43 protein-coding genes, 1 tRNA gene and 2 pseudogenes are annotated in these 43,328 nt (G+C 71.4%); 21 read left to right on the top strand and 25 right to left on the bottom strand.

Annotated features, from left to right (window positions below; translation table 11 throughout):
- Positions 1 to 786 precede the first annotated feature (786 nt).
- From ACIBI9_RS57295 to ACIBI9_RS57270, 6 genes and pseudogenes are all read right to left on the bottom strand, one after another.
- A tRNA-Thr gene (locus ACIBI9_RS57295) sits at positions 787 to 859 on the bottom strand.
- 39 nt (positions 860 to 898) lie between these two features.
- A complete protein-coding gene (locus tag ACIBI9_RS57290; RefSeq protein ID WP_397235846.1) occupies positions 899 to 1,129 on the bottom strand; it encodes a transposase in 231 nt (76 codons plus the stop codon).
- 73 nt (positions 1,130 to 1,202) lie between these two features.
- Positions 1,203 to 1,730 carry a C40 family peptidase gene (locus ACIBI9_RS57285; protein WP_397235845.1) on the bottom strand — a complete coding sequence of 176 codons (528 nt, stop codon included), beginning with the start codon at positions 1,728 to 1,730 and terminating at the stop codon, positions 1,203 to 1,205.
- Between the two features lie 76 nt (positions 1,731 to 1,806).
- Positions 1,807 to 2,769, bottom strand: a complete 963-nt coding sequence (locus ACIBI9_RS57280; protein WP_397235844.1) for a GH25 family lysozyme — start codon at positions 2,767 to 2,769, stop codon at positions 1,807 to 1,809.
- Between the two features lie 50 nt (positions 2,770 to 2,819).
- Positions 2,820 to 3,197: a hypothetical protein gene (locus ACIBI9_RS57275; RefSeq protein ID WP_397235852.1), complete on the bottom strand. Its 378-nt coding sequence runs from the start codon at positions 3,195 to 3,197 to the stop codon at positions 2,820 to 2,822.
- 26 nt (positions 3,198 to 3,223) lie between these two features.
- Positions 3,224 to 3,352: pseudogene (locus ACIBI9_RS57270) on the bottom strand (AAA family ATPase); the annotation flags it as partial.
- A 248-nt stretch (positions 3,353 to 3,600) separates the two neighbouring features.
- On the opposite strand from ACIBI9_RS57270, the gene ACIBI9_RS57265 reads away from it, so the two are divergent.
- From ACIBI9_RS57265 to ACIBI9_RS57255, 3 genes are read left to right on the top strand one after another with little or no spacing between them, the layout of a single operon-like run.
- Positions 3,601 to 4,542, top strand: coding sequence for an ATP-binding cassette domain-containing protein (locus ACIBI9_RS57265; RefSeq protein ID WP_397235843.1), 942 nt, complete (start codon positions 3,601 to 3,603; stop codon positions 4,540 to 4,542).
- On the top strand, positions 4,523 to 5,266 hold the full coding sequence (locus ACIBI9_RS57260) for an ABC transporter permease (protein WP_397235842.1): 744 nt from the start codon (positions 4,523 to 4,525) through the stop codon (positions 5,264 to 5,266). Before ACIBI9_RS57265 ends, ACIBI9_RS57260 begins: the two co-directional genes overlap by 20 nt.
- Before the next feature lie 12 nt (positions 5,267 to 5,278).
- Positions 5,279 to 5,782: an NUDIX hydrolase gene (locus ACIBI9_RS57255; RefSeq protein ID WP_397235841.1), complete on the top strand. Its 504-nt coding sequence runs from the start codon at positions 5,279 to 5,281 to the stop codon at positions 5,780 to 5,782.
- On the opposite strand, the gene ACIBI9_RS57250 is transcribed toward ACIBI9_RS57255, so the two are convergent.
- On the bottom strand, positions 5,783 to 6,130 hold the full coding sequence (locus ACIBI9_RS57250) for a hypothetical protein (protein WP_397235840.1): 348 nt from the start codon (positions 6,128 to 6,130) through the stop codon (positions 5,783 to 5,785).
- Between the two features lie 462 nt (positions 6,131 to 6,592).
- On the opposite strand from ACIBI9_RS57250, the gene ACIBI9_RS57245 reads away from it, so the two are divergent.
- The gene (locus ACIBI9_RS57245; RefSeq protein ID WP_387578709.1) at positions 6,593 to 6,865 is read left to right on the top strand and encodes a ribbon-helix-helix protein, CopG family; all 273 of its coding nucleotides are present in this window, start codon (positions 6,593 to 6,595) and stop codon (positions 6,863 to 6,865) included.
- A gap of 71 nt (positions 6,866 to 6,936) precedes the next feature.
- On the opposite strand, the gene ACIBI9_RS57240 is transcribed toward ACIBI9_RS57245, so the two are convergent.
- Positions 6,937 to 7,872 (bottom strand): GlxA family transcriptional regulator, encoded by a 936-nt coding sequence (locus ACIBI9_RS57240; RefSeq protein WP_397235839.1) that lies wholly within the window; start codon positions 7,870 to 7,872, stop codon positions 6,937 to 6,939.
- A 71-nt stretch (positions 7,873 to 7,943) separates the two neighbouring features.
- Between ACIBI9_RS57240 and ACIBI9_RS57235 the strand changes: the two genes are divergently transcribed.
- Positions 7,944 to 8,834 (top strand): NAD-dependent epimerase, encoded by an 891-nt coding sequence (locus ACIBI9_RS57235; protein WP_397235838.1) that lies wholly within the window; start codon positions 7,944 to 7,946, stop codon positions 8,832 to 8,834.
- Here ACIBI9_RS57235 and ACIBI9_RS57230 read toward each other — a convergent pair.
- Complete coding sequence (locus ACIBI9_RS57230; RefSeq protein WP_397235837.1) at positions 8,791 to 9,960, bottom strand: FAD-dependent oxidoreductase; 1,170 nt, start codon at positions 9,958 to 9,960, stop codon at positions 8,791 to 8,793. The two genes, ACIBI9_RS57235 and ACIBI9_RS57230, sit on opposite strands and share 44 nt — an antisense overlap.
- Positions 9,961 to 10,022: 62 nt before the next feature.
- Between ACIBI9_RS57230 and ACIBI9_RS57225 the strand changes: the two genes are divergently transcribed.
- Positions 10,023 to 10,463 carry a MarR family winged helix-turn-helix transcriptional regulator gene (locus tag ACIBI9_RS57225; RefSeq protein ID WP_397235836.1) on the top strand — a complete coding sequence of 147 codons (441 nt, stop codon included), beginning with the start codon at positions 10,023 to 10,025 and terminating at the stop codon, positions 10,461 to 10,463.
- A gap of 24 nt (positions 10,464 to 10,487) precedes the next feature.
- On the opposite strand, the gene ACIBI9_RS57220 is transcribed toward ACIBI9_RS57225, so the two are convergent.
- From ACIBI9_RS57220 to ACIBI9_RS57210, 3 genes are read right to left on the bottom strand one after another with little or no spacing between them, the layout of a single operon-like run.
- Positions 10,488 to 11,120, bottom strand: a complete 633-nt coding sequence (locus tag ACIBI9_RS57220) for a 2'-5' RNA ligase family protein (protein WP_397235835.1) — start codon at positions 11,118 to 11,120, stop codon at positions 10,488 to 10,490.
- Between the two features lie 48 nt (positions 11,121 to 11,168).
- Positions 11,169 to 12,110, bottom strand: a complete 942-nt coding sequence (locus ACIBI9_RS57215; RefSeq protein ID WP_397235834.1) for a hypothetical protein — start codon at positions 12,108 to 12,110, stop codon at positions 11,169 to 11,171.
- Positions 12,074 to 12,598: a MauE/DoxX family redox-associated membrane protein gene (locus ACIBI9_RS57210; RefSeq protein ID WP_397235833.1), complete on the bottom strand. Its 525-nt coding sequence runs from the start codon at positions 12,596 to 12,598 to the stop codon at positions 12,074 to 12,076. The genes ACIBI9_RS57215 and ACIBI9_RS57210 overlap by 37 nt, the downstream gene beginning before the upstream one ends.
- An 86-nt stretch (positions 12,599 to 12,684) precedes the next feature.
- Here ACIBI9_RS57210 and ACIBI9_RS57205 point away from each other — a divergent pair, with 86 nt between their 5' ends.
- The 5 genes from ACIBI9_RS57205 to ACIBI9_RS57185 all read left to right on the top strand — a co-directional run bounded on the left by ACIBI9_RS57205 (position 12,685) and on the right by ACIBI9_RS57185 (position 18,704).
- The gene (locus ACIBI9_RS57205) at positions 12,685 to 15,405 is read left to right on the top strand and encodes a BTAD domain-containing putative transcriptional regulator (protein ID WP_397235832.1); all 2,721 of its coding nucleotides are present in this window, start codon (positions 12,685 to 12,687) and stop codon (positions 15,403 to 15,405) included.
- Between the two features lie 178 nt (positions 15,406 to 15,583).
- Complete coding sequence (locus ACIBI9_RS57200; protein ID WP_394500176.1) at positions 15,584 to 15,769, top strand: hypothetical protein; 186 nt, start codon at positions 15,584 to 15,586, stop codon at positions 15,767 to 15,769.
- A gap of 63 nt (positions 15,770 to 15,832) precedes the next feature.
- Positions 15,833 to 16,381, top strand: a complete 549-nt coding sequence (locus ACIBI9_RS57195) for a TlpA family protein disulfide reductase (RefSeq protein ID WP_397235831.1) — start codon at positions 15,833 to 15,835, stop codon at positions 16,379 to 16,381.
- Entirely contained in the window at positions 16,378 to 18,219 is a 1,842-nt protein-coding gene (locus ACIBI9_RS57190; protein WP_397235830.1) for an ABC transporter ATP-binding protein, read from the top strand. The genes ACIBI9_RS57195 and ACIBI9_RS57190 overlap by 4 nt, the downstream gene beginning before the upstream one ends.
- A complete protein-coding gene (locus ACIBI9_RS57185; protein WP_397235829.1) occupies positions 18,216 to 18,704 on the top strand; it encodes a S26 family signal peptidase in 489 nt (162 codons plus the stop codon). The genes ACIBI9_RS57190 and ACIBI9_RS57185 overlap by 4 nt, the downstream gene beginning before the upstream one ends.
- On the opposite strand, the gene ACIBI9_RS57180 is transcribed toward ACIBI9_RS57185, so the two are convergent.
- From ACIBI9_RS57180 to ACIBI9_RS57145, 8 genes are all read right to left on the bottom strand, one after another.
- Positions 18,677 to 20,494, bottom strand: coding sequence for an ABC transporter ATP-binding protein (locus ACIBI9_RS57180; RefSeq protein WP_397235828.1), 1,818 nt, complete (start codon positions 20,492 to 20,494; stop codon positions 18,677 to 18,679). The two genes, ACIBI9_RS57185 and ACIBI9_RS57180, sit on opposite strands and share 28 nt — an antisense overlap.
- Positions 20,491 to 20,988, bottom strand: coding sequence for a hypothetical protein (locus tag ACIBI9_RS57175; RefSeq protein ID WP_397235827.1), 498 nt, complete (start codon positions 20,986 to 20,988; stop codon positions 20,491 to 20,493). Before ACIBI9_RS57175 ends, ACIBI9_RS57180 begins: the two co-directional genes overlap by 4 nt.
- A gap of 14 nt (positions 20,989 to 21,002) precedes the next feature.
- Complete coding sequence (locus tag ACIBI9_RS57170; protein WP_397235826.1) at positions 21,003 to 21,524, bottom strand: MauE/DoxX family redox-associated membrane protein; 522 nt, start codon at positions 21,522 to 21,524, stop codon at positions 21,003 to 21,005.
- A gap of 63 nt (positions 21,525 to 21,587) precedes the next feature.
- Positions 21,588 to 21,782 carry a hypothetical protein gene (locus ACIBI9_RS57165; protein WP_192789616.1) on the bottom strand — a complete coding sequence of 65 codons (195 nt, stop codon included), beginning with the start codon at positions 21,780 to 21,782 and terminating at the stop codon, positions 21,588 to 21,590.
- A 74-nt stretch (positions 21,783 to 21,856) separates the two neighbouring features.
- A complete protein-coding gene (locus tag ACIBI9_RS57160) occupies positions 21,857 to 24,760 on the bottom strand; it encodes a BTAD domain-containing putative transcriptional regulator (protein WP_397235825.1) in 2,904 nt (967 codons plus the stop codon).
- Positions 24,761 to 24,770: 10 nt separating this feature from the next.
- A complete protein-coding gene (gene lepB / locus ACIBI9_RS57155) occupies positions 24,771 to 25,205 on the bottom strand; it encodes a signal peptidase I (protein ID WP_397235824.1) in 435 nt (144 codons plus the stop codon).
- Positions 25,206 to 25,301: 96 nt separating this feature from the next.
- Entirely contained in the window at positions 25,302 to 25,682 is a 381-nt protein-coding gene (locus tag ACIBI9_RS57150; RefSeq protein ID WP_397235823.1) for a hypothetical protein, read from the bottom strand.
- Entirely contained in the window at positions 25,682 to 25,918 is a 237-nt protein-coding gene (locus tag ACIBI9_RS57145; protein WP_397235822.1) for a hypothetical protein, read from the bottom strand. The genes ACIBI9_RS57150 and ACIBI9_RS57145 overlap by 1 nt, the downstream gene beginning before the upstream one ends.
- Before the next feature lie 189 nt (positions 25,919 to 26,107).
- Between ACIBI9_RS57145 and ACIBI9_RS57140 the strand changes: the two genes are divergently transcribed.
- The 3 genes and pseudogenes from ACIBI9_RS57140 (at position 26,108) to ACIBI9_RS57130 (ending at position 28,246) form a co-directional block, all read left to right on the top strand.
- On the top strand, positions 26,108 to 27,280 hold the full coding sequence (locus ACIBI9_RS57140) for a sensor histidine kinase (RefSeq protein ID WP_397235821.1): 1,173 nt from the start codon (positions 26,108 to 26,110) through the stop codon (positions 27,278 to 27,280).
- Positions 27,277 to 27,801, top strand: a pseudogene (locus ACIBI9_RS57135) (DNA-binding response regulator); the annotation flags it as partial. The gene ACIBI9_RS57140 and the pseudogene ACIBI9_RS57135, both read left to right, overlap by 4 nt.
- Positions 27,802 to 27,958: 157 nt before the next feature.
- Positions 27,959 to 28,246, top strand: coding sequence for a DUF1905 domain-containing protein (locus ACIBI9_RS57130; protein ID WP_397235820.1), 288 nt, complete (start codon positions 27,959 to 27,961; stop codon positions 28,244 to 28,246).
- A gap of 8 nt (positions 28,247 to 28,254) precedes the next feature.
- Here the strand turns inward: ACIBI9_RS57130 and ACIBI9_RS57125 are convergent, their stop codons facing one another.
- Entirely contained in the window at positions 28,255 to 28,638 is a 384-nt protein-coding gene (locus ACIBI9_RS57125) for a nuclear transport factor 2 family protein (protein WP_397235819.1), read from the bottom strand.
- A 71-nt stretch (positions 28,639 to 28,709) separates the two neighbouring features.
- Between ACIBI9_RS57125 and ACIBI9_RS57120 the strand changes: the two genes are divergently transcribed.
- Positions 28,710 to 29,768 (top strand): threonine aldolase family protein, encoded by a 1,059-nt coding sequence (locus tag ACIBI9_RS57120; RefSeq protein WP_397235818.1) that lies wholly within the window; start codon positions 28,710 to 28,712, stop codon positions 29,766 to 29,768.
- Positions 29,769 to 29,948: 180 nt separating this feature from the next.
- On the top strand, positions 29,949 to 34,094 hold the full coding sequence (locus ACIBI9_RS57115; protein ID WP_397235817.1) for a molybdopterin-dependent oxidoreductase: 4,146 nt from the start codon (positions 29,949 to 29,951) through the stop codon (positions 34,092 to 34,094).
- A gap of 19 nt (positions 34,095 to 34,113) precedes the next feature.
- On the opposite strand, the gene ACIBI9_RS57110 is transcribed toward ACIBI9_RS57115, so the two are convergent.
- From ACIBI9_RS57110 to ACIBI9_RS57100, 3 genes are all read right to left on the bottom strand, one after another.
- The gene (locus tag ACIBI9_RS57110; protein WP_397235816.1) at positions 34,114 to 35,145 is read right to left on the bottom strand and encodes an ABC transporter ATP-binding protein; all 1,032 of its coding nucleotides are present in this window, start codon (positions 35,143 to 35,145) and stop codon (positions 34,114 to 34,116) included.
- Positions 35,142 to 35,903 (bottom strand): ABC transporter permease, encoded by a 762-nt coding sequence (locus ACIBI9_RS57105; RefSeq protein ID WP_397235850.1) that lies wholly within the window; start codon positions 35,901 to 35,903, stop codon positions 35,142 to 35,144. The genes ACIBI9_RS57110 and ACIBI9_RS57105 overlap by 4 nt, the downstream gene beginning before the upstream one ends.
- 65 nt (positions 35,904 to 35,968) lie before the next feature.
- A complete protein-coding gene (locus ACIBI9_RS57100) occupies positions 35,969 to 36,382 on the bottom strand; it encodes a molybdopterin-binding protein (RefSeq protein ID WP_397235815.1) in 414 nt (137 codons plus the stop codon).
- Between the two features lie 80 nt (positions 36,383 to 36,462).
- On the opposite strand from ACIBI9_RS57100, the gene ACIBI9_RS57095 reads away from it, so the two are divergent.
- On the top strand, positions 36,463 to 36,765 hold the full coding sequence (locus ACIBI9_RS57095) for a hypothetical protein (protein WP_397235814.1): 303 nt from the start codon (positions 36,463 to 36,465) through the stop codon (positions 36,763 to 36,765).
- A 58-nt stretch (positions 36,766 to 36,823) separates the two neighbouring features.
- Complete coding sequence (locus tag ACIBI9_RS57090) at positions 36,824 to 37,558, top strand: aminoglycoside 3'-phosphotransferase (protein ID WP_397235813.1); 735 nt, start codon at positions 36,824 to 36,826, stop codon at positions 37,556 to 37,558.
- Between the two features lie 13 nt (positions 37,559 to 37,571).
- Here the strand turns inward: ACIBI9_RS57090 and ACIBI9_RS57085 are convergent, their stop codons facing one another.
- Entirely contained in the window at positions 37,572 to 38,888 is a 1,317-nt protein-coding gene (locus ACIBI9_RS57085; protein WP_397235812.1) for an MFS transporter, read from the bottom strand.
- A gap of 316 nt (positions 38,889 to 39,204) precedes the next feature.
- Here ACIBI9_RS57085 and ACIBI9_RS57080 point away from each other — a divergent pair, with 316 nt between their 5' ends.
- The 3 genes from ACIBI9_RS57080 (at position 39,205) to ACIBI9_RS57070 (ending at position 43,261) form a co-directional block, all read left to right on the top strand.
- Entirely contained in the window at positions 39,205 to 40,440 is a 1,236-nt protein-coding gene (locus ACIBI9_RS57080; RefSeq protein ID WP_397235811.1) for a glycosyltransferase, read from the top strand.
- Between the two features lie 72 nt (positions 40,441 to 40,512).
- Positions 40,513 to 42,663 carry an RNA polymerase recycling motor ATPase HelR gene (gene helR / locus ACIBI9_RS57075; RefSeq protein ID WP_397235810.1) on the top strand — a complete coding sequence of 717 codons (2,151 nt, stop codon included), beginning with the start codon at positions 40,513 to 40,515 and terminating at the stop codon, positions 42,661 to 42,663.
- 163 nt (positions 42,664 to 42,826) lie between these two features.
- A complete protein-coding gene (locus ACIBI9_RS57070; RefSeq protein WP_397235809.1) occupies positions 42,827 to 43,261 on the top strand; it encodes a hypothetical protein in 435 nt (144 codons plus the stop codon).
- Positions 43,262 to 43,328: the final 67 nt, after the last annotated feature.

Here is a 43,328-nt window from a genome sequence, read left to right as displayed (position 1 = left end):
CATGATCCACATTCCCCCGAATGCTGTGTGGTTGATCTTTACCTTCGATCATCTACCCAGAGTGATCATTTCCACACTTAGAGTGATACCCCCGCTCGTCCTGCGGGGCGTGAGGCGCTCCAACGCGCCCAGGCAAGGCAAGCGAGGCGAAGCAAGATGAGCGCGCCTTGTGGAGGGCGTGGGCGGCGCCTGGAAGGCGAGCAGCGCGCAGGGTTGGGGCGCTCCCCAGCGCATCCGGCGCGCCTGCATAGGGCGAGTGTGGCGCCGCAGGGCGAGCGCGGTGCCGCGAAGCCGAGCACCCCGCAGGACGAGCGGCTCCCGCAGGGTGGGCGCGCGCGCCAGCCCATCCAGCTCGCCTCCGCAGGGTGAGCCCGCCCACGTAAGGCGAGCGCGGTGCCGCAGGACGAGCGCGGACCCGCGTGGCGAGCGCGGCGCCGCGAAGGCAAGCACTCCCTAGGACGGGCGGCTCCCGCAGGGTGGGCGCGGCCCAGCCCGTCCGGCTCGCCTTCGTAGAGCAGGCGCAGCGCCGTAGGGCGAGCACGGCACGCGAGGTGAGCGCCCCGTAGGGCGAGCGTGGTGCCGCAGGGTGAGCGGCTCTGCAACGTGAGCGGGGGTTAGGCGTGGATGGGAGGCGGTAAGGGGGCTGGGCGGTGGGAGGGGGTAGCGGTGGTTGAGGGTGGTGGCGGGGCGCGCTGGGGATGGCGGCGGGGGCGCTGGGGTGGGGGAAACGGGAAACGCCCGGCCCCGCGATTCTGCGGGTCGGGCGTTGTGGTTGTTCAGAGCGAGAGCCCCCAAACGGAATCGAACCGTTGACCTTCTCCTTACCATGGAGACGCTCTGCCGACTGAGCTATAGGGGCCTGTCCGGCGCTGCGGACAGGTGTAACCATACACGGCACTCACCGATGATGCGAACTCGTTCGGGCCTCCGCGCGCTCTTCTGCCCGCCGCTGCGCCGGCAGTTCGATCACCTCGCACAGATCGGCCAGGTCGACGTGTCTGGCCACCTCCGCCACAGAGGTGCAGTCGGCGACCACCCACCCATGCCGGCGCACCCGCAGCAGTTGTTGACCGCCGCGCACCACGCCTACGACCTCGTAGCCGTCGAGGCCGACCCATCGCCTGTCCATAGCGGCACAGAGTAGCCCTCGGGTCTCTCAATTTTTGCCATGCCACACGCGTTACAGGCCATACCGAATCGGTTCAGAGTCGGTAGAAGCCCAAGAAGTCCTTCCGCCGGGTGATGTCGTCCACGCGCACCACCGCCCCGGTCTCGGGCGCGTTCATCATCTTCCCGTTGCCGAGATAGATGCCCACATGGTGGGTTTTGATGGCTTTTTTCGTGATTTTTCCGAAGAAAACCAGGTCCCCCGGCATGGCCACCCCAACCCGCCGCATCCGCCGTACATGATCGTTGGTGTTTCCCGGCCCCAGCACGTCCGACCCGCTCGCCAGCGCGTACACCCATCGCGCGAACCCCGAGCAGTCGAGCCCGCGCGTCCGGGCGGCCGGGCAGGGCTGGATCTTCCCGTGGTATCCCCTGCAGGTCCCGTTCGAGGGGCCAGGATCCTCGGCGTGACCGCCGCCCCACGAGTAGACGATCCTGCGCTGCTCGATCTCGTACGCGATCCGCACGACGTTCTCCGGCACGTACAGCCGGAGCGGCACGGAGGCCGTGGCGGCCAGCAGGACCAGCGCCGCCGCCCCTGCCGCCAGCCGCCACCGCCTCATACCGTCCCGCCCCTGCCAAGCTCTACGGCCTTTAGGAGCCATACTGCCTTATGGCGATAAAGCGCTATAAGGCGCGCTAGCGGGCTTTGAGGGTCAGTTTCACTGAGCCCACCGTGACGTACAGCCCGACCGTGCCCTTCGATCTGGACGGCTTCGTGGTGATCGTGAACGTCGCCTTCTGCCCCCGCGCCAGCTCCCCGACCTGGCACAGCACCGCCGTGCCGCTGAACTTGCACCCGGGCGCCTTCACCACGCGCTGCCCGCCGAACGCCCGCCCCGACACCTTGACGTCCTTGACGGGGTGCGGGCCGGTGTTCGAGACGGTGACCGTGTACGTCTTCCGGCTCCTGGCCGCGCCCGAGACCGTCACCTCGGCCGGCGGGTTGGCCAGCTCCTTGAGCTGGGACTCGGAGCCGTTGAACGAGTTCTGCCCGCCGGCCAGCGTGCCCTTCTCCGCCGACTGCCAGAACGTGTGCCTCTTCCAGCCCTTCGGCAGCTCACCGGGATCGTCGCCCCAGCGGGCGAGCCAGAGCGGGTTCGACTTGAACTTGTCGGAGTTCCCCGTGCAGGTCTGCCACCAGCTTGTGGTGGTGTAGATGATCGCGCGGCGGCCGGTAGCCTCGTGGTACTTCTTGGTGAAGTCCTTGATCCAGTTGACCATGTCCTGGGTGGACAGGTCGTAGCAGTTGTTCTTGCCGTTCTTGTCCTTGTACGGGTTGTCCTCGATATCGAGCACTCCGGGCAGCGTTTGACTGTCGCTGATCCAGTTGCCGCCGTTCTGCAGGAAATAGTCGGCCTGGGCCGCCCCATCGGATTCGTGTGGTTGCGCAAAGTGATATGCGCCCCGGATCAGCCCGGCCCCGGCGGCGCCGCCGTACTGGGCGTCGAAACGCGGGTTGCGGTAGTTCGTCCCCTCGGTGGCCTGGACGAACGCGAACTTCCCGCCCCCCGATGCCACGCTTTCCCAGTCGACGTCGCCCGTCCAGTTACTGACGTCCACCCCGGGAACGCCGTCGGCCGCCTCCGCGACTCCGCCCATCCCTAAGGCAGCAATTACCGCAATTACCCACAGACTTTTCACGCGGGAGATCATTGCGGAGCCTGACACAACCCCGCAAGCCCCGAAATATCGACTGTTTTTGAGGTATCAACCCAATAGACCGTCCCCACTCCCAGGGGTCGTGCTCCCGCCGCCCATTGCGCCCATCGCTCGTCCCCGAGCCGGGCCTCGCCGTGGATCGCGTGCCGCACCCGCCGCTCGTACCGATGCCTGGCCAGCTCCTGCGGCACCGCGCACCAGATCTCGCGCACCTCGGTCCGGGCCTCAACCCCGGCCCGTTCGAGTCCGGCGAGCACCAGCGGCCGCGTCGGCGCCAGCCAGGGGCTCTCCAGCACCGCGCCCCGCCCCGCGCTCGCCAGCAGCGTCCACATGCTCTCCCCGCGGCCGCGCCCAGCCGCCTGCTCCACTCCCGCTCGCCCACGCCGGGCGGCCGTTCGAGCACGTCGGCCAGCGTCTCCTTGAGGTCGTCCTTGCTGAAGACCGGCAGGCCGAGCGCCCGCCCCAGCGCCCGCGCGACCGTGGTCTTCCCGGCCCCGGGCAACCCGTTCACCAGCACCACCATCCGGCACACGGTCAGCCATGCTGCCAGCCCCGGCCGGAAAAACTCCCGAACACCCGGAAAACCGCACCTCAGCGCCCCGAAATCCGCCGTCACAGGCCGTCGTCGGAAACGGTGTTTCCGCAGGTAGGAGCGCTTTATGAACGTGACATTCGCGTTTGCCAAACCGGATTCAACCTGCACAAACTTGATTCGATCCTCAATCGCGCCCCCGACCAGGGGTTATTTCGCCATGCCCGGAGAGGCCGACCATGATCCATGCCCGGGGACTGACCCGAGTGTTCAAAGTCAAGAAGGAGCGTGTGGAAGCCGTACGCGGCATCGACCTGGAGGTGGAGGCCGGCCAGCTCGTCGCCTTCCTGGGGCCCAACGGCGCCGGCAAATCCACCACCCTGCGAATGCTCACGACCCTCCTGCCGCCCACCTCGGGCACCGCCACGGTGGCGGGCCGCGACGTGGCCAAGGACCCGGCGGGCGTGCGTGCCCGCATCGGCTACGTGGGCCAGCGCAACAGCGCGGGCGAGAACTTCCTCGTCCGCGACGAGCTCGTCACCCAGGGCCGCTGCTACGGCCTCGACGCCAGGCAGGCGGCCGCCCGCGCCGAGGAGCTGCTCGACCTGCTCGACCTCAGAGCGCTGGCCAAGCGGCGCCCCGGCACGCTCTCGGGCGGCCAGCGCCGCCGCCTGGACATCGCGCTCGGCCTCATCCACCGCCCCGGCCTGCTCTTCCTCGACGAGCCCTCGACCGGCCTCGACCCGAAGAGCCGCGCCGACATCTGGCAGCACATCCTCCGGCTGCGGGAGACGTACGGGACGACGCTGTTCCTGACCACTCACTACCTGGAGGAAGCCGACAACATGGCCGAACGCGTGGTGATCATCGACAACGGAAAGATCATCGCGGACGGCACCGCCGAGCAGCTCAAGAACGACCTCGCCGGCGACCACATCACGATCACCACCAGCACGGAGGAGGAGGCGCGCAGGGCTGCGGAGCTCGGCGGTGGCTCCGCCGACGGCACCACCGTGCGCCTGCGCGTCCCCAACGCGGCCGCCGCGCTCCCCGACTACCTCAGAACCCTGGACGGCACCGGCATCAAGGTCACCACCGCCGAGACCATCCGTCCGACGCTCGACGACGTGTTCCTCGCTCTTACCGGGAGAAGCCTCACCGATGACGACATTCTTTCGTGACACCGCCACCGTTTTCTCGCGCGAGTTCAAGCCGGTCATGCGCGACTCGGTCGGGCTGCTGTTCGAGATGGGACAGCCGCTGCTGTTCCTGTTCCTGTTCGGGGCGCTGCTGGACGGGGCCGTCGGGTCGTCGTGGCAGTGGTTCGTGCCGGGGATCCTGGTCATGATGTGCCTGACGGGCCCGATGTCCTCCGGCTACACCCTGCTGGTCGAGCTGATCGGCGGCTCGCTGGAGCGCCTGATGGTCACCCCGCTGAACCGTACGGCGATGCTGGTGGGCCGGACGATGAAGACCATGATCGTGCTGTTGGCGCAGGCCGTCCTGATCATCGTGCTGGCCGTCCCCCTGGGCTTCGAGCTGTATCCGGCGGGTGTCCTGGCGGGCCTGGCGCAGCTGGTGGTCTTCGGCGTCGGGCTGGGCTCGCTGTCGTTCGTGCTGGCCATCAAGTCGGCGCCCAGCGGCACGCTCTTCTACGTCGTCAGCCAGTCGGTCATGTTCCCCCTGCTCCTCCTGTCGGGGGTGCTGCTCCCCATGGAGACGGCTCCGGCATGGCTGCGGACGGTCGGGTACGCGAATCCGGTCACGTACATCGTCGAAGGCCAGCGAGCCCTCTTCTCCGGAAACCTGACAAGCCCCTCGATCCTGTACGGGACCGCCGCCGCCTGTGCGATAGCCGCGATCGGCCTGTATCTGGGCAACCGGGCCATGCGCCGGGGTGTCTGAGACCCTTGAGGGATGACTCATCTGACGGTCCCCTGGATCCCCGTACGCCATCGCCTGGACGTGATCCTGTCCCCGGCCCTCCCGCCGCTGGACAAGACCACCTCGGCGTTCGCGTTCGTCTCGGACCTGACCGGCAGAACGCTCATGACGTGCGTGGACAAGGAGGGCCGGGGGTGGGACATCCCCGGCGGCCACCTCGAACCCGGCGAGACGGCCCTCGACGCCGCGACGAGGGAGCTGTATGAGGAGACCGGCCTGCGCCTGCCGTCCACCGTGCTGTCCGCCTTCGCCTGGCAGCGCATCGAGCTCCTGGACGCGGCCCCGGCCGGCTACCGCTACCCGCCGCTGACGTACATGGTGATGTTCAGGGCCCGTCTCCCGCATCCGGGCCGGCCGACCCAGCCGCCGGCCGGCTCGGAGAGCACCAGGGCGGACTGGCTCTCACCATCGGAGATCACCCGCGTCTGCCCTGATCGCACCTGGTTGTCGCTTCTGGACGGCCCCAGCCCGCAATAGCTATTTGGGCGCCTTCTCGGCGAAGAGATAGCCGCCCACGATCACGAACCCGATCTGGAAGAGCCAGAGCCGCACGTCCGCCACCTCGGGCTTCATCTGGCTCCACGCCTGCTCCGGCAGGAAGCCGGGGCCGAGGATGCTGGCCAGGATGACGGTGATGAGCACGCCTAAATAGACGCCGATGAACCAGCTGCGATGGCGGACCGCGCTCTTCTCCAGCAACTGCACCACCGGTGAGTCCGGGGGCGGCGGGGAGAGATCCACCAGTTCGCTCTTCGGTTCGACGTCCTCGGCCCCCTCGGCCCCGGATCGATCTCCGGCGCCAGACGGCTGACTGGCTCCACTCATGTTTCCTCCATCAGCCCATGTGTCAGAGCTGACTACGGGGAGGTGCGTTGGACCACCTCAGACTGCGATGGGACCCACCTCGGAGAGCGAGCCACGTGTTTATGTCAGATTTCTGCCGCTTCATGCGGGATTTCTGCCACGCCGCCCGATCGCGCGTCCCTGCGGGATAAGGCACATCCTAGGGGCCTGTGGGATTCGAGCGCGCCTTTAGCCCACATTTCATGATGACATGACGCGTACTATTTGCCAGAAATACCCGCATATGAGCAACAGGAGGAGATCTTTCCGCACCGGTATAACGTTCTTACTCCGAGGTGTGACAGGACAACACTCGGTATGGATTGGACCCGTTCCTCATGGCAAGCCAGCGTGTATAAAAAACATGCACCTACGATGAGCAGCGAGACGTCGGAGCATCCCCGCCTACTCCACGTGCCCCCTTACCCCCAAGGGCCAGGAGACATGACCATGACGCGTGAGTCCACCGGCAAGGACACCAGGCTCGAGCAGGAGAGGAGCAACAACAACAGCAATTTCGTGCGACTGTCCGTCAATCTGAGCCACGAAACCGCGCAGACGTTCAAGGCACTGGCCGAGCGCAAGGGCCTGTCGTTCACCGAGGCGATCCGCCGCGCCATCACCATCTGGAAATTCGTCGAGGACCAGCTCGCGCAGGGCCACGAGCTGGCCATCGTGGAGTCCGACGGAAATCCGCGAAAAATACTCTTCCTCTGACCAGCCATTTACCGGGGGCCCGCACGACCGCGCCGCGCCACCTACACCGCCCACGAGTGCTCCCCGGGACCCTATGACGGAAGCGACACTCGGGTGAAGCTCGCGCGGTAGGCCGTGGGAGTGAGGCCGACCCTGCTGACCAGGTGTTTGCGGAGGGAGTCGGCGCTGCCCAGGCCGCTCCGCCCGGCCACCTGGTCCATCGGCAGTCCGGTGGTCTCCAGCAGTTCCCTGGCCCGGTCGACGCGCCGGTGCAGCAGCCACTGGAGCGGGCTCAGCCCGGTCTCCGCGTGGAAGCGCCTGGTCAGGGTGCGCACGCTGATCTTGGCGTGGCGGGCCAGGTCGGTCAGGGTGAGCGGGCGGTCGAGGTGCTCGAGCGCCCAGGCCCGGGTGGGGGCGAGCGAGGTGCCGCGCTCGGGAGGCAGCGGGGTCTCGATGAACTGGGCCTGCCCGCCTGGCCGTACGGGGGAGACGACCGCGAGCCGGGCGGCCGTGTTGGCCACCGCCGCCCCGTAGTCGAGCCTGATCAGGTGCAGGCACAGGTCGATGGCGGCCGCGGCGCCCGCCGAGGTGAAGATGCCGTCGTCCTCGACGAACAGGACGTCGGGCCGCACGTCGACCGACGGGAAGCGGGCGGCGAGGTCGCCGGCCAGCCCCCAGTGGGTGGTGGCGCGGCGCCCGTCGAGCAGGCCCGCCTGGGCCAGCACGAACGCGCCCGTGCACAGCGAGGCGATCCGCGCCCCGCCGGCCACGGCCTTCCGCAGGGCGTCGAGGACCTCCGGGGGAGCCTGCTCGCCGCCGCTGCCGACCGCGATCACCGTGTCGGCGTCCGCCAGCGCCTCCAGGCCGTGCGCCACCACCACGTCGGGGCCCGCGACGGTCGGCACGGCGCCGGGCCGCGCCGTACAGACGCGTACGTCGTAGTGGGGGACGCTGTTGAACACCATGAGCGGGATCGAGACGTCGAAGCTCAGCACGGGAGGAACGATCACTGCGGCGAGGCGGTGCATGGCCAGATCCTCCGGATAGTTGGCATTCCGGCCACTATGCCACGAGGCCGCGGGTCGGCACGGTTGTAATCATGAAATTTCATGTGATCGTGGGTCGCGGGGCCACCGCGTCGAAGACCGCTCTGCTGCTGGCCGAGGACGGCGAGCGGGTACGGATGATCAGCCGCACGGGCGGCGGACCGGACCACCGGCTCATCGAGAGGGTCGCCGCGGACGCGACCGACACCGACCGGCTCACCGAGCTGGCCGAGGGGGCGGACACGCTGTTCACCACCGCCGCGCCGCCCTACCACACCTGGCCCGAGCAGTTCCCGATCCTGTCGGCGTCGCTGCTCACCGCGGTGCGGCGGACCGGGGCCGCGTACGTCATGCTCGGCAATCTCTACGCCTACGGGCCAGTGGACGGGCCGATCGCGCCCCACTTCCCGCTGATGGCGACCGGGCCCAAGGGGCGGGCCAGGGCGCGGGTGTGGGAGGAGGCCGCCGCCTCAGGGGTGAAGGTCACCGAGGTGCGGGCCGGCCAGTTCTACGGCGCCGGCGCCTTCTCGGTGTTCAGCCTCATGGTGCAGCGGCCGGTGCTGGAAGGCAGCCTGGCCCTGGTGCCGCAGGAACTCGACGTTCCGCACAGTTACTCGGCGATCGACGACGCCGCGCGCACGCTGGTCGCCGCGAGCCGCGAGGAGCAGGCGTACGGCAGGGCCTGGCACGTGCCCACCGCGACCCTGTCGGTGCGGGAACTGGCCGGCCGGCTCGCGGACCTCGCGGGGGCGCCGGCGCCGCGGCTGGAGGAGATGACGGAACGCGACCTGGTCCTGCTCGGGGTCACCGATCCGTTGTGGGGGGAGATGCACGAAGTGCTCATCAAGCCGGGCCACCCGTTCGTCGTCGACTTCTCCGAGACCGAGAAGATCCTCGGCGTCAGCGCCACCCCGGTCGATGATGTGCTCCGGCAACTGACCTAGCGTCGCTACCGGACTCGTTGAGGCGGTTGCTGAAGCGGGCGAGCATGGTGGTCTGGTATGTCTCCGGGACCAGCCGGGCGATCAGCGGCGGGACGCGCCAGTTCGCGGGATTGCGCTTGGCCAGCCGGGAGACCAGGGATATGTACGGGTAGCGGAGCTTCTCGTAGGCGCGCAACCGTACCGCCGGGTCGTCGCCGTCCTTGGCGAGCGCGCGCCCGAGCACCCACGCGTCCTCCAGGGTCTGGTTGGCGCCCTGCCCCAGGGTGGGCGGCATGATGTGGGCCGCGTCGCCGACCAGGGTGACCCGGCCCTTGCCCCACGCCGGGCGCACCTTGGTCCAGTGGTGGCCGAAGAACTCGAGGTCGTCCTCGGTCGCGCCGGCCAGCACCTCGGGGACGGGTGACGCCCAGTGCCCGAACCGGCGCCTGAGCTCGGCGAGCGGCGTGGCGGGCCGCGGATCGGCGGGCGACCAGCGCACGTCGAACCACCACTGCAGCAGGCCCTCCCCGGCGGGCATGAGCCCGCACGCACCCTCGCGCCCCGAGATCATGAGGTGCCGGTGCGTGCCGGCGAGATCGATGTCGATCGGGCTGAGTCCCTGCCAGGTGCCAAAGGTCGCCGGCCGTACGGCGCCGTCGCCCCACAGGTGGCGCCGTACGACCGAGTGGTGGCCGTCGGCTCCGATGAGCAGGTCTCCCGTGTCCGTCGAGCCGTCGCTGAAGGTCGCCGTGACCTGGCTGTCGTCCTGGGTCACGCTCCGGCAGGCCAGGCCGTGGCGGACGAGGTCGCCGGGCAGCCCCTCGGCCAGGCGTTCCAGCAGGTGGCGGCGGGGGATCGCCCTGGTCTCGAAGCCGAAGCGGCCGGCCGCGTGGGCGATGTCCATGCTCGTACGCAGCCGGCCGCCGGAGGTCAGCGCGTCGATCCGGTCGATGCGGGCGCCGACGCCGTCCAGGCTGATGCCGAGGTCGTTCAGCACGGCGTTGCCGTTGCTCCAGATGAGCACCGCCTTGCCGCCCGTCCGCCGGGCCGGAGCCTGCTCGTAGACCCGCACCCGGTGACCGGCGGCCAGCAGCTCGCGCGCGACGGCCAAGCCGCCCACCCCGGCGCCTATGACGAGAACATCCATGTCTCCTCCAAAGCGGAGTATCTTCGATTCGAAGATACTCCGTGATGGAGTAGGTTAGGAAGGTGGCCCACGAACCTCCAGAAGACGTCTTCCGCGAGTTCCTGGTCGCGGTCCTCCTGCACAACGAGGCGGTCGCCGACCGGCTCGGCCTGCAACCCGTCGACGTCGCCGCCGCGATCCTGCTGGAGACGCGCGGGCCGCTCGCCGTGGGGGCGATCTCCGAGGAGCTCGGGCTGCCGTCCGCCTCGACGACCCGGCTGATCGACAGGCTGGAGAAGGCGGGCTACGTACGGCGGGTGCGCGGCGAACACGATCGGCGCACGGTCACCGTGGAGCTGGTCGAGGGCGGTCTGGACGATTACAACGCCGCCTGCGAGGCGTCCAGGCGGCACTTGGAGACGGTCAGCGCGCACTACGAGCCGGAGCAGGCGATGGTGATGCTGGACATGTTCAGCCGCGTCACCGAGGCCTACCGATGCGCCACCAAGGAACTACGGGAGTGACCCCTGCGGAGCGGCGTCGGGCGCTCACGACGCGCCGAGCCGGACCTCCGCCACCGGTCGCCAGTCCCATGCCGTCTCCGGGCCGTCCTGGTTGACGACATGGATGCTGCGGATGGTCACCTCGCGCTCCGGGAGCCGCTCCCCGAGCGCGTCGATGATGGGTGCCGCCGGGCCGTCCGCATTGCTGTAGGCCACGGTGACGTGCGGCAGCCACGTGTCATGGGCGAGGACGCCGTCACGGCCCGTGGCCGCCCGCGTGGCGAACCGCGCCGCCTCAAGCAGGGGCCGCAGCCGCTCGGCCGGCCGCGCCTCCAGCACGACCGCCTCCGGGTGGTAGAGCACCCGGCCCAGCGTGACCGTGATCGGCTCGACCCGCGCGAGCTGGCCCGCCGCCTCCTCGGCCATGACGCTCACCTGACGCTCGGTGATCTCGTGCGAGTATCCGGCGACGAACGTGGTGAGGTGGATGAACCGGCGCGGCACCAGGTCGAGCCCGGCCAGGCCGGCCAGCCGGTCGTGCGCCTCCTGGACGATGGCCCGCGCCTGCGGGTCCTCCCCCAGCAGAACGTGCCAGTAGAGCCGGCCCTGGCCCGGCGGCAGCATGAGCGATCGGCGCCTCTCCCAGCGATTCGCCATGCGCGTCGGAAGCGGGCTCACGCGTCCTCCTCGGTGGGAGCGGGCAGCTGATCTGCTCACGCAGCGTGGTCACGATATCCGACTCGGTGAGCCGCGGTCACGAGGGGAACTGCGGGACAGCCGCAGATAGGCCCGGTCGTCGAAACTCCCGGCACCGGCCGCCACTGCCTTGGTGGCCGCGTGTTCCATGATGCGCAGCCGATCGGCCCGTAACGACGCCCGAAGCTCCGCTTCGGCCCCCGCGAGGGTCTGTCCCGGGCCGAGGTAGCCGTCCGACGCCAGCACCACCTCATCCACCTCGTCCGCCAGTACGAACGTCTCCACGAACCGCTCCGGGACCGGCCGCCCGTCCAGCAGGCCATATCCGAAAGGACCGGCTTCATCCCGGTTGGCCAGCACAGCCTGGCGCTCCAGCACCGGCCGGATCAGCGCCCGCCCCGGATCGGTGGCCGCCAGCTCCTCCGGGTGCTCTCCCTGCAGCAGCAAGCAGTGAAGGTAGGCGGCCCGCGCGCCGGCCAGCACCGTGTCGATCAGCTTCCCGCCGGGGTGACGACGCCACCCGCCGTCCCGGTGGCCCAGGGCGACGTGGACGTCGCCCACGCGCCACACCAGCCGCCGTCGCGGCCACACCACCGCCGCGACGGCGGCCGGCGCGAGAAGGTCGTCGTCGGCGACGGACCACTTGCGGCGCAGCTCCATGAGCTCCGCCGAGACGGCCGCGACCGCCTCCGCCACGGTGATGTCGTCCGGCAGGGTGGCGAGGGTCTGGGCGACGCGATCGGCGGCCAGGGCCCCGCCGCTCGCCCCGCCGTAGTCGCGGCCGGACTTGTCGGTGACGCCGTCGATCACCGCCGCGCAGCGAACGCCGCCGCCGTCCTCGAGGACGACCACCCGGTCCTCGCCGGGCCCCGCGCCCTTCGCACGCACCGCGCGCTCGGCCACCCGCCAGCCCGCCACGAGAGCCGCCGCCGCGCTCAGGTCGTCCGGAGCAGGGAGACGAGATCGTCCCACCGGGCCATGAGCAGGCCCAGTACGGCGCCGAAGACACCGACGATCGCGCCGATGGCCGGATCGAAGGAGCCGTTCACCAAGGAACCGGCCAGCCCGAGCAGCGCCACCGCGATGAGGATGCCGTTGCGGGCCACGTGCGCCATGCTCAAGGGCGTCTGGGAGGCGCCGAAGCAGCGGCAGGGGACGGCGGCGCCCCTCCGTACCACCATGACGACGGCGACGGTGAGGCAGCCGAGCAGCCCCGCCGCGAGGACGAACGACGCCGATCCGGCCCAGCGAAGGGGGATCACGGCCAGCACGATGACACCGGCCTCGGCCACCGCCGTCGCCGTCGCGGCCGCCGGCGCCCTGGCCTTGTCGATCACCGCCATCGCCCTGATCGACTGGACGAACTCGCTCCAGGCCCGGCGGCTGGAGACCTTGCTCGCCAACGCGAGAGCGAACACCGTGAGCAGCAGCAGTCTGCTCGCCACATCGACATACTGCATAGACCGCAACCTGCCATGGCCACGCAAATCCGGCAAGAGCACCACTGCGTTACTCTCGAAGATCCACGAGCAGGGGGTGGACCGTCGTGCTGATCCGGTTACTCGGCCCGGTGGAGGTGGAGCGCTCGGGGCAGACCCGGCCCGTGCGCCCTCCGCAGGTCGCGCTCGCCCTCGCCGCGCTCGCTTGGGAGGTCGGCCGGGTCGTGCCGGTCGACACGCTCCTCGCCCGGGTCTGGGGCGAGCAGGTCCCGCCCGGCGCGCGGCGCACCCTGTACACGATCATCACCCGCATCCGGCGCGACGTGCTCGGCGACGAGGGCGCGGTCGTCCGCCGGCTCGGGGGTTACCTGCTCGACGTGGACGAGTCCGCGGTGGACGTGCCGCGGTTCCGCGGCCTCGCCGACCAGGCGATGGCCGTGCCGGACCCGGTGCCGCCGCTGGGCGCGGCTCTGGCGCTGTGGCGTGGCGATCCGCTGACCGGGCTGCCCGGCGAATGGGCCGAACGGGCCCGCCACCGCCTGCGGGACGAGCGCAGGGAGATCCTGCTGCGCTGGGCACGGGTGGTGACCGGCCGGGACGCCGCGGCGGCGGTGGCGGCGCTGTCGCCGCTGGCCGAGGAGTACCCGCTGGACGAGCTGGTGGCGGCCGCGCTGATCGAGGCGCTGCACGCGTGGGGGCGGACCGCCGAGGCGCTGGCCCACTTCGCCCGGGTACGCCGGACGCTCGCCGAGGAGCTGGGCGTCGAACCGGGCACGGCGCTGCAACGCGTCCACCGCAGGCTGCTGCGGCCCGGCGACACGGCCGAGACCGCCCGCCCGGTCCCGGCGCAGCTGCCGGTCGGCCTGCGGCACTTCGTCGGCCGGTCGGCCGAGCTGGAACGGCTGGCCGCGATCGGCGAACAGCCGGCCGCCGCGGCGGTCTGCGCGATCTCCGGGCCGCCCGGGGTGGGCAAGTCGTCGCTCGCGTTGCGCTGGGCCCACCTGCACCGCGACCGCTTTCCCGACGGGCAGCTGTACGCCGATCTCAGCACGATCGACCCGGCCGACGGGGCCGTGGTCCTGCCCCGCTTCCTCGGCGCGCTCGGGGTGACGGAGGCCCAGGTGCCGTCGGGCGTGGAGGCACAGATCGGGCTCTACCGCAGCATGCTGGACTGCCGCCGGGTGCTGGTCGTGCTCGACGACGCCCGCAGCGCCACCCAGGTCCGCCCGCTGCTGGCCACCGCGCCGGGGTGCCTGACGCTGGTCACCGGCCGCTCCGAGCTGTCCGGGCTCGCGGTCACGGCCGGGGCGCACCTGGTCAGTCTGGACGTCCTGCCTGGCGACGACGCGTACGGCCTCCTGGTGGCGTGGCTGGGCGAGGCCCGGCCGGCGGCCGAGCCGGAGGCCACCGCGAACATCATCCGGCGGTGCGGCCGGCTGCCGCTGGCGCTGGCGATCGTCGCGGCGCAGCTGGCGCAGCGCACCGATCTGCCGCTGGCCGAGGTCGCCGCGGACCTCGAGCGGGCCGAGGCGGATCTGCAACCGTTCGCGCACAGCGACCCCGCGATCGACCTGCGGCGCGTGTTCGGGCGCTCGTACCGGGACCTGCCCGTGCCGGCGGCCCGGCTGTTCCGGCGGCTCGGGCAGCACCCGGGGCCGCACCTGCCGCTGCCGGCGGCGGCGAGCCTGGCGGCCCTTCCGGTGGAGCGCACGCGGGAGCTGGCCGGGCACCTCGACCGCGCCAACCTGGTCGAGGTCTGCGGGGCCGGCCGCCTGCACCTGCACGACCTGCTGCGCGTGTACGCGTCGGAGCAGGCGCGGGCCGCCGACACCCGGGCGGCACGGCGGTCGGCGACGCGGCGGCTGCTGGACTACTACCTGCACTCGGCCTGCGCCGCGAACGGGATGTGTTACCCGCACCGCGACAACCTGCTCCTGGACCCGCCGGCGCGGGGCGCAGTGGTGGAGCGGTTCGCCGAGCCGGCGGAGGCCCTGCGCTGGTACGCCGACGCGTCGGTGGCGCTGCCCGCGCTGCTGGCGGAGGCCACCGCGGCCGGGTTCGACGCGCACGCGTGGCGGCTGGCATGGGCGTTCGCGGAGTTCATGCAGCGGCGCGGCCTCTGGGAGGAGACCCTGAGCATCCAGGCGGTGGCGCTGGCCGCGGCCGGACGGCTCGGCGACCGGCTGGCCGAGGCCCGCTGCCACAACAGCATCGCACGCGCCCACGTCAGGCTCGGCCGCGACGACGAGGCGGTCGAGCACTTCGAGCGGGCGGTCGAGCTGCACCGCGACCTCGGCGAACCTGTCCTGCGGGCACACGTCCACCTCGGCCTGACCGTCGCGCTGAGCCGGACGCGACCCGCTGAGGCGCTGAGCCACACCCTGCACGCGCTGGAGCTGTTCCGGCAGGCCGGCGACGTCGTCGGAGAGGCGCGGGCGTTGAACAACGCCGGCTGGCTGCGGACCCGGCTCGGCGAGTACGACGAGGCGCTGGCCGACTGCCGCCGGGCCCAGCGGCTCCTCGCCGACCTCGGGTACGCCCAGGGCGAGGGGCACGCATGGGACAGCGTCGCCCACGTCCTGCACCTCAAAGGCGACTTCGCGGGGGCGGTGGCGTGCTTCGAGCGGGCGGCCGAGCTGCTGCGCGACTGCGACGACCCGCACGCGGCCGCCGAGACGCTGGTCCGGCTGGGAGAGACGCACGTCGCGGCGGGTGACGTCGCGGCCGCGCTCGACGCCTGGAAGCAGGCGGCGGAGTTCTTCGACGCCGTCGGCGACGCGCAGGCGGCGAAGGTCCGCGACCGCATCGTCTCCTTCCACCGTCCCTGATCCGCCGCACCCGCGATCGCCCGCCTGAGCTGCCGAAACAGGCCGTTAAGAATTCATTGAGAAATCGCTCAGACCTCTGGCGCAGGCTGCGTCGGGCGGCGGGACGGCGGCATGGTCCGGCGTACCGCTTCCGCACGGGCGGGCGCCGGCCCGCCGGAACAACCGAAAGGAACGTTCGATGCGTGTCGTCACCAGAATGGCCGACCGGCTCCTCGAGCTGATCGCGCCGCACACCGTGGCCAGGGCTGCCGACTGCGGTTACGAGTGCTGCAGTTTCCCGGCGTTCACCGCGAAGTACTGCTGCTACTACCCGAACGGCAGCCGCAGTTGCGGCGGCTGCAAGAGCTACATCTACTGCTCGTGACCGCACGTTGACCGGGTGCCCGGCTGGCGGGCCGGCCGGGCCCTTTACGCGGAAGGTTGTCCCATGCCCTATTTGATCGCCGTCGTGGCCCTCGTCGGCGCATTGTGCCTCGTGGATCTGGTGTTGACCCTCGGCGTGGTCCGGCGGCTTCGGGAGCACACCAAGCTGCTGGACGGGCTGTATGAAGCCGTCGACCTGATGGGCGGCCCTTCCGGGCCGGGCGGGGGGCCGACCGTCGGCGACGTCGCCGGTGATTTTGAGGCGACGACGGTGGACGGGAGCCCTCTCACCCGGGATCTCCTGCCGGACGGGACGGTCGTCGCGTTCTTGTCGCCCGATTGTCGCGGCTGCCATGAGAAGCTTCCCGGCTTCGCCTCGTGGGCCGCGGACCAGGACCGCTCGCGGGTGCTGGCGGTGGTCGACAACCGTTCGGGTGACCCCGCGGATATGGTCAGCGCTCTGAAGCCCGTGGCACAGGTGATCGTGGACAGCGCTGTGAGCAACGCGTTCGGCGTGCACTCGTTCCCGACGTTCCTCCAGGTCTCCGCGGGCGGCAAGCTGCTCGCGGTGGCGCCCGAGATCTCCCGGCTGCCGGCCGGGTCGCCTGCGTGAGCGAGCCGGCGCCGACGTCGCGGGGGCTGGCCAGGAGCGCGGCACGCGCCGCCGCGATGGTGTGGCGATCGGCGCCCGTCCACGTCCTTGCCTACCTGGCGGTCACGCTGGTGGGCTCGGCCACCCCGATCGCCGTGGCCTGGCTGACCAAGGCCGTGCTGGACGGGGTGGCGCTACGGCAGACCGGCACGCTGCTCGCCCTGGCGGCGGCCGTCGCCGCCGTCACCACGGCCGCCGCCGTGGCGGCGCACGCGGGACATTACCTGCGTGCCGAGGTGGATCGCAGGACGGCGCTGCATGCGAAGGACGAGCTGTTCGCGGCGGTCTCCGGCTTCACCGGTCTGGCCAGGTTCGAGAGCCCGGCATTCCTTGACCGGCTGCGGCTGGCCCAGCAGAGCGCGAGCAACCCCGGCAGGCTGGTGGACACCGCGCTCACCACCGCTCGCAGCGCGGTGACGGTCGCCGGCTTCGTCGCGTCCCTGGCACTCGTCAACTCCGCCTTCACCATCCTGGTCGTGTTGTCGGCCCTGCCGGCGCTGCTCATCGAGCTGCGGATGTCGCGGCAACGGAACACGATGTTGTGGCGGATCGGCCCGGCCGAGCGTCGCGAAATGTTCTACGCGCACCTGATGTCCACCGCGGACGCCGCCAAGGAGATCCGCCTGTTCGACCTCGGCGCCTTCTTGCGGCTTCGCATGCTGGCCGAGCTGCGCACCGCGAACGCCGAACGCCGCCGGATGGATCGGCGGGAGCTCCGCATCCACGCGAGTCTGTCAGGCGCCTCGGCGATCGTGGCCGGAGCGGGCCTCATCTGGGCGATCCTGGCGGCGGGGCAGGGGCGGCTCAGCGTCGGCGACGTGGCGATGTTCGTGGCGGCGGTCGCCGGCGTGCAGGCGGCGCTGGACAGCATGGTGTCGGCCGGCGTGATGGCGTACGAGCACCTGCTGACCCTTCATCACCACGTCGCGATCGTGACCGCCGAGTCCGATCTGCCGGCGCCGGGCGCTCACCCGTCGCTGCCGCCCCTGCGCCGGGGCATCGAGCTGCGCGACGTCTGGTTCCGCTACAGCCCGGACCATCCGTGGATCCTGCGCGGCGTCAACCTGTTCATCCCGAACGGGTACACGGTCGCGCTGGTCGGGCGCAACGGCGCCGGCAAGAGCACGTTGGTGAAGCTCCTGTGCCGCTTCTACGACCCGACGCGCGGGGCGATCCTGTGGGACGGCGTGGACATCCGCGACGTGCCGCCGGAGACGCTGCGTGCCCGGATCGGCGCCGTCTTCCAGGACTTCGTGTCGTACGAGCTGACGGCGACCGACAACATCGCGGTGGGCGACCTCGCCGCCGCCCAGGACCCGGCGCGGATCGAGCGGGCGGCGCGGGAGGCCGGGATCCACGACGTGGTCGCGGCCCTGCCGCACGGCTACCGCACGCTGCTGAGCCGTGGATTCCCCCAGGACCCGGACGACGAGCAGGACGACGCCGACTCCGGAGTGCTGCTCTCCGGCGGGCAGTGGCAGCGGCTGGCGCTGGCCAGGGCGTTCCTGCGCCGCGACCGGGACCTGATGATCCTCGACGAGCCCAGCGCCGGCCTGGACCCCGAGGCCGAGCACGAGGTGCACGGCCGGCTCGCCACACTGAGGTCGGGGCGGACCAGCGTGGTCATCACCCATCGGCTCGGCGCGATCCGCACGGCCGACCGGATCGTGGTGCTGACCGACGGCGTCGTCACGGAGCAGGGCACGCATGCCGCCCTGCTGGCCGAGGGCGGCACATACGCCGAGTTGTTCGCCCGGCAGGCGACCGGCTACCGGGACGACGTGGAGCTGTCGCGGTGACCGGCGCGATCGTCGTGCTGGCGGCCGTCGGCGTCGCTCTCGCCGTTCTCCGGGTGCGCCGGCGGTACCTGGTGGTGACCGTCCAGGGGGAGAGCATGCTGCCGGCGTACCGGCCGGGTGAGCGCGTCCTCGTACGGCGGACGCCGCCGGGATCGCTGCGCCCCGGGCAGGTCGTCGTGCTGAGCGGCTTCGGCCACGCCCGGCCGGGCGAGCGCCTGCGGGAACCGCACCAGCAGCTGGGCGCAGGCCCGGGCTGGATCATCAAGCGCGTCGCGGCCGTCCCGGGTGACCCGATCCCGCGCGACACCGTCCCCGCGCTGCGGACCGAGCCGGGCACGCGGGTGCCGGACGGACGCCTGGTCGTGCTGGGCGACAATCCGGACCACTCGCTCGACTCCCGGCAGTCCGGCTACCTGACGGCGGATCGCCTGTTCGGCGTGGTGCTGCGCAAGATCGATCAGCCGACGTCGGCGCCCTCGCGGTAGCCGCTGGCCTGGGTGGCGAACAGGTGGGCGTACCGGCCGCCCAGCGCGATGAGCTCGTCGTGGGTGCCCCGCTCGATGATCCGGCCGTCGCCGAGCACCACGATCAGGTCGGCGTCGCGGACCGCTCCGAGCCGGTGCGAGACCAGCAGGCTGGTGTTGCCCGCGCGGTGCTCGCGCAGCCGCCGGTGCACCTCGTATTCAGCCTGCGCGTCCAGGCCGGAGCTGGGCTCGTCGAGGATGAGCAGGTCACGGCGCTCGCGCACCAGCGCGCGGGCCAGGGCCAGGCGCTGCCACTGGCCCCCGGAGAGCGTCACGCCGGCCTGCGGGTCGTCGTCGTCCTCGGGGCCGAAGAAGACGCGGCTCAGCATGGTGTCGTAGCCCCGGGGCAGTGCCTGGACGGTTTCGTGCGCGCCGGCCAGCTCGGCGGCGGCCTGGAGCCTGGCGTGGTCGGACATCGCCTCGACCTCGCCCACCCCGATGTTCTCCGCCGCGGTCAGGTCGTAGCTCATGTAGTCCTGGAACAGCACGCCCATCCTGGCGCGCAGCTCGGCGGGCGGCACGTCGCGGATGTCGATGCCGTCCCAGAGGATCGCGCCGCGGGACGGGTCGTAGAAGCGGCACAGCAGCTTGATCAGCGTGCTCTTGCCGGCTCCGTTGAGTCCCACCAGCGCGACGGAGGCGCCGTGGGGGATCGTCAGGTCCACCCCGCGCAGCACCCAGGGGTGGCTCTCGTCGTAGCGGAACCACACGTCGTGCAGCTCGATGCCGCGGCGCAGCGCGGGCAGCGGCTCAAGTTCCCCGGGCGTGGGCAGGTCGCCGGGCAGCGACATCACCCGTTCGTGGTGGGCGAACAGGAGCAGCGCCTGGCGTGCGTTCGCGGCGTTGTCCACGGTGGCGGTCAGCGCGGCCTGCGTGCCCGCCACGGCGGCGGCGAACGCGGTCACGTCGCCGAGGGTGAGCCGGCCGTCGAGAGCGGAGTACACCGCCCAGAGCAGCCCGGCGCCGCTGACCGCGGCGGAGAGCGCCGCGAGCGCCGACTGCGTGAGCGCCTCCCGCCGGTCCAGCCGCCGCTCCCCCGCCTGCAGGACGGCCAGCTCGCCGAGCACCCGGCGCTTGAGGAAGTCGCCGAGCCCGAAGAGCCGGACCTCCTTGGCGGCCTCCACGTCGGTGATCAGGGAGGAGTAGAAGATCTGCCGCCGGGCCGCGGCGGACTGTCCGGCGATCATCTTGATCCGCCGCTTCTCCAGGGACATCCTCGCCGCGAGGACGGGCAGCGCCGCGAGCGCCACCAGGCCCGCCATGAGCGGGCTCAGCAGGGCGAGGGCGGTGAGGAGCCCGGCCAGGGCGATGACGTTGCGCCCGAGGTCGAACAGGCCCGAGGTGATCGGCCCCATCGCGTTGCCCGTCGCCTGCGCGGCCATGCGCAGCTCGTCGAGGAACACCGGGTTCTCGAACCGCGACAGCCCGTGGAACGTGTTCACCCGCGTGTACAGGCGATCCTGCAGCAACAGGTCCAGCCGGCGATCCGTCTCGCCCCGCAGGTAGCCGGTCAGCTGCGGCAGCACCCCGGCGAACAGCCCCAGCACGACGAGGCCGGCGACCGGCTCCAGCACGCGTTCCGGCCGGCCCGTCGCCAGCCCGTCGACGAGCAGTTTGGTCGCCCACACGGTGGCCGAGGGCAGCAGTCCGGCCAGTACGGTGGCGACCAGCTGGGACACCGCCAGCACCGGCCCGGCCCGCCAGCACAGCAGCGCCAGGGTGGCGGCGCGGCGCAGCGGGGACCGGGTCACGTCGCCGGCGCCATGGCGACGAGGTCGGTCAGGTCCGTGTCCGCGGCCACGACCCTGCCGTCCTGGTCGGCCCTCAGGAACGTGGGGAACGCGTGGATGTCGAGAGCCTGCACGATGCGCAGCGCGTCCTCGCCCATGACGACGCTCGCCACGCCGCCCACCACTTCGACCAGGTCCGCGGTCTCCTCGACGGCGCCGGAGATGACCGCCAGGGCGCTCTGCCCCTTGGCCTCCGCGGCGAACTGCGGCGCGCGCTCGTGGCAGGTGTCGCAGCCGACGTCGAAGAAGCCCACGAGCCGCGGTCCCGCCACGTCCTGCGGCAGCGTGCGCCCGACCAGCACGCGGGGATCGTACGGCATGAGCGTCGACGTCCCCGCGAGGCGTTCGAGCTCGGCGGTGTGCTCGCGGAGCCGGCGCAGCACGCCCAGAGTGAGCACCAGGTCCAGCAGGCACAGCAGGCCGACCAGCACGACGGCGGCGATCAGGAAAGGCATCGGACAACCCCTCTTCAGGCGGTGAACAGCTCCAACAGGTCGTCGAGGCGCACCACGAGCAGGGCGCCCACGGCGGCGGCGACGAGAGCGAGCGCGACACCGGCCGCATCCGCCGTCGCCGTCCCGGCCGCGGCCCATGCGGCGAGCCCGGTGCCCCCGGACGCCGCCAGGACGAGATTGCGGATCACGTGCGGCCGGCCGAGCGGCGTGACGGACGCGCCGAAGCACCGGCACGGCGCCTGCCGCCCCCGGCGCAGGGCGACGAGGATGCCGCCGGTCAGCGCGGCGAGCGTGCCCACCGCGACCACGAACCCCAGCGGTACGGTCCACGGCAGCGCCAGCAGGACGACCGAAGCGACCTCCGCCGCCACCAGGGCGTGCGCGGCCATGGTGGACACGGTTCTCGGAAGGATCTTGAGTACCACGATCGAGGACACGTACTCGCTGTACGCCGATCGGTCGCGGACCTTCCCCGCGATCGCGATCGCGAAGACGGCGGCCAGCAGCGCCCGGCACATGATCATGAGATAGAGCACGGTGTCACCCTCGGGTTCGGGGACCGGCGGCGGAGGTGGCCGCCGCCGGTCCGCGCGTTCTACCTAGCCGCCGCAGACCCTGAAGGCGTAGCAGGACCCGCAGCGGGTCGTGCCGCCGGCGGTCGTGCAGATCTTCCTGAAGTCGGAACGCTCCCTGCAGTAGCAGTGCACGTACCACTCGGCGGCCGCCTTGGCGGACGCCTTCGGGACGAGCCTGTCGAGAATCCTGTCGCCGAGCTTGCCCAAGACAGAAGTCATGTTCGCTCCTTGTATAGCGATGCGGTCAGGCCGAAACGCTATTTGGGGGAGATACAGCGACCGATACAGCCGCGCTACACCTGGGCCGTGAGCAGCCTTTCCAGCACCGGATTGAGGCGCATCGCCGGATCCGCGAACAGCTCCTCGGCCCTCCGGGCATCCCCCGCGGCGCGCGGGTCGCCCGACGCCGCGCGGACCCTGGCGAGCTGGCGGGTGCAGGCGGCGTAGCCGTACGCGTCGCCCATCTGGGCGGTCACCTCCAGGGCCCTGACCAGGTCGCGCTCGGCCGCGGCGAGGGCACCCTGCCGCAATCGGATCTCGGACCTGCTGAGCAGCACCTCCCACTCGTCCTCGCGGTTACCGGTCTCCTCGCAGCGGGCCAGCGCCTCGTCCATCGCGGCCAGCGCCTCGTCCCGCCGGTCGAGCAGGCAGTAGGCGCGGCCGAGCGCCGCCAGCGTGATGCTCTCGCCGTTCAGGTCGCGATCGGCCCGGCGGACGGTCAGGCACCGCTCGAAGCGATCCACCGCCTCGGCGTCCCTGCCCAGCTGGAGCAGCAGCTCGCCCAGGTTGTGGCCGACCAGCCCGACGCGTCTGGACCCGTGGGTCTTGAGCAGCCGCAGGCTCGCGCTGATGTGGCCGAGGGCCGCGTTGAGGTCGCCGGTCTGCATGTGCAGCCAGCCGAGGTTGTGCAGCGCCATCCCTTCCTCCTCGCGATTGCCCAGGTCGCGCCAGAGCTCGAGCGCGCGCCGCAGGTGGCCGTCGGCCGCCTCCCCCTGGCCGGCCCGCCATTCCAGCAGCCCCAGGGTCGCGAGCGTGGACGCCTCCGCTCCGCGGTCGCCGTCGCGCCGCGCCACCTCGATGGCGAGCCGCGCGATGGTCTCCAGCTCGCGCCAGTAGCCGCCCTTCATCACCGTGGCCTTGACCAGGGTCATCAGCTCGATGGCGAAGCGCGCCACGTCCGGCTTCCCGCGCGCGGCCTGGACGGCGGCCGCGACCAGGCAGCGCAGCTCCGTGTCGAGCCACCGCACCGCCGCGGCGGGGTCACGCAGCACCAGGCCGGGATCGCGCCCGCTCTCCCTGTTCCCGCCTGCGGCTCGCAGGTGCGGCTGCAGCAGGTCGCGCAGCTGGTGGCAGAGGTCGAGGTACCAGTCCAGGGCCCGCCGTACGGCCAGGTCCAGGTCTTCCGGCGAGTTGTGGGAGGCGGCCAGCTCCCCCGCGAAGAGCCGCAGCAGGTCGTGCGTGCGGAACCGGCTCTCGCCGACCGGCTCGATCAGGCGGGCCTCGACCAGCTCGTCGAGCACGGCCTCGGCGGTCTTCAGGTCGGCGTCGGTCAGCGCGGCGACGAGCTCGACGCCCACCTCCGGCACCTCCAGCACGCCGAACAGGCGGAAGACGGTCCGCGCGGCGCTCGTCAGGGTCGCGTAGCCGACCTCGAAGGAGGAGCGGACGCGCAGGTCGGCCGCCTGCAGCTCGTCCAGCCGCCGCCGCTGGTTGCTCAGGCGCTCGTTGAAGCTCGCGAGCGACCAGTCCGGCCGGCCCGCGAGGCGGGCGCCGGCGATGCGCAGCGCCAGCGGATGGTGGCAGCACCAGCGCGCGATCTCGGCCGCCGCCTCCGTCTCGGCGGCCACGCGCGCCTGACCGGCCAGCAGCGCCAGCATCCGTACCGACTGCTCCTCGTCGAGCAGGTTCACGGCGATCGGTACGGCGTCCAACGTGGTCAGGGCCGACCGGCTGGTGACCAGGGCCGCGCAGCCACCGCCCGCCGGCAGCAGAGGGGCCACCTGGGCGGCGCCGACGGCGTTGTCGAGGACGACCAGGACGCGCCGGTCGGCCAGCACCGACTGGTAGAGGGCGGCCGCCTCCGCCGGCGCCGCGGGCACCTCGCCAGGGGGCACCCCCAGCGCGCGCAGGAAGCGGCCGAGCACCTCGTCGGGGCGCAACGGCGACAGGCTCGGTGTCGATCCCTGCAGGTCGGCGTAGAGGTGGCCGTCGGGATAGCGCTCGGCCACGCCGTACGCCGCCTTCATGGCGAGCGTCGACTTGCCGATCCCGCCGGGGCCGTGCAGTGCCAGCACGGGCGGCCCCGCGTCGGCGCCGAGCACGGCGTTGATCCGGGCGAGCTCGGCCGAGCGGCCCACGAACACGCTCGGCGCGCGCGGCAACTGGCGCGGCCTGGGCCGCCCGTCGTCGGCGGCGGCTTCCCCCTCCTCCGACAACAGGGCGGGGTCCCTGCGCAGGATCAGCTGATGCAGCCTGCGCAGGTCAGGGCCGGGATCGATGCCCAGCTCGTCGGCGAGGACCTTTCGGGCGGCCCCGAACGCGTCCAGCGCGCCGACCACGTCGCCGCTCTGGTACAGGGCCACCATGAGCTGGCCGTGCAGCCGCTCGCGCAGCGGGTACTGCCCGATCACCTCGCGCAGCCGCTTGGCCGCCGTCGCGTGCCTGCCGAGGGCGAGCTGGATGTCCGCGTGCTCCTCCACCACGCTCAGGTAGTGGTCGGTGAGGCGGGCGACCACCTCGCGCAGCGTCGGCCCCAGCGGCACGTCCTCGGCCGCCATCCCCTGCCACAGCGCGAGGGCCCGGGTGTAGGAGTCCAGGGCGGTGCTGAGATCGCGCCTGCCCAGCGCCTGGCGGGCGTGCGCGGTCAGCGCCTCGAACTGGAAGAGGTCGAACTCCTCGGGCTCGACCCGCAACAGGTAACCGGCGTCCGAGGTCACCAGCCGCTCCACGGCCGGGTCTGCCGCGGGCGGCATCAGCTTGCGCAACTGCATGAGGTACGTACGCAGGTTCGCCACCGCGGAGCGGGGCGGCTGGTCGTCCCAGACCTCCGCCACCAGTGACCGGATCGGCACGACGTGACCCGCCCGGGCGAGCAGCATGGCGAGCACGGTCCGCTGCTTGGGCGCCGTGATCCTCGCTCCCCCCGCCGGCGAGTCGTCGCCCTCGATCCGCAGCGGTCCGAGCATCCGGAACTTCACGTCGCGCCGCCTACAGGGCAGACCCGCCCAAGCGGCGCAGCGCGACGCCGAGCAGGCGATCGGCCGGGAAGAAACCGCGCTGCCGGGAGTCGACGCTGTGGGGGTTGTCGCCGTAGACCACCAGCGCACCCGCGGGCACGCGCTCCTCGGCGCCGTCCACGTCCGGCGGCACCGGGTCACCCGGCAGGGCGACGGCGCGCTTGATGTTCCAGCGCGTGCCGTCCACGTCCACTCGTGGCTCGGCCGGAGGTTCGAGGACCACGACATCGCCCCTGGCCACCTCGCCGATCCGGCGTCGCCGGACCAGCACCCGATCGCCGTCGTGCAAGGTCGGAGCCATGCTCATCCCCTCCACGGTGACCACCACGTAGCGCCGGCGGGCCACCAAGGCGCCGGCCGCCGCCGCGAGCACACCGGCGAGCAATCCCATGCTGATCAGCTTCATCCGCTTTTCCACCGTCGGCCCCAGGGAAATATTGATCTTTATCCGGCTGAGGATCGCCGTTGGCTCGGCACGCTGTCAACCACTCTCGATCATGGGCTACTCGGTCGAACGGGGCACCACGACGATCTGATCGTCATCTTCGTAGATCACCTTGCCCGGGTCGGCCGCTTCGAGCCGCACGCACTCCACCCCATGAGCGGCGAGAATCGCAAGGTAACCCGGCACCCGCTCCATCAGGCGATGAGCTGACGGCTTGAACCAGGCCGCGGCTCCCGGGTGGAGCTCACGGTCATAGACCGTGGGGTCCACGCCGGCGGGGTCGGTGAAGTTCGCCTCGTACCAGTCGTTGTTGTCGCGCCTGAACGCCTCCTCTCCTGGGGACAGCAGCCCTTGGGCGGCCAGACTGTTCACGAGGCCGAACACGCCGGGATACGTCCCTCTCGCGTTCGGTGTGGGGCTCTGGAACCGTACGTACATCAGCGCTCCTTGGGAAAGGCGGCGCGCAGGCCGGAGCCGTTGACGACGAAAGCGACCCCGGCGATGGCAAGCGCACATACCGCCTGCATCATGGCGAACCACACCGGGCAGATGCCAGGGATCATGTCGACGGCGACGATCGCGACCGGCATGACGACCGAGATGATGCGTACGCGTAGATACGCCCACCGTGCTCCCCGCGCGGCGAGGATCTTGACCTTGCCGAAGGATTCCATGTCTCTTTCGTCCCTTGTGTTGTCTGGAGTGGTGATCACGCTAGGGAGCGCATGGATGGCGCGGTATGGGGCTGGACGTACGGTTGGGTGGGTCCAGACCCACTTCAGGGCCGATCCGGCGGGGAGCGGCTCCGGTGCGGTGCACAGTGAAGTCACCAAGCCGTGGTCGTGAAGTGAGAAGGAAGAACCATGCGACAGTGGGTGGCGAGCGCCTGCGTGGGATTCGTGCGCGCGTGCATGGTGGCGGCCGTCACCATGCTGGTCCCGGCCGTGTGGGCCGCTGCCGCGGCGCTGTGGATCTGGTGGTGGCACGGGGACGCGTGGTCGGGGACGGTGCCGTTCGTGTGGGCGTGCATCGGCACGCTCGCCCTGGCGCGCCCGGTGAGCCGGATGGTCCGCTCCCTCGTCGCGAAGTGGACGGGCGCCGTCATTCCCACCGGATATCGGCAGGCCGGGCCGGTGACGCGGATGTCCACCGGATATTGGTGGAACGGCTTCAGCTACGAGCGCACCAGGCGCGACGCCCTCATGGACCAGAAGTGGCGGGCCCGGTGGAGAGATCCCGCCTTCTGGCGCGACCTGCGGTTCACGGCGATCGCGCCGCTCACCGCGGGCGTGGTCGCCGCCGTCCCGCCGGCCGGAGTGGCGGTGGCGGTCCTCGGGTTCAGCCGGTCATCGCTCCTCGCCGGCGTGCTCGGCCTGGTCGTGGCGATCGCCGTCGCCCCGTACGCCTGGCGGCCCGTCGTGCCGGTGGCCGTCCGCTTCCTGCGCCCGTCGCCCGCGACGACGCTGGCGGAGCGGGTGGACGAGCTGACGGCCCAGCGCGCGGACACCACGGTCGCGCAGGCCGCCGAGATCCGCCGGATCGAGCGGGACCTGCACGACGGAGCGCAGGCGCGCCTGGTCGCGCTCGGGCTCTCGTTGGCGACCGCGGAGAAGCTCATGGAAACCAGCCCCGACCAGGCCAGAGCACTGCTGCGGGACGCGCGAGCCGGCGCCGCCACCTCCCTGAACGAGCTGCGCGAACTGGTCAGGGGCATCAGCCCGCCGGTGCTGAACGAGCGCGGGCTGGTCGACGCAGTCCGCGCGCTGGCCCTGGACAGCCCGCTCGAAGTGGCTGTGAGCGCCGACGTTCAGCTGCGCCTGGACCCGCCGATCGAGTCCGCCGTGTACTTCGGCGTCGCCGAGCTGCTGACCAACGCCGTCAAGCACGCCCACGCGCCCCGGGCGCGGATCTCCATCGCCCGCGACGACACCGGCATCGTCGTCGACGTCGAGGACGACGGCCGGGGCGGGGCCCACGTGCGAGCTGATGGCGGACTCGCGGGGCTGCGCCGGCGCCTGGCGGTCTTCGACGGCTGAGGTGGCGGGCTGACGTCTCCATCGTCGACGTCCGCATGCCGCCGACCCAGTCGGACGAGGGCCTGCGGGCGGCCCTCGCCGCCCGCGGCGAAGTGCCGGGGCTGCCGATCCTGATCCTTTCTCAGCACGTCGAACAGCTGTATGCCCGCGAACTATTGGCGGACGGCGCCGGCGGCATCGGCTATTTCCTCAAGGAGAGCGTTTTCGACGCCGATCAGTTCATCGACGCCCTCGAACGCGTCGCAGCCGGCGGTACCGCCATGGACCCGGCCGTCATCGCCAAGCTGCTGTCCAGCGGGTCATCGGACCAGCGACTCGGGCAGCTCACCGAACGCGAATACTCCGTGCTCAGTCTCATGGCCGAAGGATTGTCCAACCAGGCCATCGGCCGGCGGCTCTTTCTCAGTGAAAGCGCCGTCAGCAAATACACGACCTCCATGTTCGGCAAACTCGGCATCGTCGATGACGACCACAGCAACCGCCGCGTCCTCGCCGTCCTCACTTACCTGAACAAGCCCTGACACCCTCGGCGATACTGAAGCGTGACAGGGCTCATCATCCTGGTCAGCGGTCACCGGTCCCGAAGCACGCCGTCCGCCCCACCGGAACAGAGCCCGAGAAGCGCGCTGCTGAAGGAACTGGACGATCTCGGGCTGTGACAGCTCCTATCCTGGGTCGATGAACGTGGAGTTCAGCAGTGAGATGTGGTTCTGGAGGGGACCTGCGCCCTGGCACTTCATCACCGTCCCGGACGAGGAGTGCCGCGACCTGGAATCGACCGCCGGCCTGGTGAGCTATGGCTGGGGCATGATTCCGGTCACGGCTCAGATACGGGAGACCCGGTGGAAGACGTCGCTGTTCCCGAAGGACGGGCGCTACATCGTGCCGGTGAAGGCGGGGGTGCGCAAGGCCGAAGGGCTCGACGTGGGGGACGTGGTGACCGTTCGGCTAACCGTTGACGTCTGAAAAACGCCTTACCAGCGCTCCACGAGATGCTCGCGACCGGCCGGCGGATCGTACGGCTCCGGCCAGTAGTCGACGACCCGGCTGATCAACCCCTGGTCGGAGAGCTCGAACCACACGCACGCGTCCTGCTGCTCGGCCTCGACGCGCGCGTCGATCCACGCCGCGGCATGGCGGCCGTCGGCGACGATGCGCCGCACCTTGAGATGCCAATCGCCGGGATACTCCCTGTTGAACTGGAGAAAGGCCGACTTCCCGCGGATCCGTTCCCGGGTCTGCGGCATCTCGTACACCACGTCCTCGGCGAGCAGCGCGCCGAAGCCCTCCCAGTCACGCCGCTCGGCGGTCTCGACATAGGCCTGCGCGATACGTCGCGTCCTCGAGGTCTCGTCCATGCGGCGGACCTTACATCGGAGCACCGACAGGCTACTATTGCGAACTAATTGCAATAGCGAAGGACAGGCATATGATCCGACGGTCGTTGTTCCTGCACGCGCCGATCCGGCGTACGCCGCGAGTCATGCTGGAGCAGATGCTGGCGCTCGTGGACGACGACACCCCGCCGGACGGCCCCGACGGCCCCGTGGCGGTGCTGGAGCGGCGGCTGTCCGAGCTCCTCGGCAAGGAAAGCGCGCTGTTCCTCCCCAGCGGGACGATGGCCCAGCAGGTCGCGTTGCGCCTGCACGCCGACCGGCGCGGGCGCCGCACCTTCGCCGCGCACCCGCAATCGCATCTCGACGTCTGGGAGGAGCAGGGTTACAACGCCGTCCACGGCCTGCGGATGCGCCGCACCGGCGACCCGCACGAGCTGATGACCGTCGACGATCTGCGGGCGATAGGTGAGCCGCTCGCGGCGGTCGTCTGGGAGTTGCCCCAGCGTGACCTCGGCGGCCTGCTTCCGGAATGGCAGGACCTGTGCGAGCAGGTCGCCCTCGTACGGGCCACCGGCGCCGCCGCGCACCTGGACGGCGCCCGGTTGTGGGAGGCCCAGACGTACTATCGCCGCCCGTTCGACGAGATCGCCGCCCTGTTCGACACGGTCTACGTGTCGCTCTACAAGAGCCTGCAGGGCGTACGGGGCGCCGTGCTCGCCGCCGACACCGCCACGGTGGACGCCGCCCGGGTGTGGCGCCAGCGGCTCGGCGGCGGCATCCGCGACGCCTGGCCGCTCGCCCTGGCCGCCCTCGTCGGCCTCGACACCCTGGCCGCACGCATGCCCGCCTACCGCGAGCACGCCGTCGCCATCGCGGCGGCCGTCAACGCCGACGGCGCCGCCCGCGCCTACCCCGATCCCCCGCAGACGCCGCTGTTCCACATCCACCTGCCGGCTCCCCGCCGCGCCGTCGAGCGGGCCGGCCAGGAGATCCTCGCCGAACACGGCATCCAGCTCTGGGGACGGGTCCGCTCCGCGCCCGACCCGAGCCGATGCAGCTTCGAGATCAGCGTCGGCGACAACGCCATGGAGTTCACCCCCGGCGAGGTGGTCACCCTCATCCGCGACGTGCTCGCCCGCGCCGCCTCGTGACCCTGGGCGTGTGGCGGGCGGGGATCGGCGGTGATCTGGATGTAACCGGCGGCGGTCGCTTGCTGTGACATCCGCGTAACGCCCGTTTCTTACGTTTTGCGCGTTGGATCTGCCCAGCGCGGCTACGGCGCGCCCACTGATAGGGAACGTCGTTCAGGCCCTGTCGAAGGGGAAGGGCCGATGACGGCGACAGACCCGAGCAACGCCATCGCGCGTGTGAAGACCGTCTGCTCCTACTGCGGGGTGGGATGCGGGATCGTCCTGGACGTGGCCCAGGGCGCGGACGGGCGGCGCCGGGTCGTCAAGGTCTCCGGCGACAAGAGCCACCCGGCCAACGCCGGTCGCCTGTGCACCAAGGGGGCCACCAGCGCCGACATGCTCGCCGCCCCGGGCCGGCTGGAGCAGGCGCTCGTCAGGCCCACCAGGGGCGTGCAGCCGGAGGAGAGCGGGATCGACGCGGCGATCACGGCGACCGCCCGGCGGCTGCGCGCGATCCTGGACGAGCACGGGCCCGACGCGCTGTCGTTCTACGTGTCCGGGCAGATGACGCTGGAGGCCCAGTACCTGGCCAACAAGCTGGCCAAGGGCTTCGTCGGCACCAACCAGATCGAGTCGAACTCGCGGCTGTGCATGGCCAGCGCGGGCAGCGGCTACAAGCTGTCGCTGGGCTCGGACGGCCCGCCCGGCTCGTACGAGGACTTCGAGCGCGCCGAGGTGTTCTTCGTCATCGGCGCGAACATGGCCGACTGCCACCCCATCCTGTTCCTGCGCATGATGGACCGGGTCAAGGCCGGCGCCAAGCTGATCGTGGTGGACCCGCGGCGCACCGCCACCGCAGCCAAGGCCGACCTGTTCCTGCAGATCCGGCCCGGCACGGACCTGGCCCTGCTCAACGGGCTGCTGCACCTGCTGGTGGAGAACGGGCACGTCGACGAGGAGTTCGTCGCCGAGCACACCCGCGGCTGGGGGGCCATGCCGGACTTCCTGCTCGACTACCCGCCCGCCAAGGTCGCCGAGCTCACCGGCATCCCCGAGGCCGACCTGCGCCAGGCGGCCCAGTGGATCGGCGAGGCCGGCGAGTGGATGAGCTGCTGGACGATGGGGCTCAACCAGAGCACCCACGGCACCTGGAACACCAACGCGCTGTGCAACCTGCACCTGGCCACGGGCGCGATCTGCCGCCCCGGCAGCGGCCCGTTCTCGCTGACCGGCCAGCCCAACGCGATGGGCGGCCGCGAGATGGGCTACATGGGCCCCGGCCTGCCCGGCCAGCGCTCGGTGCTGGTGGAGGAGGACCGCCGGTTCGTCGAGGACCTGTGGGGCGTCGCGCCCGGCACCCTGCGTACCGACGTCGGGCAGGGCACGATCGAGATGTTCTCCCGGATGGCCGAGGGCGAGATCAAGGCGTGCTGGATCATCTGCACCAACCCCGTGGCCAGCGTCGCCAACCGCAAGACCGTGATCGCGGGCCTGGAGGCCGCGGAGTTCGTCGTCACGCAGGACGTCTTCGCGGCCACCGAGACCAACGCCTACGCCGACGTGGTCCTGCCCGCCGCTCTGTGGGCCGAGACCGAAGGCGTGATGATCAACTCCGAGCGCAACCTCACGCTGCTCCGGCAGGCCGTCGAGCCGGCCGGGGAGGCGCTGCCCGACTGGTTGATCATCGCTCGGGTGGCCTGCGAGATGGGGTTCGAGGACGGCTTCTCCTACTCCGGCGCGGAGGAGGTGTTCGAGGAGATCAAGCGGGCCTGGAACCCGGCGACCGGGTACGACCTGCGCGGCGTGACGTACGACCGGCTACGCGAGACTCCCGTGCAGTGGCCCGCTCCGCCCGGCTCCGGCGAGCGCAACCCGGTCCGCTACCTCAACGACGGCCGCAGCCAGGCGCCAGTCACGCGCGAGGACGGCAGCGGCCCGCGGCTGGCCTTCGCCACCCCCGACGGCCGGGCCGTCTTCTTCCCGCGCCCGCACCTGCCCGCCGCCGAGCTGCCCGACGACACCTTCCCGTACGTGCTCAACACCGGTCGGGTGCAGCACCAGTGGCACACGCTCACCAAGACGGCCAAGATCGCGAAGCTGAACAAGCTCAACCCCGGCCCGTTCGTGGAGATCAACCCGGCCGACGCCGCCGAGCACGGCATCGGCGAGGGCGACCTCGTGACGGTCTCCTCGCGGCGCGGCCGGGCCGTGTTGCCGGCGGTGGTGACGGACCGGGTCATGCCGGGCAACCTGTTCGCGCCGTTCCACTGGAACGACCTGTTCGGCGAGTATCTCAGCGTCAACGCCGTCACCAGTGACGCCGTCGACCCCATCTCCTTCCAGCCCGAGCTGAAGGTGTGCGCGGTCTCCCTCACCAAGGTCGCCCCGGATCCCGCCACGGCCGCCCCGGCCTCGGCGTCCGACATTCGTACGGCCGGGACTGCCGGGACCGCCGAGGAGGCGCGGACGCCGGTCGCCGTCGGCGCGCTGCACGGCCTGTTCGGGCTCGCCGACGTGACCCCGCCCGAGCTCTCCCCGTCGGAACGCCGCTATCTGTCCGGATTCCTGGCCGGCCTGGCGAGCACCCCGCTCGACGGAGCGGACGTACCGGTGCTGCCGGGTCATGCGCCCTTCTCGCCGGACCACGCGCTGTGGGTGAACGGGGCGCTGGCCGGCGCCTTCTCCCGCATCGTCCTCCCGACGCGGAAACCCGCGCCCGCCGAACCGGAGCCCGCGCCCGCCGGGCCGCAGACCCCGGCGCGCGAGATCGTCATCCTGTGGGCCTCGCAGACGGGCAACGCCGAGGAGTTCGCCGCGGCCAGCGCCGAGCGGCTGGCGGGCGCCGGCCGCAGCGCCCGGGTGGTCAGCATGGACGACTGCGCCCCGCAGGCCCTGACGCCGGACGCAGACCTGCTGATCATCTCCAGCACGTTCGGCGACGGCGAGGCCCCCGACAACGGCGCCGCGTTCTGGGAGGCGCTCGCCGAGCCCGCAGCGCCGCGGCTCGACGGCGTGCGCTACGCCGTCCTCGCCTTCGGCGACTCCAGCTACGACGACTTCTGCGGACACGGCCGGCGCCTCGATCGGCGGCTGGAGGAGCTCGGCGCGCTCCGCCTCGCGCCACGCGTGGACTGCGAGCCGGACGAGCACGAACGTGCCCTGGACTGGCTCAACCAGCTCCTGTCCACCCTGGCCGGCACCGGACCGGGGCGGAGCGGAACGATCAGGCCGGCCGGCACCCGCGCCCCCTTCACCGCGACGCTGACCGGGAACAGGCTGCTCAGCCTGCCGGGCTCGGCCAAAGAGGTGCGCCGGTTCACCTTCGACACCGGTGGCGAGCTGACCTACCAGGCGGGCGACGCCTTGGGCGTGATGCCCGTCAACAGCCTCGACCTGGTCATGGAATGGCTGGCCGGCACCGGCCTCAGTCCCGCCGACACCGTCGAGCTCCCCGGACTGGGCACGCTGCCGCTGCGCGAGGCCCTGTACCGCCATCTCGACATCACCAAGATCACCCCTGGCCTGCTGAAATTCGTCGCCGAACGCACCCGCGACCGCGACCTCGCCCGGCTCCTGCGCCCCGGCAACAAGGGCGAGCTGGACAAATGGGTGTGGGGCCGCCAGGCCGTGGACGTGCTCGCCGAGGTTCCCGTGCGCGCCACGGCCCAGGAGTGGGCCGACGTGCTCAAGCGGCTCAAACCGCGCCTTTACTCCATCTCCTCCAGCCCGCTCATCAGCCCTGACCAGATCAGCCTGACGGTGTCGGTGGTGCGCTTCCGCAACCCGCGCGGCACGACGCGGGGCGGCGCCTGCTCGGCGTACCTGGCCGACAGCCCCGAGCACACCACCGTTCCGGTGCACGTCCAGCCCACCACGCACTTCCGGCCGCCCTCCGACCCCGGCACCCCCATGGTGATGATCGGCCCGGGCACCGGCGTGGCCCCCTTCCTCGGCTTCCTCGACGAACGCCGGGCCCTCGGCCACCACGGCCGCAACTGGCTCTTCTTCGGCGAGCAGCGCCGCACCACCGACTTCTACTACCGCGACGAACTGGCCGCGCTGCACGACGACGGCCTGCTGACCCGCCTGGACCTGGCTTTCTCCCGCGACCAGCGGGCCAAGGTCTACGTGCAGGACCGGATGCGCGAGCACGGCGTGCAGCTGTGGAGCTGGCTGCAGGACGGCGCTCACGTGTACGTGTGCGGCGACGCCACCCGGATGGCCAGGGACGTCGACCAGACCCTGCGCGACATCGCGGCCCGCCACGGCGGCCTGGCCCCCGACGACGCCGCCGCGTACGTCAAACAACTCGCCACGACGAAACGCTACGTACGCGACGTGTACTGAAAGCCTCGCCGACCGGCGTTCATGCCGGGTAGGCGTGGGTCTCGCCGGCCTTGACCGAGGCCCAGATCTGCTGGCCCGGGGTCAGGTCGAGGTCGGCGAGGGCGGCGGGGGTGATGTCGGCGAAGGCGATGATCGGCCCGTCGAGGTGGACGCGTACGTTGTCGCCGTGCCGTTCGATGCCCTCGATGCGCGCCTGCCACAGGTTGCGCGGGCTCCCGTCCGGGCGGGTCCGGTAGAGGGCCACGGCGGCGGGGGCGAAGGCCACGAACACGGGCCCCGCGAGATGCTCGGTCGTGCTGAACACCAGCTCGCCGACCTTGACCCGCGCCCCGTCGGCCACGCCCCGATACAGGTTGAGCCCGACCAGGCGGGCGACGTAGTCGGTACGCGGGTGGCGGGCCACCTCGGCTGGCCTGCCCTGCTGGACGACGGCGCCGTTCTCGATGACGATCAGCCGGTCGGCCAGCACCATGGCATCCAGCGGGTCGTGGGTGACCAGCACGGTGGCGCCGTCGAAGTCGGCCAGGTGACGGCGCAGGTGCGAGCGGATCTCCAGCCGGGTGTGGGCGTCGAGGGCGGCCAGCGGCTCGTCCAGCAGCAGCAGGCTCGGCCGTACGGCCAGCGCCCGGGCCAGCGCCACCCGCTGGGCCTGCCCGCCGGACAGCTGGCGCGGCTTGGCGGCGGCCCGACCGGCCAGGCCGACCCGCTCCAGCAGGTCGGCGGCGATGCGGCGGGCCTCGGCCTTGGGGACGCCCTGGCAGCGCGGTCCGAAGGCCACGTTGTCCAGGGCGGACAGGTGCGGGAAGAGCAGATAGTCCTGGAAGACCATGCCGATCGGGCGCTCCTCGGCGGCCAGGGGGTGCAGGCCACGGCCGTCCAGGACGATCTCGCCGCCGGACAGCGCGGTGAGCCCGGCCAGGGCGCGCAGCGCGGTCGTCTTGCCCGCGCCGTTGGGGCCGAGCAGCGCCACGACCTCGCCCGCGGCCACCTCGAACGCGATGTCGAGGGTGAAGGCGGGCCTGCTGACCACCAGATGGGCCTGCAACGTCATGGGCTGCTCACCCACCGATCGCGCAGGCTGGCCAGGATGATCACCGAGACGGCGAGCAGGACGAGGCTGAGCACGATCGCCGCCTCCGGCTCCGTCTCCAAGGCCAGGTAGACGGCCAGCGGCATCGTACGGGTGGTGCCCGGGAAGTTGCCCGCGAACGTGATCGTGGCGCCGAACTCCCCCAGCGCCCGCGCCCAGCACAACACCGCCCCGGCCACCACGCCCGGCGCGATCAGCGGCAGCGTGACCCGGCGGAAGACCGTCCAGCGCGAGGCCCCCAGCGTGGCGGCGGCCTCCTCGAAGCGCCGGTCGGCGCCCCGCAGCGCCCCCTCCACGCTGATCACCAGGAACGGCATCGCCACGAACGCCTCCGCGACGACCACCCCCGCCGTGGTGAACGGCAACGTGATCCCCAGCGACGACTCCAGCCACTGCCCTACCAGCCCGCGCCGCCCCAGCACCAGCAGCAGCGCCACACCGCCCACCACCGGCGGCAGCACCAACGGAACGGTCACCAGCGCCCGCACCACCCGCCGCCCCGGGAAGTCCACCCTCGCCAGCAGCCACGCCAGCGGCACCCCGAACACCAGGCACAACGCCGTCGCGATGGTCGCGCACACCAGCGACAGCCGCAACGCCTCCAGCACCTGCGGCTCGGCCAGCCGCTCCAGCAGCGTGCCCCAGGGCGCGCGGATCAGCAGCCCGGCCAGCGGGAGCACCAGGAACGCCAGCCCGGCCAGCGCCGGCAGCACCAGCATCCACGGCAGCCGTCCGGAAGCCTGACGGGCCGGGCGTTCGAACTTCACCGTCGTGCCGGGCGGGGTCACAGGCTGCTGGTCACGCGCTCGTGACCGGGGATCTCGACGACGACGTTGGTGGACTTGATCACGGCGACCGCCACCACCCCCGCCTCCAGGCCGAGCTCGTCGGCGGCCTGGCGGCTCATCAGCGACACCACCCGGAACGGCCCGGCGGCGATCTCCACCTGCGCCATCACCGCGTCCCGGATCACCTCGGTCACGATCCCGCGAAAGCGGTTACGCGCCGAGGAACGGCTGCCGCTCTCGCTCTCCTCGACCTGAGCACGGGCGAAGGCGGCCAGGTCGGCGCCGTTCACCTGCCGATGACCGTGCTCGTCCCGCTCGGCCGCGAGCCGGCCCGCGTCCACCCACCGGCGGACGGTGTCGGCGCTGACCCCGAGCAGCGCCGCGGCCTCGCTGATCCGGAACGTCGTCATAGGCTCTCACCATACCCTTCGCACTTTCCAGCCCGAATACCGCTCAGCCATGGCATCCACGAGACCGGAGCACTCAGAGGGTGAGCAGCCGGCGCAGCCAGCGCAACCGGGCCGGCCATCCCGCCTTCCGGCCGATGGCCGCCGAACGCCTGCAGGGCGCCACCGAGGCATGCGCGGAAGCAGGACTCGAACCTCCCGTGACGCTGACCGTACACCTGGAGATCCCCAGTGCCGCCCAGGCCGTCACCGGCTGGCGCGAGCAGGCGGTGACCGGCGTGTGCGCCTTCAACGACGAAACCGCCGTCGCCACCCTCGCAGGCCAGCCCACCCGCCCCACCGGCATCTCGGCCGATCCACGAGTCATCCAGCGCTCATCCACTTGAGACCCGAGACGGCATCCGGTGCCGCTGCGATGGATCACATTGGATGAGAATGTGATCCATGCAGCTTCCTGATCAACTTCGCCGGCTGATCGAGCAGGACGCTTCCTGGTCGTCTGATCATGAAGGAGCCAGTGGCACCGCCCTGAGGGTCATGTCGGGGTCGCAGGTCTTCTACGTCAAGCACGGCCCCCTCGCCAGGGCCGAGCACCTGCGACTGCGCTGGCTTCAAGGGCGCGTCCCCGTTCCTGAGGTGGTCGCCTTCCACGACCCTGTTCTCGTTCTCGCCGACGTGGGGGCTCCGTCCCTGGAGGCCGCCGCGCCCGCCGACATGGGCGCCGTGTTGGGCCGGACGCTGCGCACGCTGCACGAGCTGCCCATTGCCGATTGCCCCTTCGACGGCCGGCTGCCGGCGGTGCTCGAACGCGCCGCCGCCAACGTCCGTGACGGCCTTGTCGACCCGGACGACTTCGATGCCGACCATCTCGGACTGACCCCTGAGACGGTCCACGAACGGTTGCTGGCCACCCGCCCGCGCGTCGAGGACCTCGTCGTCGCACACGGGGACTACACACCTTCCAACGTGCTGCTGCCCGCCTCGGGGGAGCCCGTCGTCATCGACGTTCCGGCACTGGGCGTGGCCGACCGGTACCGCGACCTCGCCATCGTTCACAGAGACCTGTCCGAGGATTACGGCCCGGCGGCATGGGAGGGGTTCGTCTCCGCCTACGGCCTCGTCGACCGCATCGAGGAAGAACGGTTGTCCTACTACCGGCTGCTGGACGAGCTGTTCTGACGCGGGGACAGCGTCAGGACGAGAACTCCTGCTCGCGGGTTTCCGGCAGAAGGAGCACACAGACGAGGCTCACCAGGCAGAGCGTGCCCGTGTAGACGCCGAGCACCAGGGGCGAGGCCCACTGCGTGTTCAGCCAGGTGGCGACGACCGGCGCGAAGCCGCCGCCCAGGGTGTTGGCCAGGATGAAGGTGGTCGAGGCGCCGGTGTAGCGCAGCCGGGCGGGGAACAGCTCCGGCAGGAACGCCGCGATCGGCGCGAAGCTCAGCGTGAACAGCAGCAGCCCGAGGGCGAACGCACCGGTGATCAGCACGCCGTTCCCCGTCTGCAGCGAGCCGAACATGGGCAGCGCCCACAGGACGCAGCCGATGAGACCGGCCAGCATCACCGGGCGCCGGCCCACCCGGTCGGCCAGGCGGGCCGCGGGCACGGTGGCCAGGGCGCCGGCGGTCGCGGCGATGCTGGCGGCGGCGAGCACCGTGCTCTGCGGGATGCCGAGTACGGCGGGGCCGTACTGCAGGCTGTACACGGTGGTCAGGTAGTAAACGGACGAGCCGCCGACCGCCGCGCCGATGCCGAGGGCCAACCGGCCGGGATGCTCCTTGAGCAGCGTGCCGAGCGGGAAGCGGGACGTGGCCTGGCGCGGCGTGGTGGCGAAGACCGGCGACTCCTCCACCTGGCTGCGCACCCAGATGCCGATGACGATGAGCACGGCGCTGAGCAGGAACGGGATCCGCCACGCCCCGGCGGCGAAGCCGTCACGTCCGGCGATGGCCAGGGTGGGCAGGATCGCCGCGCTGGACAGCAGGAAGCCCAGCGGCGGTCCGGCCTGGGGGATGGAGGCGTACATCGCCCGCCGCCGGGGAGGAGCGTGCTCGGCGGCGAGCAGCACCGCGCCGCCCCATTCGCCGCCCATGCTCACGCCCTGGAGCAGGCGAAGCGTCACCAGCAGCACCGGAGCGAGCAGCCCGGCGTCGGCATAGGTCGGCAGCAGGCCCACGCCGACCGTGGCCGCGCCCATCAGCAGCAGCGAGACGACCAGCGCGGGCTTACGGCCCAGCCGGTCGCCGAGGGTGCCGAACAGCACCACGCCCACGGGCCTGGCCAGGAACGCACCGGCGAAGGTGAGGAACGCGGCCAGGGTCTGCGCCGCCGGGGTGCCGACCGGGAAGAAGGCGGGGCCCAGGACCAGGGCGGCGGCGGTGCCGTAGACGGCGAAGTCGTAGTACTCGATGGTGGTGCCGATGAGGCTGGCGGCGGCGACGCGCGAGACGCCGCGCGTGCTGCGCGCAGCGCCCGCGGACGTCCCGGACGGGACGGCGGTCTCGGACATGGACGGTTCTCCTCCGCTGCAGACTGGGGGTACAAGAGCATGGAAAAGCCGGCGGAGAAGAAGGGCACGTTCCTGTGCCGTACCGTGGCACGTCACCGCGTTCCTGACCGGCGGTCAGGCCGCGTACGAGCCGAACGGAGGTCGGCCGCAGCCTCATGAGAAGGTGGTCCGTCCACAGCGGACCGAGAAGGGAAAGGGGAGTATCCACTCCTTTCCACTCTCAACGTATAGCGCACCGGGGGGCTTGCCACAAGACCCGGGTCATGCCGCAGAATCGTCCGCCGAGGCCAGAACCTGCGGAAATGGGGGACGCGAAATGCGTGTGTTGTTGTCGACGTACGGGTCGCGCGGGGACGTCGAGCCGATGGCGGCACTCGCGGTGAGGTTGCGGGAACTCGGCGCGGAGGTGCGGATGTGCGCGCCGCCGGACGAGGAGTTCGCGCAGCGGTTGGCCGGTGTCGGCGTGCCGCTGGTGCCGGTCGGGCAGTCGGCGCGCGCGCTGACGGCCGCGGCGCCGGCGCCGTCATCGCTGCCTCAGCGCGCGGCCGAGTTGATCGCCGGCCAGTTCGAGGCGGTCACCGCGGCGGCCGAGGGATGTGACGTGCTGGTGGCGACCGGCATGCTGCCGGCCGCCGCCGGCGCGCGGTCGGTGGCCGAGAAACTGGGCATCCGCTCCGTGTCCGTGACCTTCCAGCAGTTCACCCTGCCGTCGCCGCGCCGCCGGCCGCTGGCGTATCCGGGCCGGCCGTTCCCGCCGGAGGTGACCGACAACCGGGTGCTGTGGGACCTGGACGCCCAGAGCATCAACGCGCTGTTCGGTGCGGCGCTCAACACCAACCGGGCGTCGATCGGCCTGCCACCGGTGGACGACGTCCGCGACTACGTCATCGGCGACCAGCCGTGGCTGGCGACGGACCCGACCCTGGACCCGTGGCAGGAGACGCCGGACCTCGACGTCGTGCAGACCGGCGCGTGGATCCTGCCGGACGAACGCCCGCTCCCGGCCGACCTGGCGGCGTTCCTGGACGCCGGCGCACCACCGGTGTACGTGGGCTTCGGCAGCATGCCCATGCACGCTTCGAAGGACGTCGCCCGGGTGGCCATCGAGGCGGTCCGGGCGCAGGGCCGCCGTACGCTCGTCAGGCGCGGCTGGGCCGACCTGGCTCTGATCGACGACCTGGACGACTGCTTCGTCGTCGGCGAGGTCAACCAGCAGGCGCTGTTCCCCCGGGTGGCCGCCGTCGTGCACCACGGCGGCGCCGGCACGACGACGACGGCCGCGCGGGCCGGCGCGCCCCAGGTGGTGGTGCCCCAGGCGGCGGACCAGCCGTACTGGGCGGGGCGGGTTGCCGAGCTGGGCATCGGCGCGGCACACGACGGTCCGGCTCCGACCGCCGAGTCCCTGCCGGCTGCGCTCAGGACGGCTCTGGCCCCCGAGACCCGGGTACGAGCGGCCGCCGTGGCCGGCACGATCCGCACCGACGGGGCGGCGGTGGCCGCGAAGCTGCTGCTCGACGCGGTCAGCCGGGAAAGGCCGTCCGTGTCCGTGTGAATCCAGCCGGGACCTCGTCATGCCGGTCCAGACGCCGACCTTCGCAAGCCACCTCAAATCGGAGCTGATGACTTGAATCCCCTGACCACCAGCGCGTTCGACCTGCCCGAACATCTCGCCCCCAAGGCCGACCCGACGCTGATCGCCCGCGACGAGCGACACTTCGCGGCCATCGCGGAGAGCCTTGAACAGTCGATCGCCGAGCTGTCCGAGCGCCTCGACGCCGAGCGCAAGGCGCCCGGCGGAAAGGGCCGGGCGGCGCTGGACCGGGACCTGGAGATCCACCGGCTGACCACTCGCCTGCGCGCGCTGCGTCGCTTCGGTCTGGACCTGTGCCTCGGACACATGGTCAGCGCGGACGGCCCCGAGCCCGTGTACATCGGACGGCTCGGCCTCACCGACAGCGAGGGCCGCCGGCTGCTGCTCGACTGGCGTTCCCCCGCGGCGGAGCCGTTCTTCGGAGCCACCCACGGGAACCCGATGGGGCTGGCGAGCCGCCGCAGGTACCGCTGGACCCGCGGCCGGATCAGCGACTACTGGGACGAGGTGTTCGCCGCGGACGGGTTCGAAGGGCACGCCGCGCTCGACGACCAGTCCGCCTTCATCGCCAGCCTGGGCAGCAGCCGCTCGCCGCGCATGCGGGACGTGCTCGGCACCATCCAGGCCGACCAGGACGCCATCATCCGCGCGGGATCGAGCGGCGCTCTCGTCGTCGACGGCGGTCCGGGTACGGGCAAGACCGTCGTCGCCCTGCACCGCTCCGCCTATCTCGTCTACTCCGACCCTCGCCTCGGTCACCGCCGGGGCGGCGTGCTGTTCGTCGGTCCGCACCAGCCGTACCTGGCCTACGTCGCCGACGTACTCCCCAGCCTCGGCGAGGAGGGCGTGCAGACCTGCACCCTGCGGGACCTCGTCGCCGAGGGAGCCACGGCGGCCGTTGAGACCGACCCGGACGTGGCGCGCCTGAAGTCGTCCGCGAACCTGGTCAGGGCGATCGAGCCGGCCGTCAGGTTCTACGAGAACCCGCCCACCAAGGGGATGACGGTCACGACCCACTGGTCCGACATCTGGCTGAGCCCCGAGGACTGGGCCGAGGCGTTCGAAGCGGCGGAGCCCGGCACCCCGCACAACGAGGCGCGCGACCAGATCTGGGAGGAACTCCTCACGATCCTGGCGGACAAGCACGACGACGAGGACGTCTCCCCTGACCTGCTCCGCAAGTCGCTGCTGCGGAACAGGGAGCTGCTGACGACCTTCAACCGCGCGTGGCCGCTGATCGAGGCGGCCGACCTCGTCGGAGACCTGTGGTCGGTACCCGCCTACCTGCGGATGTGCGCTCCCTGGCTCAGCCCCGACGAGGTTCGGCGGTTGCAGCGCGCGGACGCCCAGGCCTGGACGGTGTCCGACCTGCCGCTCCTGGACGCGGCACGGCAGCGGCTCGGCGACCCGGAGGCGTCGCGGCGCAAGCGGCGGCGTGAAGCCGCTGTCGCCGCCGAACGCGAGCGCATGGCCAGGGTCGTCGACAACCTGCTCGAGGCCGATGACGACGGTGAAGGCGCGGTGACGATGCTGCTCGGACGGGACCTGCAGGACGCCCTGGTCGACGAGAACGCGTCGCCCGGCACCGAACCGGACCTGCTCGCCGGCCCGTTCGCGCACATCGTCGTGGACGAGGCTCAGGAGCTGACCGACGCGGAGTGGCAGATGCTGCTGCTCCGGTGCCCGTCCCGGAGCTTCACCATCGTCGGGGACCGGGCCCAGGCCAGGCACGGGTTCACGGAGTCGTGGCAGGAACGGCTGGAGCGGGTCGGGCTCGACCGGATCAACCTGGCCTCCCTGAGCATCAACTACCGGACGCCGGAAGCGATCATGACGGAGGCCGAGCCGGTCATCCGGGCCGCGCTCCCGGATGCCAACGTGCCGACCTCCATCCGCAGCACCGACGTCCCCGTCGTACACGGGTCCGTTTCTGACCTGAGCTCGATCCTCGACACCTGGCTCGCCGCGCATGCCGAGGGGATCGCCTGCGTCATCGGCGACCCCACCTTCCAGGGGACGTCCCGCGTCCGGTCGCTGACACCTGAGCTGTCGAAGGGGCTCGAGTTCGACCTGGTCGTCCTCATCGACCCGGAGGCGTTCGGCGAAGGCATCGAAGGAGCGGTCGACCGCTATGTCGCGATGACCCGAGCGACCCGGCAACTGGTCATCCTCACAAGCTCCTGACCCACGGCGCTGACGCCCAGCTCCACCTGTGCCCCTCGGTCCCGCGCGGCCGTCTCCTGTCTCCAGGTGCCCGTCGGCGATCAGCCCATGGCGGCGCGTCGGGAGCAGCGCGATTCCCTGCAGGGAATCGCGCTGTCGCACGGAGATCCGCACACTGCTGTGCATGAGCAACCCACTCGACATCAAGCAATGGGCCGACCGATACGTAGCCCAGTGGAACGAATCCGATCCGGCGGCGCGGGCCGCGCTCATCCGCGAGGTGTGGGCGCTTGACGGGGTCCAGGTGCTGGTCGACCCGCCGCAGGAGATCCGTGAGGCCGCCGCGCGGCTGGCGTTTGCGGTGCCGCCGCTGGAAGTCCGGGGTCACGACGCCTTGAACGCCAGGGTGACCCGTGCCTACGAGATGTTCGTCGCGTCGGGCGAACACGTCTTCGAGTGCGCCGAGGAGGCGTCCCTCCTGCTGCCCAACGTGCTCAGCATCCGGTGGTCGATGGTGTCGACCCACACGGGACAGGCCGTCGGCGGCGGCCTGGACATCCTCGCCCTGGACGGCGATGGCCGGATCCGCACCGACCATCAGTTCATCGAAGTGAATTGATGCGCTTCCCGACCTGGTGCTCGCCGCGGCGGTGAGCGGTCAAGGCAGCGGCGGCGTTCCCCTGGCC

This window comes from Nonomuraea sp. NPDC050451 (genome assembly GCF_044458585.1).
Note: the sequence above shows the minus strand (reverse complement) of the source record. Positions and strands in the feature narration are given on the sequence as shown.

Excerpts from the sequence above, each read along its gene's own strand:
- ACIBI9_RS57290 (WP_397235846.1), bottom strand. The coding sequence starts at position 1,129 with ATGGACAGGCGATGGGTCGGCCTCGACGGCTACGAGGTCGTAGGCGTG.
- ACIBI9_RS57285 (WP_397235845.1), bottom strand. The coding sequence starts at position 1,730 with ATGAGGCGGTGGCGGCTGGCGGCAGGGGCGGCGGCGCTGGTCCTGCTG.
- ACIBI9_RS57280 (WP_397235844.1), bottom strand. The coding sequence starts at position 2,769 with ATGGGCGGAGTCGCGGAGGCGGCCGACGGCGTTCCCGGGGTGGACGTC.
- ACIBI9_RS57265 (WP_397235843.1), top strand. The coding sequence starts at position 3,601 with ATGATCCATGCCCGGGGACTGACCCGAGTGTTCAAAGTCAAGAAGGAG.
- ACIBI9_RS57260 (WP_397235842.1), top strand. The coding sequence starts at position 4,523 with ATGACGACATTCTTTCGTGACACCGCCACCGTTTTCTCGCGCGAGTTC.
- ACIBI9_RS57255 (WP_397235841.1), top strand. The coding sequence starts at position 5,279 with ATGACTCATCTGACGGTCCCCTGGATCCCCGTACGCCATCGCCTGGAC.
- ACIBI9_RS57250 (WP_397235840.1), bottom strand. The coding sequence starts at position 6,130 with ATGAGTGGAGCCAGTCAGCCGTCTGGCGCCGGAGATCGATCCGGGGCC.
- ACIBI9_RS57245 (WP_387578709.1), top strand. The coding sequence starts at position 6,593 with ATGACCATGACGCGTGAGTCCACCGGCAAGGACACCAGGCTCGAGCAG.
- ACIBI9_RS57240 (WP_397235839.1), bottom strand. The coding sequence starts at position 7,872 with ATGCACCGCCTCGCCGCAGTGATCGTTCCTCCCGTGCTGAGCTTCGAC.
- ACIBI9_RS57235 (WP_397235838.1), top strand. The coding sequence starts at position 7,944 with ATGAAATTTCATGTGATCGTGGGTCGCGGGGCCACCGCGTCGAAGACC.
- ACIBI9_RS57230 (WP_397235837.1), bottom strand. The coding sequence starts at position 9,960 with ATGGATGTTCTCGTCATAGGCGCCGGGGTGGGCGGCTTGGCCGTCGCG.
- ACIBI9_RS57210 (WP_397235833.1), bottom strand. The coding sequence starts at position 12,598 with ATGCAGTATGTCGATGTGGCGAGCAGACTGCTGCTGCTCACGGTGTTC.
- ACIBI9_RS57200 (WP_394500176.1), top strand. The coding sequence starts at position 15,584 with ATGCGTGTCGTCACCAGAATGGCCGACCGGCTCCTCGAGCTGATCGCG.
- ACIBI9_RS57195 (WP_397235831.1), top strand. The coding sequence starts at position 15,833 with ATGCCCTATTTGATCGCCGTCGTGGCCCTCGTCGGCGCATTGTGCCTC.
- ACIBI9_RS57175 (WP_397235827.1), bottom strand. The coding sequence starts at position 20,988 with ATGCCTTTCCTGATCGCCGCCGTCGTGCTGGTCGGCCTGCTGTGCCTG.
- ACIBI9_RS57165 (WP_192789616.1), bottom strand. The coding sequence starts at position 21,782 with ATGACTTCTGTCTTGGGCAAGCTCGGCGACAGGATTCTCGACAGGCTC.
- lepB (WP_397235824.1), bottom strand. The coding sequence starts at position 25,205 with ATGAAGCTGATCAGCATGGGATTGCTCGCCGGTGTGCTCGCGGCGGCG.
- ACIBI9_RS57150 (WP_397235823.1), bottom strand. The coding sequence starts at position 25,682 with ATGTACGTACGGTTCCAGAGCCCCACACCGAACGCGAGAGGGACGTAT.
- ACIBI9_RS57145 (WP_397235822.1), bottom strand. The coding sequence starts at position 25,918 with ATGGAATCCTTCGGCAAGGTCAAGATCCTCGCCGCGCGGGGAGCACGG.
- ACIBI9_RS57140 (WP_397235821.1), top strand. The coding sequence starts at position 26,108 with ATGCGACAGTGGGTGGCGAGCGCCTGCGTGGGATTCGTGCGCGCGTGC.
- ACIBI9_RS57130 (WP_397235820.1), top strand. The coding sequence starts at position 27,959 with ATGAACGTGGAGTTCAGCAGTGAGATGTGGTTCTGGAGGGGACCTGCG.
- ACIBI9_RS57125 (WP_397235819.1), bottom strand. The coding sequence starts at position 28,638 with ATGGACGAGACCTCGAGGACGCGACGTATCGCGCAGGCCTATGTCGAG.
- ACIBI9_RS57120 (WP_397235818.1), top strand. The coding sequence starts at position 28,710 with ATGATCCGACGGTCGTTGTTCCTGCACGCGCCGATCCGGCGTACGCCG.
- ACIBI9_RS57115 (WP_397235817.1), top strand. The coding sequence starts at position 29,949 with ATGACGGCGACAGACCCGAGCAACGCCATCGCGCGTGTGAAGACCGTC.
- ACIBI9_RS57110 (WP_397235816.1), bottom strand. The coding sequence starts at position 35,145 with ATGACGTTGCAGGCCCATCTGGTGGTCAGCAGGCCCGCCTTCACCCTC.
- ACIBI9_RS57105 (WP_397235850.1), bottom strand. The coding sequence starts at position 35,903 with ATGCTGGTGCTGCCGGCGCTGGCCGGGCTGGCGTTCCTGGTGCTCCCG.
- ACIBI9_RS57100 (WP_397235815.1), bottom strand. The coding sequence starts at position 36,382 with ATGACGACGTTCCGGATCAGCGAGGCCGCGGCGCTGCTCGGGGTCAGC.
- ACIBI9_RS57090 (WP_397235813.1), top strand. The coding sequence starts at position 36,824 with ATGCAGCTTCCTGATCAACTTCGCCGGCTGATCGAGCAGGACGCTTCC.
- ACIBI9_RS57085 (WP_397235812.1), bottom strand. The coding sequence starts at position 38,888 with ATGTCCGAGACCGCCGTCCCGTCCGGGACGTCCGCGGGCGCTGCGCGC.
- ACIBI9_RS57080 (WP_397235811.1), top strand. The coding sequence starts at position 39,205 with ATGCGTGTGTTGTTGTCGACGTACGGGTCGCGCGGGGACGTCGAGCCG.
- ACIBI9_RS57070 (WP_397235809.1), top strand. The coding sequence starts at position 42,827 with ATGAGCAACCCACTCGACATCAAGCAATGGGCCGACCGATACGTAGCC.